The organism is Burkholderia sp. GW821-FHT14F03, from assembly GCF_058803765.1.
On record NZ_JBXAPG010000025.1, the window covers coordinates 40,491 to 96,054 of the forward strand.

The 55,564-nt window shown below is 70.3% G+C and carries 50 protein-coding genes and 2 pseudogenes (1 of these 52 running past the window's edge); 27 read left to right on the plus strand and 25 right to left on the minus strand.

The features are described from left to right. The first annotated feature begins 82 nt into the window (after positions 1-82). Positions 83-838, plus strand: coding sequence for a hypothetical protein (locus tag AC1RQF_RS18305; RefSeq protein ID WP_492872646.1), 756 nt, complete (start codon positions 83-85; stop codon positions 836-838). Further along, positions 838-1,287: a type IV pilin protein gene (locus AC1RQF_RS18310; protein WP_274001359.1), complete on the plus strand. Its 450-nt coding sequence runs from the start codon at positions 838-840 to the stop codon at positions 1,285-1,287. The genes AC1RQF_RS18305 and AC1RQF_RS18310 overlap by 1 nt, the downstream gene beginning before the upstream one ends. A 45-nt stretch (positions 1,288-1,332) precedes the next feature. On the opposite strand, the gene AC1RQF_RS18315 is transcribed toward AC1RQF_RS18310, so the two are convergent. From AC1RQF_RS18315 to AC1RQF_RS18325, 3 genes are all read right to left on the minus strand, one after another. After that, positions 1,333-1,725 (minus strand): DUF3318 domain-containing protein, encoded by a 393-nt coding sequence (locus AC1RQF_RS18315; RefSeq protein ID WP_274001361.1) that lies wholly within the window; start codon positions 1,723-1,725, stop codon positions 1,333-1,335. Positions 1,726-1,820: 95 nt separating this feature from the next. Continuing rightward, positions 1,821-2,207 (minus strand): phage holin family protein, encoded by a 387-nt coding sequence (locus AC1RQF_RS18320; protein ID WP_274001363.1) that lies wholly within the window; start codon positions 2,205-2,207, stop codon positions 1,821-1,823. Positions 2,208-2,320: 113 nt separating this feature from the next. Beyond that, positions 2,321-2,623 carry an ElaB/YgaM/YqjD family protein gene (locus tag AC1RQF_RS18325; RefSeq protein ID WP_274001364.1) on the minus strand — a complete coding sequence of 101 codons (303 nt, stop codon included), beginning with the start codon at positions 2,621-2,623 and terminating at the stop codon, positions 2,321-2,323. Positions 2,624-2,938: 315 nt separating this feature from the next. Between AC1RQF_RS18325 and AC1RQF_RS18330 the strand changes: the two genes are divergently transcribed. Together AC1RQF_RS18330 and AC1RQF_RS18335 are read left to right on the plus strand one after the other, a co-directional pair. Further along, positions 2,939-3,577, plus strand: coding sequence for a peroxiredoxin (locus AC1RQF_RS18330; RefSeq protein WP_252982962.1), 639 nt, complete (start codon positions 2,939-2,941; stop codon positions 3,575-3,577). A 157-nt stretch (positions 3,578-3,734) separates the two neighbouring features. Then, positions 3,735-4,065, plus strand: a pseudogene (locus AC1RQF_RS18335) (IS4 family transposase); the annotation flags it as partial. A 52-nt stretch (positions 4,066-4,117) separates the two neighbouring features. Here the strand turns inward: AC1RQF_RS18335 and AC1RQF_RS18340 are convergent. Then, entirely contained in the window at positions 4,118-5,305 is a 1,188-nt protein-coding gene (locus AC1RQF_RS18340) for an acyl-CoA dehydrogenase (RefSeq protein ID WP_492872647.1), read from the minus strand. Between the two features lie 76 nt (positions 5,306-5,381). Here AC1RQF_RS18340 and AC1RQF_RS18345 point away from each other — a divergent pair, with 76 nt between their 5' ends. Beyond that, positions 5,382-6,173, plus strand: a complete 792-nt coding sequence (locus AC1RQF_RS18345) for an IclR family transcriptional regulator (protein ID WP_492872648.1) — start codon at positions 5,382-5,384, stop codon at positions 6,171-6,173. A gap of 56 nt (positions 6,174-6,229) precedes the next feature. Then, positions 6,230-6,634, plus strand: a complete 405-nt coding sequence (locus AC1RQF_RS18350) for a GFA family protein (RefSeq protein ID WP_274001370.1) — start codon at positions 6,230-6,232, stop codon at positions 6,632-6,634. Positions 6,635-6,646: 12 nt separating this feature from the next. Here the strand turns inward: AC1RQF_RS18350 and AC1RQF_RS18355 are convergent, their stop codons facing one another. Then, positions 6,647-7,456, minus strand: coding sequence for an EAL domain-containing protein (locus AC1RQF_RS18355; RefSeq protein ID WP_274001372.1), 810 nt, complete (start codon positions 7,454-7,456; stop codon positions 6,647-6,649). A gap of 258 nt (positions 7,457-7,714) precedes the next feature. Here AC1RQF_RS18355 and AC1RQF_RS18360 point away from each other — a divergent pair, with 258 nt between their 5' ends. The 6 genes from AC1RQF_RS18360 to fahA are packed head-to-tail and all read left to right on the plus strand — an operon-like array spanning position 7,715 to position 14,651. Beyond that, a complete protein-coding gene (locus AC1RQF_RS18360) occupies positions 7,715-8,671 on the plus strand; it encodes an MBL fold metallo-hydrolase (RefSeq protein ID WP_492872649.1) in 957 nt (318 codons plus the stop codon). Positions 8,672-8,688: 17 nt separating this feature from the next. Further along, positions 8,689-10,353 (plus strand): FAD-dependent oxidoreductase, encoded by a 1,665-nt coding sequence (locus AC1RQF_RS18365; protein ID WP_492872650.1) that lies wholly within the window; start codon positions 8,689-8,691, stop codon positions 10,351-10,353. 52 nt (positions 10,354-10,405) lie between these two features. Next, positions 10,406-10,630 (plus strand): DUF2783 domain-containing protein, encoded by a 225-nt coding sequence (locus AC1RQF_RS18370; protein ID WP_274001378.1) that lies wholly within the window; start codon positions 10,406-10,408, stop codon positions 10,628-10,630. After that, complete coding sequence (locus AC1RQF_RS18375; RefSeq protein ID WP_274001379.1) at positions 10,627-11,982, plus strand: MFS transporter; 1,356 nt, start codon at positions 10,627-10,629, stop codon at positions 11,980-11,982. The genes AC1RQF_RS18370 and AC1RQF_RS18375 overlap by 4 nt, the downstream gene beginning before the upstream one ends. 24 nt (positions 11,983-12,006) lie before the next feature. Then, positions 12,007-13,341 carry a homogentisate 1,2-dioxygenase gene (hmgA, locus tag AC1RQF_RS18380; RefSeq protein WP_274001381.1) on the plus strand — a complete coding sequence of 445 codons (1,335 nt, stop codon included), beginning with the start codon at positions 12,007-12,009 and terminating at the stop codon, positions 13,339-13,341. Next, positions 13,338-14,651, plus strand: a complete 1,314-nt coding sequence (gene fahA / locus AC1RQF_RS18385; protein ID WP_492872651.1) for a fumarylacetoacetase — start codon at positions 13,338-13,340, stop codon at positions 14,649-14,651. The genes hmgA and fahA overlap by 4 nt, the downstream gene beginning before the upstream one ends. Before the next feature lie 95 nt (positions 14,652-14,746). Here fahA and AC1RQF_RS18390 read toward each other — a convergent pair whose 3' ends face one another. The 6 genes from AC1RQF_RS18390 to AC1RQF_RS18415 all read right to left on the minus strand — a co-directional run bounded on the left by AC1RQF_RS18390 (position 14,747) and on the right by AC1RQF_RS18415 (position 20,894). Beyond that, positions 14,747-15,916, minus strand: coding sequence for an MFS transporter (locus tag AC1RQF_RS18390; protein WP_492872652.1), 1,170 nt, complete (start codon positions 15,914-15,916; stop codon positions 14,747-14,749). Between the two features lie 130 nt (positions 15,917-16,046). Next, positions 16,047-17,216, minus strand: coding sequence for an MFS transporter (locus tag AC1RQF_RS18395; RefSeq protein ID WP_274001387.1), 1,170 nt, complete (start codon positions 17,214-17,216; stop codon positions 16,047-16,049). A gap of 120 nt (positions 17,217-17,336) precedes the next feature. Beyond that, on the minus strand, positions 17,337-17,996 hold the full coding sequence (bluB, locus tag AC1RQF_RS18400) for a 5,6-dimethylbenzimidazole synthase (RefSeq protein WP_274001389.1): 660 nt from the start codon (positions 17,994-17,996) through the stop codon (positions 17,337-17,339). A 101-nt stretch (positions 17,997-18,097) separates the two neighbouring features. After that, positions 18,098-19,099 (minus strand): 2-hydroxyacid dehydrogenase, encoded by a 1,002-nt coding sequence (locus tag AC1RQF_RS18405; RefSeq protein ID WP_274001390.1) that lies wholly within the window; start codon positions 19,097-19,099, stop codon positions 18,098-18,100. Between the two features lie 44 nt (positions 19,100-19,143). Beyond that, on the minus strand, positions 19,144-20,127 hold the full coding sequence (locus tag AC1RQF_RS18410; RefSeq protein WP_274001391.1) for a LysR family transcriptional regulator: 984 nt from the start codon (positions 20,125-20,127) through the stop codon (positions 19,144-19,146). A gap of 305 nt (positions 20,128-20,432) precedes the next feature. Continuing rightward, positions 20,433-20,894, minus strand: a complete 462-nt coding sequence (locus AC1RQF_RS18415; protein WP_274001392.1) for a hypothetical protein — start codon at positions 20,892-20,894, stop codon at positions 20,433-20,435. A gap of 18 nt (positions 20,895-20,912) precedes the next feature. Here AC1RQF_RS18415 and AC1RQF_RS18420 point away from each other — a divergent pair, with 18 nt between their 5' ends. Continuing rightward, positions 20,913-22,121 (plus strand): pyridoxal-phosphate-dependent aminotransferase family protein, encoded by a 1,209-nt coding sequence (locus tag AC1RQF_RS18420; RefSeq protein WP_492872653.1) that lies wholly within the window; start codon positions 20,913-20,915, stop codon positions 22,119-22,121. Between the two features lie 24 nt (positions 22,122-22,145). Here AC1RQF_RS18420 and AC1RQF_RS18425 read toward each other — a convergent pair whose 3' ends face one another. Beyond that, positions 22,146-23,585, minus strand: a complete 1,440-nt coding sequence (locus tag AC1RQF_RS18425; RefSeq protein WP_492872654.1) for an MFS transporter — start codon at positions 23,583-23,585, stop codon at positions 22,146-22,148. A gap of 106 nt (positions 23,586-23,691) precedes the next feature. Here AC1RQF_RS18425 and AC1RQF_RS18430 point away from each other — a divergent pair, with 106 nt between their 5' ends. Beyond that, a complete protein-coding gene (locus AC1RQF_RS18430) occupies positions 23,692-24,603 on the plus strand; it encodes a LysR family transcriptional regulator (RefSeq protein WP_492872655.1) in 912 nt (303 codons plus the stop codon). A gap of 12 nt (positions 24,604-24,615) precedes the next feature. Here the strand turns inward: AC1RQF_RS18430 and AC1RQF_RS18435 are convergent, their stop codons facing one another. Beyond that, positions 24,616-25,827: an MFS transporter gene (locus tag AC1RQF_RS18435; protein ID WP_274001396.1), complete on the minus strand. Its 1,212-nt coding sequence runs from the start codon at positions 25,825-25,827 to the stop codon at positions 24,616-24,618. Positions 25,828-26,066: 239 nt separating this feature from the next. Between AC1RQF_RS18435 and xdhA the strand changes: the two genes are divergently transcribed. The 9 genes from xdhA (at position 26,067) to AC1RQF_RS18480 (ending at position 37,486) form a co-directional block, all read left to right on the plus strand. Next, a complete protein-coding gene (xdhA, locus tag AC1RQF_RS18440; protein WP_274001397.1) occupies positions 26,067-27,572 on the plus strand; it encodes a xanthine dehydrogenase small subunit in 1,506 nt (501 codons plus the stop codon). A 30-nt stretch (positions 27,573-27,602) separates the two neighbouring features. Continuing rightward, positions 27,603-29,957, plus strand: a complete 2,355-nt coding sequence (gene xdhB / locus AC1RQF_RS18445) for a xanthine dehydrogenase molybdopterin binding subunit (RefSeq protein WP_274001398.1) — start codon at positions 27,603-27,605, stop codon at positions 29,955-29,957. A gap of 4 nt (positions 29,958-29,961) precedes the next feature. Further along, entirely contained in the window at positions 29,962-30,519 is a 558-nt protein-coding gene (gene xdhC, locus AC1RQF_RS18450) for a xanthine dehydrogenase accessory protein XdhC (protein WP_274001399.1), read from the plus strand. A gap of 108 nt (positions 30,520-30,627) precedes the next feature. Further along, complete coding sequence (locus AC1RQF_RS18455) at positions 30,628-31,437, plus strand: substrate-binding domain-containing protein (protein WP_274001400.1); 810 nt, start codon at positions 30,628-30,630, stop codon at positions 31,435-31,437. Positions 31,438-31,518: 81 nt separating this feature from the next. After that, positions 31,519-31,923 (plus strand): nuclear transport factor 2 family protein, encoded by a 405-nt coding sequence (locus AC1RQF_RS18460; RefSeq protein WP_274001401.1) that lies wholly within the window; start codon positions 31,519-31,521, stop codon positions 31,921-31,923. 568 nt (positions 31,924-32,491) lie between these two features. Then, positions 32,492-34,693, plus strand: a complete 2,202-nt coding sequence (locus tag AC1RQF_RS18465) for a TonB-dependent receptor (protein ID WP_274001403.1) — start codon at positions 32,492-32,494, stop codon at positions 34,691-34,693. Between the two features lie 17 nt (positions 34,694-34,710). After that, positions 34,711-35,502 carry an ABC transporter ATP-binding protein gene (locus AC1RQF_RS18470; RefSeq protein WP_274001404.1) on the plus strand — a complete coding sequence of 264 codons (792 nt, stop codon included), beginning with the start codon at positions 34,711-34,713 and terminating at the stop codon, positions 35,500-35,502. Continuing rightward, entirely contained in the window at positions 35,496-36,476 is a 981-nt protein-coding gene (locus tag AC1RQF_RS18475) for an ABC transporter substrate-binding protein (protein WP_492872656.1), read from the plus strand. The genes AC1RQF_RS18470 and AC1RQF_RS18475 overlap by 7 nt, the downstream gene beginning before the upstream one ends. Beyond that, positions 36,473-37,486 carry a FecCD family ABC transporter permease gene (locus AC1RQF_RS18480; protein WP_492872657.1) on the plus strand — a complete coding sequence of 338 codons (1,014 nt, stop codon included), beginning with the start codon at positions 36,473-36,475 and terminating at the stop codon, positions 37,484-37,486. The genes AC1RQF_RS18475 and AC1RQF_RS18480 overlap by 4 nt, the downstream gene beginning before the upstream one ends. A gap of 259 nt (positions 37,487-37,745) precedes the next feature. Here the strand turns inward: AC1RQF_RS18480 and AC1RQF_RS18485 are convergent, their stop codons facing one another. The 3 genes from AC1RQF_RS18485 to AC1RQF_RS18495 form a co-directional block, all read right to left on the minus strand. Beyond that, positions 37,746-38,693, minus strand: coding sequence for a LysR family transcriptional regulator (locus AC1RQF_RS18485; protein WP_274001406.1), 948 nt, complete (start codon positions 38,691-38,693; stop codon positions 37,746-37,748). A 90-nt stretch (positions 38,694-38,783) separates the two neighbouring features. After that, on the minus strand, positions 38,784-39,422 hold the full coding sequence (locus AC1RQF_RS18490) for a 2-hydroxychromene-2-carboxylate isomerase (protein ID WP_492872658.1): 639 nt from the start codon (positions 39,420-39,422) through the stop codon (positions 38,784-38,786). Positions 39,423-39,526: 104 nt separating this feature from the next. Next, entirely contained in the window at positions 39,527-40,915 is a 1,389-nt protein-coding gene (locus AC1RQF_RS18495; RefSeq protein ID WP_274001408.1) for a TAXI family TRAP transporter solute-binding subunit, read from the minus strand. Between the two features lie 381 nt (positions 40,916-41,296). Here AC1RQF_RS18495 and AC1RQF_RS18500 point away from each other — a divergent pair, with 381 nt between their 5' ends. Next, a complete protein-coding gene (locus AC1RQF_RS18500) occupies positions 41,297-41,659 on the plus strand; it encodes a BON domain-containing protein (protein WP_274001409.1) in 363 nt (120 codons plus the stop codon). 97 nt (positions 41,660-41,756) lie between these two features. After that, positions 41,757-43,856: a D-(-)-3-hydroxybutyrate oligomer hydrolase gene (locus AC1RQF_RS18505; RefSeq protein WP_274001410.1), complete on the plus strand. Its 2,100-nt coding sequence runs from the start codon at positions 41,757-41,759 to the stop codon at positions 43,854-43,856. A 147-nt stretch (positions 43,857-44,003) separates the two neighbouring features. On the opposite strand, the gene AC1RQF_RS18510 is transcribed toward AC1RQF_RS18505, so the two are convergent. Beyond that, positions 44,004-44,351, minus strand: coding sequence for a hypothetical protein (locus tag AC1RQF_RS18510; protein WP_274001411.1), 348 nt, complete (start codon positions 44,349-44,351; stop codon positions 44,004-44,006). A gap of 68 nt (positions 44,352-44,419) precedes the next feature. Between AC1RQF_RS18510 and AC1RQF_RS18515 the strand changes: the two genes are divergently transcribed. Next, positions 44,420-46,258, plus strand: coding sequence for a S10 family peptidase (locus AC1RQF_RS18515; RefSeq protein ID WP_492872659.1), 1,839 nt, complete (start codon positions 44,420-44,422; stop codon positions 46,256-46,258). A gap of 75 nt (positions 46,259-46,333) precedes the next feature. Here the strand turns inward: AC1RQF_RS18515 and AC1RQF_RS18520 are convergent, their stop codons facing one another. The 5 genes from AC1RQF_RS18520 to AC1RQF_RS18540 all read right to left on the minus strand — a co-directional run bounded on the left by AC1RQF_RS18520 (position 46,334) and on the right by AC1RQF_RS18540 (position 51,204). Continuing rightward, positions 46,334-47,122: a sulfite exporter TauE/SafE family protein gene (locus AC1RQF_RS18520; RefSeq protein WP_274001413.1), complete on the minus strand. Its 789-nt coding sequence runs from the start codon at positions 47,120-47,122 to the stop codon at positions 46,334-46,336. 92 nt (positions 47,123-47,214) lie between these two features. Then, positions 47,215-48,657 (minus strand): DHA2 family efflux MFS transporter permease subunit, encoded by a 1,443-nt coding sequence (locus AC1RQF_RS18525; protein ID WP_492872660.1) that lies wholly within the window; start codon positions 48,655-48,657, stop codon positions 47,215-47,217. Between the two features lie 145 nt (positions 48,658-48,802). Then, positions 48,803-49,942, minus strand: coding sequence for a glycerophosphodiester phosphodiesterase (locus AC1RQF_RS18530; protein ID WP_274001415.1), 1,140 nt, complete (start codon positions 49,940-49,942; stop codon positions 48,803-48,805). 138 nt (positions 49,943-50,080) lie between these two features. After that, positions 50,081-50,617 carry a GNAT family N-acetyltransferase gene (locus AC1RQF_RS18535; protein WP_274001416.1) on the minus strand — a complete coding sequence of 179 codons (537 nt, stop codon included), beginning with the start codon at positions 50,615-50,617 and terminating at the stop codon, positions 50,081-50,083. After that, positions 50,614-51,204 carry a helix-turn-helix domain-containing protein gene (locus AC1RQF_RS18540; protein ID WP_274001417.1) on the minus strand — a complete coding sequence of 197 codons (591 nt, stop codon included), beginning with the start codon at positions 51,202-51,204 and terminating at the stop codon, positions 50,614-50,616. Before AC1RQF_RS18540 ends, AC1RQF_RS18535 begins: the two co-directional genes overlap by 4 nt. Before the next feature lie 120 nt (positions 51,205-51,324). Between AC1RQF_RS18540 and AC1RQF_RS18545 the strand changes: the two genes are divergently transcribed. Further along, positions 51,325-52,233: a LysR family transcriptional regulator gene (locus AC1RQF_RS18545; RefSeq protein ID WP_274001418.1), complete on the plus strand. Its 909-nt coding sequence runs from the start codon at positions 51,325-51,327 to the stop codon at positions 52,231-52,233. A 52-nt stretch (positions 52,234-52,285) separates the two neighbouring features. Here AC1RQF_RS18545 and AC1RQF_RS18550 read toward each other — a convergent pair whose 3' ends face one another. The 3 genes and pseudogenes from AC1RQF_RS18550 to AC1RQF_RS18560 form a co-directional block, all read right to left on the minus strand. Next, the gene (locus AC1RQF_RS18550; RefSeq protein WP_274001419.1) at positions 52,286-53,623 is read right to left on the minus strand and encodes a dihydroorotase; all 1,338 of its coding nucleotides are present in this window, start codon (positions 53,621-53,623) and stop codon (positions 52,286-52,288) included. Position 53,624: 1 nt separating this feature from the next. Then, positions 53,625-54,185, minus strand: coding sequence for a gamma carbonic anhydrase family protein (locus tag AC1RQF_RS18555; RefSeq protein WP_274001420.1), 561 nt, complete (start codon positions 54,183-54,185; stop codon positions 53,625-53,627). A 468-nt stretch (positions 54,186-54,653) separates the two neighbouring features. Further along, positions 54,654-55,564, minus strand: a pseudogene (locus tag AC1RQF_RS18560) (MBL fold metallo-hydrolase) (its annotated part continues 37 nt past the right edge of the window); the annotation flags it as partial.

A 55,564-nucleotide genomic window follows, 5' to 3' on the forward strand; every position in this document is an offset into this window, starting at 1 on the left:
ACGGGCGCGTGCAGGCGGCCCGCGATACGCGGGCGCGGCTCGTGTTGTGTCATCGCGTTGCGATCCGCAACCAGGAGGCGGCATGAGGCGGGTCGATGTCAGTAAGCGCGTTGCGCGGTCGGTCCATTGGATGTGCGGTGCGCTACATCGATTGCGCAACGGGCGCGTGCAGGCGGCCCGCGATACGCGGGCGCGGCTCGTGTTGCGTCATCGCGTTGCGATCCGCAACCAGGAGGCGGCGAAGCGGGGCGACGTCGCCGTGCGCGTTGCGTGGCGGGGCAGGCATCACGCTCGTGTCGTGCGCGCGGCTCCGTCGAAAGGCATGGCGCTGCCCGTCGTGCTGGCCGTGATGGCGGCGCTGCTGGCGCTGACTGCCGCGTGGTTCGAGATCGCACTCGTCGAAGCCCGGCGCGGCGTCGGCCTTGCAAGCCGCGCGATCGCGTTTCGTGCGGCCGACGCCGCGCTGGACGCCTGCGTGAGCGCCGTTCTGCGCGGCGATCATGCCGGCGGCGCGGCAAACGGTGGCGTGTCTGCCGTCGACCTCGCCGAGGTCGACGGACCGCATGCCTCTGATCCGGCGCGCGGGCTCGCGCAATGGAGACAGCCCGGTGCGTTCGATGCCGCCGCTGCCATTCGTCCGTTTGCCGCGTGGCCCGACGCCGCGCAGCCCCCGAGCTGCGTGATCGAGCGCGGCGGCGCGCCGGCAAGCGGTGAACTGATCACCGCGCGCGGCATCGGCGCGACGCGGGCGACGGTCGAATGGCTGCAGGCGCAGATCAGAGTGGACGGCGAACGCGTCGTGCGCCGCTGGCGGCGCATCGTGCAGGGCGGCGGCTGATGCGCGTCGTCGTCTCGCGCAGCCCGGCGCGCCTGCGTCGTGGCGTGTCGCTCGTCGAGCTGATGATCGTGCTTGCCGTCGCGGCGGTCCTGGCTGCATTCGCGGTGCCATCCTACCGGCATCACATCGCACGGGGGCACAGGTTCGATGCGATGGCGGCGCTGTATCGGGCCGCGCACCATGTCGAGATGCTCGAGACGGGTTTGCCGGCGCGTCTGCCCGACGGATTCGACCGTGTTCCCGCGCATGGGCGGGCCGTCTATGAACTCGTGCTGCGCGCACCCGAGAGCGGGACGGGGAGCTACACGCTCGAAGCCCGCCCGAGCCCCGGTGGCGCGATGCGCGACGATGCGTGCGGCATCTATGTCCTGCACGCGGATGGCGTCCGCGAGAACCGCGCCGCCGGTGATCCCTCGGTGATGCCCGACGGCTGCTGGTCCACGCGCTGAACAACGAACGGCGCAGCACGAGGCGGGCGCCGTCGCGACGACTGGCTACGCGTTAGCGTCGTCGCCCGTCCGATCGGCGGACCGCATCTGTCTCCAGGCCTGGTAGGCGCCCCAGCCGGCGAGGCCAAGGGCGCCCCACTTGATCGCGGGCTTCAGTCCCGCGCCGAGCAGCGAGCGCATGGGCCGCGCGAGCGCGGCGGAGACGATCGAGCTGATCAACGGATATTGGCTGACGAGCGTGTTGAGGCTCGCGTTCACGCCCTTCGCGGAGCGGCCGAGCGGGCCGCCCGAGAAATTCGGCAGCAGCAGTTTCAGCCACTTGAAATGCGTGACGGCCTGACGCAGCTCCGCGCCCGCCTGGGCAAATTCCAGGCGCTCGACGTCGGAGCGCAGGATCAGCAGTTCCTTGCGCAGCGCGCGGTGCTGGGCCGCGCTCATCGGCCGCCTGGACGACGGCGGGCGGAACGGTTGGCCGGATTCGTATTGGCTCATGGCGCGTGGGCGAGAAAAGTGGAAAGGCGCGCGACGCGCGATCAGGATTTGCCGCGGAACAGCGCGCGGTCTTTTTCCAGCTCGTTCAGCGTGGTCTCGAACACGCTCGGCGCATCGCGCAGGCCGGCGCGCGCCTTCAGCGCGCAGACGAGCCCCGCGATCGCATAGAGCGAAGTCAGGCCGGCAAGCGCCTGCCAGCGGTAGGTGTCCCAGAACGCGATCGCGATCAGCACCGTCAGGCTGATGAGCGCCATGGTCGCCAGCATCATCGCGGCAAGACCGAGGAACAGCACGGCCAGCAGGCGTTCTTTTTCTTCGGCGAGTTCGATGCCGATCAGTTCGAGCCGCGTTTGCAGCAGCGCGAACACGGAACCCAGCAGGCGGCGCAGCGGACCGTGCGCGGACGAGGACGATGAGGTGTCTGTCATGGGGTAAGCAGTGGGCGCGGGCGGGGGACGGCCAGCCCGGAACCGGCCGCGGCGCGGGGCGCCGGCCGGACACCGGGGTGAGTGCGGCAGGCGTCGGCCTGCGCGGCGGCGCGTTACTTGCGGTTGATCAGCAGGCCGACCAGCACGCCGACGCCCGCGGCGATGCCGATCGAGGTCCACGGATGCTCGTGCACGTAGTCGTCGGTCGCGCGGACGGCCTTCTTGCCCTTCTCGACCACGACGACCTGCACGTCAGCCGCTTTTTCCTTTGCCTGCTTGAGGCGCGACAGCGCCTTCTCGCGCAGTTCGGTCGCCCGGTCGCCCGTGCTGCTTGCGGCTTGTTTCAACAGATCTTCTGCATCCGCGAGAACGGTTTTGATATCCGACATCAGTTTCTCCTTGTTGACTTCCGACATTGCGACTCCCTTCATGCTGAAGCGTACCGCACCCCGACATCCTAGCGAAACCCGTGCCCGCTGGCGAGCGAACCCGGTCGATCGTGGGCGCGCGGCGTTTTCACGCCGAGTCATCGGCCTGCAAAAGTGATAAAGACTTGATCCGGAACGAAAAAGTTTCCGGCATGGCTTACCGCGTCGGCAAAAATGACAAAAATATATGAATATCTGACGGAATAATCGTTCGCGCCGCGCGCAGGTTCCCGTAAGCTCGACTATTCCCCGTGCGCGCCGTGCGCGCGGATTCCGCCCACGCACCGATCAAGGAGCTGCAACATGAGTCTACGTCTTGGCGACACCGCCCCGGATTTCGAGCAGGATTCGAGCCTCGGCCGCATCAAGTTCCACGAATGGCTCGGCGACAGCTGGGGCGTGCTGTTCTCGCATCCGGCGGACTACACGCCCGTGTGCACGACGGAGCTGGGCCTGACCGCGAAGCTCAAGGACGAGTTCGCGAAGCGCAACGTGAAGCCGATCGCGCTGTCGGTCGACAGCGTCGAGTCGCACCAGGGCTGGATCAACGACATCAACGAGACCCAGGCGGCGAGCGTCGGCTTCCCGATCATCGCGGACGGCGACCGGAAGGTCTCGCAGCTGTACGACATGATCCACCCGAATGCGAGCGAGACCTTCACCGTGCGTTCGCTGTTCGTGATCGACCCGAACAAGAAGGTGCGCCTCACGATCACCTATCCGGCGAGCACCGGCCGCAACTTCGACGAAGTGCTACGCGTGATCGATTCGCTGCAGCTGACCGACAACTACAAGGTCGCGACGCCGGGCAACTGGAAGGACGGCGACGATGTCGTGATCGTGCCGTCGCTGAAGGACGAGGACGAGATCAAGCAGCGCTTCCCGAAGGGCTACAAGGCGCTGCGTCCGTACCTGCGTCTCACGCCGCAGCCGAACAAGTAAGCGGCGCCGTCCGGAAAGAAAAACCCCCGGCATGCCGGTAATGCCGTTCAGTTAAGACCTGAACGGCATTTTCTTTTGGGGTTGGAGTTGTAACCGGCGGGCCAAGCTGCTCGCGTTTGGCGCGATGCTGACCGCCCACCCGATCTTCATGCTGGATCGCAACCGGACCGTCGACGGCATCTACCAGGCAATCGGGGGGCGTTGATCGCCTACAACCTGATTCGTCGCGAAATGGCTTGCGCTGCCTTCGAGGCCAAGTGCGAACCGAGCGAACTCAGCTTCGTTCGCTCGCGCCATCTCATCCAGCACGAAATGATGTGGGCCGCGCGTACGCCTGCCTTCGCCAAGCTGCCCGCCGTCCTCAGGCGACTTCGCGCACACCTCAAGCTGCTCATCAACGTAAACGGCCCGATCGCAAATGCGATCGGGCCGTCAAGTCCCGTCCTGCTCGTTATCCCGTCCGCTTCCTAGGAAAGAACCTTAACTGAACGGCATTAGCGCTGACAGCGGCGCTTTTTTCATGCGGAAGCGGGGCGTCGCTCAGAAGAACGCCTGGATGCCCGTCTGCGCGCGCCCGAGGATCAGCGCGTGGATGTCGTGCGTGCCCTCGTAGGTGTTCACCACCTCGAGATTCACGAGATGGCGAGCGACGCCGAACTCGTCGGAGATGCCGTTGCCGCCCAGCATGTCGCGGGCGAGCCGTGCGATGTCGAGCGACTTGCCGCACGAATTGCGCTTCATGATCGAGGTGATCTCGACGGCGGCCGTGCCTTCGTCCTTCATGCGGCCGAGCCGCAGCACGCCTTGCAGGCCGAGCGTGATCTCGGTCTGCATGTCGGCGAGCTTCTTCTGGATCAACTGGTTCGCGGCGAGCGGGCGGCCGAACTGGTGGCGGTCGAGCACGTACTGGCGCGCGGTGTGCCAGCAGGATTCGGCCGCGCCGAGCGCGCCCCACGCGATGCCGTAGCGCGCCGAGTTCAGGCAGGTGAAGGGGCCGCGCAGGCCGGTCACGTTCGGCAGGCGGTTCTCTTCCGGCACGAACACCTCGTCGAGCACGATCTCGCCCGTGATCGACGTGCGCAGGCCGACCTTGCCGTGAATCGCAGGCGTGCTGAGGCCCTTCCAGCCCTGTTCGAGGATGAAGCCGTGGATCGCGTCGCGGCCGTCTTCCTCCAGCTTTGCCCACACCACGAACACGTCGGCGATCGGCGAATTGGTGATCCACATCTTCGCGCCCGACAGCGCGTAGCCGCCCGGCACCTTCTTCGCGCGCGTCACCATGCTGCCCGGATCCGAGCCGTGGTTCGGCTCGGTCAGGCCGAAGCAGCCGATCCATTCGCCGCTCGCGAGCTTCGGCAGGTACTTCTGTTTCTGCGCCTCGGAGCCGAATTCGTGGATCGGCACCATCACGAGCGACGACTGTACCGACATCATCGAGCGATAGCCCGAATCGACGCGCTCCACCTCGCGCGCGATCAACCCGTAGCTCACGTAGTTCAGGCCCGGGCCGCCGTATTGCTCGGGGATCGTCGGCCCGAGCAGGCCGATTTCGCCCATCTCCCGGAAGATCGCCGCGTCGGTGCGCTCGTGACGGAACGATTCGGTCACGCGCGGCGCGAGCTTGTCGCGCGCGTAGGCGTGCGCGGCGTCGCGCACCATGCGTTCGTCTTCGCCCAACTGCTGGTCGAGCAGCAGTGGATCGTCCCAGTGGAAGCTTGCAGCGGCCATCGTCTCATCTCCTCGCTTGACTGAGGTTCCGCAGTGCGGAACAATGTTTTGCAAATTGCACTCAGTGTAGCACCCGATGATTCTTTCGACCATGGACGACACCCCGCTCGACGAACGCAAGTTCGTCGTCGCGCTGGCCCGCGGGCTCGATCTGCTGCGCGCGTTCCGGCCCGGCGAGACGATGCTCGGCAACCGCGATTTCGTCGAGCGCACCGGCTTGCCGAAGGCGACGGTCAACCGCCTCGCGTACACCCTGTCCGTGCTCGGCTACCTGCGCTACGACGACGCGCTCGGCAAGTACGCGCTCGACACGGGCGTGCTGTCGCTCGGCTATGCGCTGCTGGCGGGCGCCGACGCGCTCGAACTGGCCCGGCCGCACCTGCGCGCGCTCGCGCGCGAGATCGGCGCGGCGGTGTCGCTCGGCTGCCGCGACGGCCTCGACATGATCTATCTGGAGACGATCCGCAGCGAGACCGCCTTGACGCTCGGCCTCGCGGCCGGTTCGCGGCTGTCGATGCTGACCAGCTCGATGGGGCGCGCCTATCTCGCGGTGCAGCCCGTCGAGGTGCGCGAGGCGCTGTTCGCGGAGCTGCGCAAGGGGGCGGGCGGGGGGCGCGCGGCCGCCGCGCAGATCGAGGCGGCGCGGCGGGCGGTCGACGAATTCGCGGCCACCGGCTGCTGTTATTCGTTTCGCGACTGGCACGACGACGTGAACGCGGCCGCGGTGCCGTTCCGCGAACCGCGCGAAGGGCGCTGGCTGATCCTGAGCTGCAGCGGGCCGGCCTCGTCGATGAGCGAGGCGGTGTTCCGCAACCGGATCGGCCCGAAGCTGCGCGCGCTCGCCCGGCGTTTCGGCCAGCCGGCCTGACGGCGCGAAACCGTTGCGGTATCGTGGGCGGGCGCGGGCCAACGGTGGGAGGCGGCATGACGGAACGGGAAGAACTGGAGGGCGGCTGCGCCTGCGGCGCGATCCGCTATCGGATCGCCGGCGTGCCGGCCGACGCGGGCTTTTGCCACTGCCGCCTGTGCCAGCGCACGACGGGCGCGGCGCTGCTCGCCTCGGCGTCGGTGCCGGCCGGCGCGTTCGTCTATCTGCGCGGCGTGCCGCGTGAATATCCGTCGAGCGCGTGGGGCATGCGCCGTTTCTGCGCCGAGTGCGGCACGCAGCTCGAATTCCGGCGTCACGACGCGCCCGGCACAGTGGAAGTCAATTACGCGACGCTCGACGATCCGTCGCGCGTGCGTCCCGCCTGGCATATCTGGTATGCGAGCCGTTTTCCCGGGCTCGAGATCGCCGACGACCTGCCGAAACACGACGGCGAGGGTTGAACCGCGCGCCGCTCAGGTCGCCGTGGCCGGATGCGAGAACACCGGCCCCTGCATCAGCCGCACGTCGTGCTGGCGCAGCAGCTCGAACTGCGCCTCGTCGGCCACCTGGTCGAAGATCAGCGGGATGTGCACGCGCTGCGCATAGGCGACCAATGCCTTCACCATCCCGTCGCGCAACGCGATCGCGGCATCCATCTTGATGTAGTCCGGCCGCGCCATGTCCGATTCGACCGCAAGGATCCGCCCCGGGTCCGGCAGCTTGTCCGCGACCTTGAAGCCGTGATGCTGGTAGCTCTTCGTCAGGTAGCCGAGGAAGGTCTTGTGCGCGACCGCGACGGCGGGCAGCTCGATCACGATCCGCTCGGGGTGCAGGCCGAAGCTCGTCAGCACCGACGAGAAATGCTTGCCGTGGTCGTACTTGACGCTCTTCAGCAGCCGCTCGTGCACGCGCAGGAACAGCAGCCCGTGGCGTTGCGCGCCGAAGAAGTTGATCGCGTGCAGGCAGCGCGCGAGGCGGTCGAGCGCGACGAGCGACTGGTCGTCGATCACCGCGTCGAACGGATCGAACGGTGCGCCGCCCACCTGTGTCACCGCCTGGAAACCCAATTCGTCACCAAACCGCTCGATCGTGTCCGACAACGACGTCGATTGCGGCGCGCCCGGCATCGTCACGTCGTAGATCGGCTCGTAGGCGCTGTCGAGTGTGAGGCCGCGCAGCCGGGCGCATGCGACCCGGGCCCCGTCGTCGAGCGCGAGGTGTTCGCGCAGGAACGGCAGCGCGCCGGCGCGGGCGACCAGCTCGGGAATGGTGGGCGCGATCATGGACTCCGGATGGAAGAAAGGCGACCGAAGTGGCCGCCGTATTACTGATATTAGCAGCGCCAATCGGGAACGGCTCGGCGAATTGCTGATAAGGATATCGGGGTCGGCCTTCGTCGCTCAGGGTATACGTTGATTTCACTAATCGTAATTCGTTTTACCATGCGTAAATTCCGGCACTTGTCGTAGATCAGTACGCGGACGGCGCGGCGCGCCACGTCGTCACGGCATTTCCCCTCAATACGGAGCAAGGAGCGAGACATGGCGGTCGAGAAGAAATTTGCATCGCAGGCGGACCTGGCGGAGAAGAAGGTGACGTTCGAGCGCCTCTCCGAGCATGCCTACGCCTATACCGCGGAGGGCGACCCGAACACCGGGATCATCATCGGCGACGACGCGGTGCTGGTCGCCGATACGCAGGCGACGCCCGTGATGGCGCAGGACGTGATCCGCCGGATCCGCGAGGTCACCGACAAGCCGATCAAGTACGTGCTGCTCACGCACTATCACGCGGTGCGGGTGCTGGGCGCGTCCGCGTACGGCGCGGACCACGTGATCGCGAGCCAGGACACCCGCGACCTGATCGTGGAGCGCGGCGAGGCCGACATGAAGAGCGAGATCGGGCGCTTTCCGCGCCTGTTCCGCTCGGTCGAGTCGGTGCCCGGGCTGACCTGGCCGACGCTGACGTTCCGCGGCGAGATGACGCTGTGGCTCGGCAAGCTCGAGGTCCGCATCATGCAGCTCGGGCGCGGCCACACCAAGGGCGACACGGTCGTCTGGCTGCCGCAGGAGAAGGTGCTGCTGTCGGGCGATCTGGTCGAGTACGGCGCGACGCCGTACGCGGGCGACGCCTACTTCCAGGACTGGCCGCACACGCTCGACGCGATCGCGGCGCTGCGCCCGGAGAAGCTCGTGCCGGGCCGCGGCGCGGCGCTCAAGACGCCGCAGGAAGTGGCGGACGGGCTCGCCGGCACGCGCGCGTTCGTGAGCGAGCTGTACGTGCGCGTGAAGGCGGGCGCGGCCGAGGGGCGCGATCTCAATGCGATCTACAAGGACACGTTCGCGGCGCTGAAGCCGGGCTTCGGCGACTGGGTGATCTTCGATCACTGCATGCCGTTCGACGTGACCCGCGCCTACGACGAGGCGACCGGCTATCCCGACCCGCGCATCTGGACCGCGGAGCGCGATCGCGAGATGTGGCAGACGCTCGAAGGCTGAGCGGCGCGGCGGCGATCATGAGCATCGACTACCAGACGCTGAAGTTCGCATACCGCCCGTGCGCGGCCTCCCGCGACGCGGCGGCCGCGCCGCTGCCGGTGATCGTCGTCGGCGCGGGCCCGGTCGGGCTCGCCGCGGCGATCGACCTCGCGCGCCAGCGCGTGCCCGTCGTGCTGCTCGACGACGACGACACGCTGTCGAGCGGCTCGCGCGCGATCTGCTTCGCGAAACGCACGCTCGAGATCTTCGACCGCCTCGGCTGCGGCGAGCGCTTCGTCGAGAAGGGCGTGCGCTGGCAGGTCGGCAAGGTGTTCCTGCGCGACGCGCTGATCTACGCGTTCGACCTGCTGCCGGAGCCGGGCCATGCGCGGCCCGCGTTCATCAACCTGCAGCAGTACTACGTCGAGGGCTACCTGGCCGAGCGCGCGGCCGAGCTGCCCGATCTCGCGCTGTGCTGGCGGCACAAGGTCACGGGGCTCGCGCAGACGGCCGATGGCGTCGAAGTCGCGGTCGACACGCCCGACGGCCCGCGCACGCTGCGCGCGCGCTACGTGGTCGCGGCGGACGGCGCGCGCAGCGCGCTGCGCGCGATGCTCGGCCTCGACAGCGCCGGCCGCACCTTCAAGGACCGTTTCCTGATCGCGGACGTGCGCATGAACGCGCCGTTTCCGGCCGAACGCTGGTTCTGGTTCGACCCGCCGTTCCACCCGAACCAGTCGGTGTTGCTGCACCGCCAGCCCGACAACCTGTGGCGCATCGATTTCCAGCTCGGCTGGGACGCCGATCCGGTCGCCGAGAAGCAGCCGGAGCGGGTGATCCCGCGGGTGCGCGCGCTGCTCGGGCCGGACGTCGATTTCACGCTCGAATGGGTGAGCGTCTATACGTTCCGCTGCCAGCGCATCGCGCATTTCCGCCACGGCCGCGTGCTGTTCGCGGGCGATGCGGCGCACGGCGTGTCGCCGTTCGGCGCACGCGGCGCGAACAGTGGCGTGCAGGATGCCGACAACCTCGGCTGGAAGCTCGCGCTGGTATTGGACGGCCGCGCACCCGAGCGGCTGCTCGACAGCTACGCGAGCGAGCGCGAGTACGCGGCCGACGAGAACATCCGCCATTCGACCCGCGCGACCGATTTCATCACGCCGAAGAGCGCGATCTCGCGCGTGTTCCGCGACGCGACGCTGACGCTCGCGCGCGACTGCGAATTCGCGCGCCGGCTCGTCAACAGCGGACGCCTGTCGGTGCCGGCCGTGCTCGCGGATTCGCCGCTCAACACGGCCGATCGGCCCGGCGACGCGTTCGCGGGGCCGCTCGTCCCGGGCGCGGCGGCGGCCGACGCGCCGGTGCGCGCGGCGCACGGCGACGCCTGGCTGCTGCGCCATCTCGGCGACGGCTTCACGGGCCTGCTGTTCGGCGCGCTGGCCGATGCGCCGGCACTCGTCGACGCGCTGCGCGGCCATGCGCTGCCGATCGCGCCGGTGCTGGTGGTGCCGGCGGGCGAGGGCGGGACGGCCGACGGCGTCGACGTGCTCGAGGATCTCGACGGCCTCGCCGCGCGGCGCTACGACGCGCGGCCCGGCACCTTCTATCTGCTGCGGCCGGACCAGCACGTCTGTGCGCGCCTGCGCGCGCTCGACGCGGGCGCGGTGCGCGCCGCGCTGGCGCGCGCGATCTGCGCCGCGTGAAACCGATGCGCGCGCCCTTGCCACACGCATCCCCATGAAGCGGAGACCTTCGATGCCCCTCGACACCCGTTCGCGTTTGCCGGATCCCGACGCGTTCTATGAAGCGCTGATCGACATGCACCGCGACCTGTCGGACAGCGAGAGCCAGCTCGTCAATGCGAAGCTGATCCTGCTGCTCGCGAACCAGGTCGGCGACCTGACGGTGCTGCGCGAGGCGATGGCGCTCGCGCGCGCCGGCGCGGCGCGCGTCGCGCCCGCTGCGGAGACGCCGCGATGAGCGCGCCGGCCGCGACCGCGCGCGTGCTCGAGATCGAGCGCGTGATCGACGAGACCGATCGCCCGGTGTTCCACTGGATGCTGCTCGCGCTGTGCGGGCTGTGTCTCGTGATCGACGGCTTCGACGCGCAGGCGATGGGCTACGTCGCGCCCAGCGTGATCGCCGAATGGGGCGTGCCGAAGCAGGCGCTCGGCCCGGTGTTCAGCGCGAGCCTGTTCGGCATGCTGCTCGGCGCGCTCGGACTGTCGGTGCTGGCCGACCGGATCGGCCGGCGCCCGGTGCTGATCGGTTCGACGCTGTTCTTCGCGCTGAGCATGCTCGCGACGCCGTTCGTGTCGACGATTCCCGCGCTGATCGCGCTGCGCTTCGTCACGGGGCTCGGGCTCGGCTGCATCATGCCGAATGCGATGGCGCTCGTCGGCGAGTTCAGCCCCGCAGCGCATCGCGTGAAGCGGATGATGATCGTGTCGTGCGGCTTCACGGTCGGCGCGGCGCTCGGCGGCTTCGTCAGCGCCGCGCTGATCCCGGCGTTCGGCTGGCGCGCGGTGTTCGTGGTCGGCGGCGCGGTGCCGCTCGTGCTCGCGCTCGTGATGCTCGCGCGCCTGCCCGAATCGCTGCAGTTCCTCGTGCTGAAGGGGCGCGACGCGCAGGCGCGCCAGTGGCTCGCCGCGTTCGCGCCGGGCCTCGCGCTCGACGCCGGCACGCGGCTCGTCGCGCGCGAGACGGCGGCGGCGGGCGCGCCCGTGGCGGAGCTGTTCCGCGCGGGCCGGCTGCCCGTCACGCTGCTGCTGTGGTCGATCAGCTTCATGAACCTGATCGACCTGTACTTCCTGTCGAACTGGCTGCCGACCGTGATGCGCGACGCCGGCTACACGCCGGGCGTCGCGGTGATCGTCGGCACCGTGCTGCAGACGGGCGGCGTGATCGGCACGCTGTCGCTCGGCTGGTTCATCGAGCGCCACGGCTTCGTGCGCGTGCTGTTCGCCTGCTTCGCGTGCGCGGCGCTGTCGGTCGGGCTGATCGGCACGGTCGCGGGCTCGCTGCCGTGGCTGCTGGCGGCGGTGTTCGTCGGCGGCTTCTGCGTGGTGGGCGGCCAGCCGGCCGTGAACGCGCTCGCGGGCCAGTACTACCCGACCGCGCTGCGCTCGACCGGCATCGGCTGGAGCCTCGGCATCGGCCGGATCGGCTCGGTGCTCGGGCCGCTCGTCGGCGGACAACTGATTGCGCTCAACTGGTCGAACGGCGCCCTGTTCCACGCGGCCGCGCTGCCGGTGCTGGGGTCGGCGCTGTTCGTGCTGGGCCTCGCGGGCGTGACGCGGCGGCGCGGCGGGCAGACGCCGCGCGCCGCTTGAGAATGATGATGGAGAACGACAACCATGACGCTTGACCTTTCGACACCCTGCGCGGCCGGCTACCAGAGCGGCTTCGCCAACGAGTTCGCGACCGAGGCGCTGCCGGGCGCGTTGCCGCAGGGCCGCAACTCGCCGCAGCGCGCGCCGTACGGCCTCTATGCGGAGCAGCTGTCCGGCACGGCCTTCACCGCGCCGCGCGGCCACAACCGCCGCGCCTGGCTGTACCGGATCCGGCCGGCCTCGATGCACCGGCCGTTCGAGCGGTTGGAAGGCGCGCACCGCATCGTCGGCGATTTCGCGGATTCGGCCGACGTGCCGCCGACGCCGCCGAACCAGCTGCGCTGGGATCCGATGCCGATGCCGAGCGCGCCGACCGACTTCATCGACAGCTGGGTGACGATGGGCGGCACCGGCTCGGCCGCGGCGATGAACGGCTGCGCGATCCACCTGTATGCGGCGAACCGTTCGATGGAGGATCGCTTTTTCTACAACGCGGACGGCGAGCTGCTGATCGTCCCGCAGCAGGGGCGCCTGTTCATCATGACGGAGTTCGGCCGCCTCGACGTCGAGCCGTGCGAGATCGCGGTGATCCCGCGCGGCGTGCGCTTCGCGGTGTCGCTGCCGGACGGCGAGGCGCGCGGCTATATCTGCGAGAACTTCGGCGCCTTGCTGCGCCTGCCGGATCTCGGCCCGATCGGCGCGAACGGGCTCGCGAACCCGCGCGACTTCCTCACGCCGGTCGCGGCCTACGAGGACCGCGAAGGGACGTTCGAGCTGGTCGCGAAGCTGAACGGCGTGCTGTGGCGCGCGGAGCTGGGCCATTCGCCGTTCGACGTGGTCGCGTGGCACGGCAACTACGCGCCCTGCAAGTACGACCTGCGCGTGTTCAACACGATCGGCACGATCAGCTACGACCATCCCGATCCGTCGATCTTCCTCGTGCTGCAGTCGCAAAGCGACACGCCGGGCGTCGACACCATTGACTTCGTGATCTTCCCGCCGCGCTGGCTCGCGGCCGAGGATACGTTCCGTCCGCCCTGGTTCCATCGCAACGTCGCGAGCGAGTTCATGGGCCTCGTGCACGGCGCCTACGACGCGAAGGCGGGCGGTTTCGTGCCCGGCGGCGCGAGCCTGCACAACTGCATGTCGGGCCACGGGCCGGATGCCGAATCGTTCGAGAAGGCGTCCGCCGCCGACACGACCCGGCCGCACAAGGTCGATCACACGATGGCGTTCATGTTCGAGACCCGCACGCTGATCCGTCCGACCCGCCACGCGCTCGATTCGGCGCAGCGGCAGCTGAACTACTTCGAGTGCTGGCAGGGCATCCGCAAATACTTCAATCCGGAGCAACGATGAGCTTGACCCCCGAACTGCGCGCGACCCTCGATCCCGCGCGCAAGAGCTGGCTGCAGTCGGCCAATGAGGTCGACTGCGATTTTCCGATCCAGAACCTGCCGTTCGGCGCGTTCAGCGATGCGCGCCATCCCGCGCCGCGCGCGGGCGTCGCGCTCGGCGACATGATCATCGATCTCGCGGCGCTGCAGCGCGCGGGCCTGCTTGACCTGCCGGAGGGCGCGCCGCGCGACGTGTTCGAGCGCGCCGCGCTGAACGGCTTCATCGCGCTCGGGCGCGAGGTCTGGCGCGGCGTGCGGGTGCAATTGAGCACGCTGTTCGAGGCGGCGCACGCGCGCCTGCGCGACGACGCCGCGCTGCGCGCGCGGGTGCTCGTGGCGCAGCGCGACGCGACGCTGCATCTGCCCGTCGAGATCCCGGGCTACACCGATTTCTATTCGTCGAAGGAACACGCGACCAATGTCGGCTCGATGTTCCGCGATCCCAAGAATGCGCTGCTGCCGAACTGGTCGGAGATGCCGATCGGCTACAACGGCCGCGCGTCGTCGGTGGTGGTGAGCGGCACGCCGGTGCGCCGGCCGAACGGCCAGCTCAAGCTGCCGGATGCGGAGCGTCCGCAGTTTGGCGCGTGCCGCAAGCTCGACATCGAGCTGGAGACGGGCTTCATCGTCGGACGCGGCAACGCGCTCGGCGAGCCGATCGCGTGCGAGGACGCGGAGTCGCACATCTTCGGCATGGTGCTGCTCAACGACTGGAGCGCGCGCGACATCCAGCAGTGGGAATACGTGCCGCTCGGGCCGTTCAACGCGAAGACCTTCGCGACCACGATCTCGCCGTGGATCGTCACGCTCGACGCGCTCGAGCCGTTCCGCGTCGCGCAGCCCACGCAGCAGCCGGAGCCGCTCGGCTACCTGCGCCACGCGGGCGCGCACGGTTTCGATATCGATCTCGAAGTGCGCCTGCGCGCCGAGGGCGCGTCCGTCGCGACGACGATCGCGCGCACCAACTTCAAGCACATGTATTGGACGATGGCGCAGCAGCTCGCGCACCACACGGTGTCGGGCTGCAACACGCGGGTGGGCGACCTGATGGGTTCGGGCACGATCAGCGGGCCGACCCGGGATTCGTTCGGCAGCCTGCTGGAACTGACCTGGAACGGCAAGGAGCCGGTTGCGCTGGACGGCGGCGGCGCGCGCGCGTTCATCGAGGACGGCGACGAGCTCACGCTCGCGGGCTGGTGCCAGGGCGAGGGCTACCGGGTCGGGTTCGGCGTCTGCGCGGGGAAGATCCTGCCCGCGTTGGCGCACGGCTGACGCGCGGGGCCCCGGCGCCATGCCGGGGCCGCAGCGAAACGGCGGCCCTTGCGCGGCCGCCGTTTCGCTGCGCGCCGAGAACGGCGCGCGGCGTTCTACGATCCGGCGCGCAGGTCGCCCTGCGGCAGCGCGCGCCGCTCCCACAGCGCGGCCGCGAGGAACACGAGGACGCCGGCGACCAGCACGCCGACCATCGAATTGCTGCCCCAGCGTTCCATCAGCGCGCCCGCGAGCAGCGGGCCGCCGAAGCTCGCGGCGCTCCACGACGCCGACACCAGCGAGCTGGCGGTGACGAGCGCCGCGCCGCGGAAGCGCTCGCCGCAGGCGACGAGCGACAGCGTGTAGATCGCGCCCGCCGCCGCGCCGAGCACGAACAGCAGCGGCCAGCACAGCCACGGCGTCGCGACCACGAGCGGCAGGAACGGCATCAGCGCGAGCACCACGACGCCCGCGCCGAGATGCACGCGCTCGCGGCCGAGCCGGTCCGCGAGCCAGCCGATCGGGAATTGCATCGCGGTGTCGCCGAACAGCATGATCGACGCGAACAGCACCGCGGCCGCGCCCGTGACGCCGTGGTCCATCGCGTAGATCGGCAGGAGCGACAGCGCCAGCGTATCGAACAGCGCGAAGAACGCGGTGCCGATGATCAGCGCGGGCATCATCGGCATCACGCGGCGCCAGTGATCGTGCTGTTCCTGGTGGGGCCCGTCGGTGAGCGGCGCGCGGCGGATCGAGGCGAGCGACGGCAGCGCGAGCAGGAACAGCGCGCCGCACAGCGCGAAGCGGCCGGCCGTCCAGTCCGCGATCTGGCTGACCAGCACCGGGCCCGTCATCTGGAACAGCGTGAAGGTGGTCGCATAGATCGCGACCACGCGGCCGCGCGTCGCGTCGTTCGCGAGCTGGTTCACCCATGCCTCGCCGATCGTGAACAGCAGGATCAGCGCGGCGCCGCACAGCACGCGCAGCAGGCTCCACGCCACCAGGTTCGTGGTGAACTGCATCAGCACGGTGGCGGCCGACAGCAGCAGCACCGAGGCGACGATCATCTGGCGCGCGCCGAAGCGGCCGGTGATGCGCGACACGAACGGCACGATCAGGAGCCCGCCGCCCGCCTGCGCGGCGGTCAGGAGGCCGATCACGTCGGTGCCGTGGCCGGCTTGGTTCAGCGCGAGCGCGGTGAGCGGGAGGGTGGCGCCGGTGCCGAGGCCGACCACGGCGACGCTGAGGATCAACGCGAGGAAGTCGCGGGTGAGGACGGTTTTCATCGGGCGTGATGCTACACCGGCCGTTCGGGCCAAAACAAACAGGGAAGTATCGGCGTGGCCGATGGATGACGCGGGTCAGGCCCGGCGGAGCGGGGCGGCCCGCGGGCGCGCCCCGGGGCGATGCCCGGGCTTATGCCGCGCCGGTCGAGCCCGCCACCGGCCGCCGTTCGAGCGACGCGGACCACGCCGTGAGCGCGAGCGCCGCGACGGCGATCGCGGCGCCGAGCCACGGCAGCTGCCCGAGCGGCACGCCGGAACCGATCGCCATGCCGCCGAGCCAGGCGCCCGTCGCATTGCCGAGGTTGAACGCGCCCTGATTGAGCGTCGATGCGAGATTCGGCGCATGGCTCGCGCGGTCGACGATCAGGATCTGCAGCGGCGGCACGATCGCGAAGGCGAGCACGCCCCACACGAAGATCGTCGCGAGCGCGGCGTACGGCTCGCGCATCGTCGCCGAGAACAGCGCGAGCACGACGCCGATCAGCGCGAGCGTCGCGAGCAGCGACGGCATGCGCCGCCAGTCGGCCAGCTTGCCGCCCGCGGTGCCGCCGATGGTGAGGCCGACGCCGAACAGCAGCAGCACGAGCGTGACCTGGTGCGGCGTGAAGCCCGTCACGTCCTCGAGGATCGGCGTGATGTAGGTGAACACGGAGAACAGGCTCGCCGACGCGAGCACGCTGATGCCGAGCACCATCAGCACCTGCGGGTTCTTCAGCACGCTGAATTCGCGCGTGATGCTGGTGCCGGGCATCTCCAGCTGCTTCGGCAGGCAGACCGCGAGCGCCGCCGCGGCGAGCACGCCGATGCCGGTCACCGCCCAGAAGGTCGAGCGCCAGCCGAACGCCTGCCCCAGCGCGGTGCCGAGCGGCACGCCGAGCACGTTGGCGAGCGTGAGGCCCGTGAACATCAGCGCGATCGCCTGCGCGCGCCGGTTCGGCGCGACGAGGCTGCTCGCGACCACCGAGCCGATGCCGAAGAACGCGCCGTGGCAGAACGCGGTGACGACCCGCGCGGCCATCAGCACCGCGTAGCCGGGCGCGAGCGCGCACAGCAGGTTGCCGACGATGAACAGGCCGATCAGCCCCATCAGCGCGCGCTTGCGGGGCATCTTCGCGGTCGCGACCGCGAGAATCGGCGCGCCGATCGTCACGCCGAGCGCGTAGCCGGACACCAGCATCCCCGCGGCGGGGATCGACACGCCGAGATCGCGCGCGACATTGGGCAGCAGGCCCATCACGACAAATTCGGTGGTACCGATACCAAAGGCGGCAACGGCAAGGGCGAGGAGAGGCAGGGGCATCGCGGTGTGGGAGCAGGAGCGCCGCCGCCGTCACGGGCGGCGGGATGCGGCGCGCGGGCAGGACAGCCGCGATTCTAGCTCAGTAAAAACCCGGATGCAGGGCGCTGATAAGGGGTTGGATCAGTCGCCGGGCGGCGGGGTGGGCGCGCCGTCCCAGGCGTTCTCGAACAGGCAGGCTTCGAGCGGCAGGCGGGCGGCCCAGCGGGTCTCCTCGAGCATCGGTTTCGCGTAGAACGCGTCGACGTGGCCGAGGCACAACACGGCGATCGGCTTCGCGCCGGCGGGCATCGCGAGCAGCGCGCGCAGCGCGTCGACGTCGAACAGCGACACCCAGCCCATGCCGAGCCCCTCGGCGCGCGCGGCGAGCCACATGTTCTGGATCGCGCAGGCGGCCGACGCGAGATCCATTTCCGGCAGCGTGCGGCGGCCGAACACATGTGCTTCGCGCCGGTCGGCGAGGGCGACGACGAGCAGCTCGCCGCATTCGCGCACGCCTTCGACCTTGAGCCGCATGAATTCGTCGTGGCGCTCGCCGAGCGCATCGGCGGTGGCGCGGCGCTCGGCCTCGACGAGCGCGTGGATCCGCTCGCGCAGCGCGGGGGCGGTGACCCGGATGAAGCGCCACGGCTGCATGAAGCCGACGCTCGGCGCGTGGTGCGCCGCGCGCAGCAGGCGGGCCAGCACGGCGGGGTCGATCGGGGCCGGGGTGAAATGGCGCATGTCGCGCCGCTCGAAGATCGCGCGGTAGACGGCGGCGATCGCGGGTTCGTCGAAACGCATGGGGACGGCGGCTGGAAACGGGTGGCGGCAAGATCCGCCACGATAGCAGACCGGCGCGGGGGCGGGCCCGGACGCTCAGGCGTCGAGGTCCGGGCGCGGGCTCACGCGTGGCTGGGCAGCACGAGGTTGCGCGGCGCACCCTCGCTCCATGCGCGGATGTTGTCGAGCGTGGTCTGTGCGATCTCGGCCAGCGCCTCGCGCGTGAAGAACGCCTGGTGCGAGGTGACGATCACGTTGGGGAAGGTCAGGAGCCGCGCGAGCACGTCGTCCTGCAAGGGCTCGTCGGAGTGGTCCTCGAAGAACAGCCCGCCTTCTTCCTCATAGACGTCGAGCCCGAGATGGCCGAGCTGGCCGCTCTTGAGCGCGCCGATCAGCGCGTGCGCGTCGACGAGGCCGCCGCGCCCGGTGTTGATCAGCATCGCGCCGCGCTTCATCTGGGCCAGCGTGCCGGCGTTGATCAGGTGGCGCGTCGACGGCAGCAGCGGGCAGTGCAGGCTCACGATGTCGGATTCCGCGAGCAGGACGTCGCGTTCGACATAGTGCGCGCCGAGCGCGATCAGCGCGTCGTCGTACGGCGGCAGCGAGTGCACGAGCACGCGCATCCCGAAGCCCGCCATGATGCGCGCGAACACGCAGCCGATCAGCCCGGCGCCGATCACGCCGACGGTCCTGCCGTGCAGGTCGAAGCCGAGCAGGCCGTCGAGCGAGAAATCGCCGTCGCGGGTGCGCGCGACGGCGCGCGGCAGCCGCCGGTTGAGCGCGAGGATCAGCGCGACCGCGTGTTCGGCGACGGCATGGGGCGAGTAGGCGGGCACGCGCACGACGGCGAGGCCGAGACGCTCGGCCGCCGCGAGGTCGACGTGGTTGTAGCCGGCCGAGCGCAGCGCGATCAGGCGGGTGCCGCCGTCCGCGAGCCGTGCGAGCACGTTGGCGTCGAGCGAGTCGTTGACGAACGGGCACACCACGTCGTAGCCGTGCGCCAGGATCGCCGTCTCGGCGTCGAGGTGCGACGGCTGGAAATGCAGCCGATAGCCGAACGGTCGATTGGCCAGGTTGAACGAATCGACGTCGTACTGACGGCTGCTGAACACGATGACGCGCACGGCCTTTCTCCTGCGGGTGGTGCGCGCAGTGTAACGCAGGCCGCTTATTGCAGGCCGGTGACGATCTCCGGCCGCTCGACCGCGCCCGATTCGCGCATGAACGCGAAGTGGCCGTTCGCCTCGAGCTTCTGGCCGCCGAAGTGGTAGAGCGCGTGTTCGACGAAGCTGCGCGTGCGCGCCGGCAGGAACTGGCGGTTCGGGTAGACGATCGACAGCTGGGTGTCGGGGTCGTCGACCCGGAATTCGCCGAGGATCCGCACCAGCTCGCCGCTTTCCAGCGCCTCGGCGATGAAGCTCTCCGGCAGCAGCGCGACGCCGGTGCCGGCCAGCGCGGCCGCCCGCACCATCCAGTTGCTGTTGACCGTGTAGGTCGGGTGCAGCGACACCAGGTGGGTGAAGTGCTCGGGGTCGGAGAGGCGCCAGTTGGTGCGGTGCTGGTCGGCCGACAGCGTGATGAAGGTGTGGCGCGACAGGTCGTCCGGGCGATGCGGCTCGCCGTGGCGCGTGACGTAGTCGGGCGACGCGCACAGGGCCAGCGTGTTCGGCGCGAGTGCGTGGCCGATCAGCGCCGGATTGCCGTCGAGGCGGCTGCCGGTCACGATGCCGACGTCATAGCCGGCGTCGAGCACGTCGACCGGCCCTTCGGCGATCGTCAGCTGCACCGTGACTTTCGGATATTGGCGACGGAAGCTGTCGACGAGCGGGGTGACCTTGACCGGACATAGCGAGCCGGAGATCACGACCCGCAAGGTGCCGACCGGCTCCCGCACCGCGTGCGCGACCGATGCTTCGAGATGATCGAATTCCTCCAAGAGCGCCCGGCAGCCGTCGAGATACCGCGTGCCGGCTTCCGTCAGCGCGAGATTGCGCGTCGTGCGATGGATGAGACGCGTGTTCAGGTGCGCCTCGAGCATTGCGATCGAGCGGGTGACGAGTGCGTTCGAGACGCCCAGCTTGCGCGCGGCGCGCCGGAAGCTTTGCAGTTCGGCGACGCACACGAACACCCGCATGGTTTGAATTTGGTTCATTTGGTTTCGGCCCGTTTGAATGATTATGTAGTGTTTTACTGCCCTGCTTTACTGCTCCTGCCATAAGGCAGGCCGCCGCTGTCGGATCAACGCCGGCACCGCCTTAATTCGAAATATCGATTGCCGGGCAAATTGTTCAATAAGGCGGTGGGACTAGTCAACTGCATACTTCATCAGGGTATCGGGAAATAAACCCGGCGCGGAGTGAAACAGCAAGATCCGCGCGTCGGCGGAGGGGAGGATTTTTTCCCGACACCCATGGAAATTCGCGAGATTCTAATGGTGCGCCTCACGTACAATTTTGTTCATTTTTCTTTTATTTTTATGTAAGTTGATGAACAAAAAGAAGATTTTGTTTTATTGTATGCGTGCATGTGCATCGAGTTTAGCGTGAGAAGGTCGAAGGCATTGCGGATGGCGGAACGCATGATTGATTTTTTGGGCGCGCAGCGGAATTGCTGCACTGCACCGTATGATTGATGTTTGTCAGCTTGATGAATTATTTGTTTGAGGCCGGGCAATCGAATTTGCGCGGCGTCGGGCGCACGGCGCGAGCGGAATTTCCGACCGGGAAGCGCATTTGCCGCGCGTGAAACCGGATCCGGATCGCTTATCGGGAATCGGAAATGTCCGGCGAATGGGTTTGGCTTATGCGCGGCGCGCGGCCCGGCGTGCGCGGCCGCACCGCCGCGCGCGCCGGGGCTTGCGCATTCGGGCGGTTCCGGGAATGATCGATCACTTCGCCGCCGCCCGCGCGGCCCGTCCAACCCGTTCCGCTGCGCCCCATGTCCACCGATTACTCGCCGATTCCGTGTCCCGTCGTCGTGTCGCTCGACGCGATCCTGCCCGAAGAACCGCTGCTGATGATGGGCGCCGGCCCCGTGCCGATCCCCGCCGCGGTCGCCAAGGCCAACACGATCGTGATCAACCACCTCGGCGCGACCATGGCCAAGGTGATCGAGCAGGTGAAGGAGATGGCGCGCTACGTGTTCCAGACCCGCACCAAATGGGTGCTGGGCGTCGCCGGGCCCGGTTCCGCCGCGATGGAGATGGCGATCTCGAACCTGGCGTGGCGCGGCACGCGCGTGCTGTCGATCCGCAATGGCTTCTTCAGCGCGCGGATGGGCGAGATGGCGACGCGGGTCGGCGCCGAGGTCGCCTACCTGGAGGTGCCCGATCGCAGCGTCGCGAGCCTCGACGAGATCGCGTTGGCGATCGCGCGCGAGCGTCCCGAAATCGTCACGATCGTGCACGGCGAAACCTCGAATACGGTCTGGAACCGCGACCTGAAGGACGTCGCGGCGCTCGCGAAGGCCTCCGGCGCGCTGGTGGTGGTCGACGCGGTGTGCACGCTGTCGACCATGCCGCTCGACATGGACGCGTGGGGCATCGACGCCGTGATCACCGGCGGCCAGAAGGGCCTGTCGTCGATTCCGGGGGTGTCGCTGATCGCGTTTTCCGACGCCGCGTGGGAGCGCATGAAGAGCCGCCCGGAGCCGAACGCGCACTGGTGTCTCGACATGTCGCTCGCCGAGAATTTCTGGCACAACGCCGGCTACCACTACACGGCGCCGGTGTCGGGCGTGTTGGCGCTGCACGAGGCGCTGCGGCTCGTCTGCGCGGAAACGCTGGAGAACCGCTACGCGCGCCACCAGCGCTGTTCGGCGGCGCTGCAGGCGGGCGTGGCGGCGATGGGGCTCGCGCTGTACGCGCCCGAGTCCTGCCGCCTGAACTCGGTGGTCGGCATCGAGGTGCCCGAGGGGCTCACGCCCGGCCTGATCTGCGGGCACATCTCGAAGCATCACCAGGTCGAGATCTCGGGCTCGTTCGGCTTGCCGATCGTGCGGATCGGCCAGATGGGCGAGCAGTGCCGCGAGCACAACCTGTTCCGCACGCTGCATGCGTTCGGCCGCACCATGGTCGACCTGAAAGTGCCGGTGGATCTGCCCGCCGGCGTGGCGGCGCTCGAGCAGGAGCTGTCGCGCCGCGGTTGACGCAGGCGCGAAGCCGCCCGCGCGTCAGCCGACGTGCAGCGGCTGCGTCGGCGCGGCGGCCGTCCGCCGGATCCGCAGCGCCACCAGCACGCCGCTGAGCGCGACGAGCGCGGTGCCGGCGAGCGCCGCGCGCAGGCCCTGCTCGGTCGCGAGCGCGAGCGCCGCGCCGTGCCTGCCGAGCGTGCCGTGGTTGGCGAGCGCGACCAGCGCGGCGAGCCCGAGCGCGCTGCCGATCTGCTGGGCGGTCGACGCCATGCCCGACGCGACGCCTTGCTCGCGCGGCGCCACGCCGCTCGCGGCGGTGATCCACATCGCGGTCCAGGTGATGCCCTGGCCGACGCTCAGGATCGCGATGCCGGGCAGGAGCAGCGCGAAGCCGCGTCCGGCCGGCAGCGCCGCCACGATCCAGCCGAGTCCCAGCGCGCCGAGCGCGAGCCCGGCGGCGAGCGTCGCGCGGGCGCCGAGGCGCGGCAGCAGCCGCGTCGACAGATGGATCCCGACGGTGCACAGGAGCGTGGCCGGCAGGTAGGCGAGGCCGGTCTGCAGCACGCTGTAGCCGTACACCTGCTGGTAGTAGAGCGCGAGGAAGTAGTACTGCGCGCCGAAGCTGCTCATGAACACGCAGGTCAGCACCATCGCGGCGCGCAGGTTCGGGTTGCGCAGCAGGTGCAGCGGCATCAGCGGATCGCGGCCGCGAAGCTCGATCACCACGAACAGCGCGAGCAGCGCGACCGCGCCGGCCAGCGCGGCCGGCACGGGCGGCGCGAGAAAGCCGCCGTCCGGTCCCTGCACCAGCCCGAACACGAGCAGGGTCGCGCCCGACGTGACCGTCAGCGCGCCCGCGAGATCGAAGCGGCGCGCGCGTTCGCGCGGCGCGTCGCGCGGGATCAGCGCGCCCGCGGCGAGCGCCGCCGCGCCCGACAGCGGCGCGCAGGCGAAGAAGATCGCCTGCCAGCCGAAGCCCTCGGTCAGCACGCCGCCGAGCAGCGCGCCGAGCGCGAGGCCCGCCGCCGACGCCGCGCTCCAGATCGCGAGCGCGCGGTTGCGCGCCGGGCCCTCGGCGAAGTGCGTGTTGATCAGCGCGAGCGTCGCGGGGAACAGGAAGGCGCCGCCGAGCCCCTGCGCCGCGCGCGCGGCGATCAGCGCGCCGCTCGTCGGCGCGAGGCCGGCCGCGAGCGACGACAGCGCATAGAGCGCCTGGCCGAGCACGTACATGCGGCGGCGGCCGAGCAGGTCGGTCGCGCGGCCGCCGAGCAGCAGCGCGCCGCCGAAGGCGACCGTATAGGCGCTGATCACCCATTGCAGCTGTTGCGCGGAAAACCGCAGCGCCGCGCCGATCGCGGGGAGCGCGACGAACACGATGGTGGCGTCGAGCGCGATGATCAGCTGCGCGAGCGCGAGCAGCGCGAGCATCCAGGCGGTGCGGCGGGAGGAGTGGGCGGGAAGCGTGGCGCAGGCCGTCATGATCGAAAGGGGAAGTGTACGGAGCCGCCAGTCTGATCTATGCTTTCATGCTGATAAATGGCTGCTTGTTGCTTTCAGTAATGAGAAAAATCATGGATGGCGAACGATGGACCTGAATGCGGTGCGCATGCTGGTCAAGGTCGCGGAGACGCGCAGTTTCACGGCGGCGGCCGCCGCGCTCGCGCTCACCCAGTCGGGGCTGTCGCGCGCGATCGGGCGGTTCGAGACCGAGCTGGGCGTGCGGCTCCTGCATCGGACCACGCGCAGCGTGAGCCTCACGCCCGACGGCCAGCTGTTCTACGAGCGCTGCGCACCGTTGCTGGTCGAATTCGACGCGGCCGAGCAGCTGCTGGTCGATCGCCGCTGCGCGCCGTCCGGCCCGCTCAAGATCACGACGCCGCTCGCGCTCGGCCGCATCGTGCTGTTGCCCGTGATCGCGGGCCTGACCGCGCGCTATCCGGATCTGCAGGTCGAGGTGTCGATGACGGACCGGGTGGTCGACCTGACCGAGGAAGGGTATGACGCGGCGATCCGGCTCGGGGCGGTGCAGGATGCGCGGATCATCGCGCGGCCGCTCACGGCGCTGCGCTGGGTCACGGTGGCCGCGCCCGCGTATCTGAAACGGCGCGGCACGCCCGCGCATCCCGACGCGCTGGAGGCGCACAACTGCATCGTGGTGCGCAACGCGCGCACGGGCAAGCCGGTGGACTGGCAGTTCCGGATCGACGGGCGGCTCCGGCGTTTCGCGGTGCGCGGCAACCTGACCTTCGACATCGGCGACGCGCTCGCGCAGGCCGCGCTGCTCGGGCACGGCATCGCGCACGTGCCCGCCTTCATGGTCGACGACGCGCTCCGGCGCGGGCAGCTCGTGCCGCTGTTCGAGGACTGCGTGCGCCGGCCGATGCCGGTGTCGCTGGTCTACCCGCCGTCGCGGCAGTGTTCGCTGAAGATCGGCGCGCTGGTCGGCGCGCTCGCGGGCGTCGACGGCGCGCCGCCCGCATGGGCCGAGGGGCTGTAGCGGCGGGGCCGCTCAGGCGGCCGCGCCGCTGCCGCGCGGGCGCGCCTGGCGCTGGAACATCAGCACCGACAGCACGACGCCGGCCGCCGACGCGGCGGCGGCGAGCAGGAACACCTGCGGATAGCCGAACGCGCCCGCGACGTAGCCGGCGAGCGGCCCGGTGAGGCCGAGCGACAGATCGAGGAACACCGAGTAGGCCGACAGGGCCGCGCCGCGGCTCGCGGGCGGCACGAGCGCGACCGCTTCAACGCCGAGCGCGGGGAAGATCAGCGCGAAGCCGAAGCCGGTCAGCGCGGCGCCGGCGAGCGCGACGTGCGGCAGCGGCGCGAGCCACAGCAGCAGCAGGCCCGCGCATTCGAAGGCGAACGACACGATCGCGACGCGGAAGCCGCCGTAGGTCTTGATCGTGTTCGCGAACAGGAGGCGCGCGCCGATGAACAGCGTGCCGAACACGGTCAGCGACAGCGCGGCGTTGTCCCAATGGCGCGCCGCGTAGTACAGCGTGATGAAGGTCGCGATCGAGCCGAAGCCCGCGGAGCCGAGCGCGAGGCCCAGGCCGTGCGGCAGCACGCGCGTGAACACGCTCGCATAGGACATGCGCTCGCCGTGCACGACCGGCACCGGGGCGATCAGGCGGGCCAGGTGGTAGCCGCCGGCCGCCAGCGCGATCACGAGCGCGCCGATCAGCGCCGGGTTCAGCGCGTGCGCGATCGCGACGCCGAGCGGCGCGCCGAGCGCGAGCGCGCCGTAGGTCGCGATGCCGTTCCACGAGATCACGCGCGCGTTGTGGGCGATGCCGACCCGGCCGATGCCCCACAGGATCGCGCCGGTGCCGACGAGGCTCTCGCCGACGCCGAGCACCAGGCGGCTCACGACCAGGAGCGCGAGGCTCGCGGCCGGCCAGCGTGCGAACAGCAGCGCGATCAACAGGCAGGCGCCGCTCGCCGCGCAGCCGACCAGGCCGCGCAGCACCGTGCGCTTCGGACCGAGCGTGTCGGCGAAGCGGCCGGCGAGCGGGCGCGACGCGAGCGTCGCGAAGTACTGCACGCTGATCGCCGCGCCGGCGACGATCGCGCTGAAGCCGAGGTCGTCATGCACGAAGCCCGGCAGCACCGCGAGCGGCAGGCCGATGGTCAGGTAGCAGATGAAGGTGAACGAAACGACGGAGACGATCTGAAGTGTCGTCTTGAATGCGCTGTGAGAGGCGGCGGAGTCGGTAGACATGGGGACGGATCAAGGGGGGCGACGTGCCGGTGGCGAAAGGCGAATTCTTGCATGGAACCGGTCCGCATGCAGGGACCGCTTAGTTACCCGTTGTCGAGACGACATATCGCCGCGGCAATATGACCCGCATGTGTCACCGGCTATGGGTTCGCGAAATTGACGGTGATAGCGTTCGAACATGAGCACAACAAGGGCCGGCGCACGACCGGCTTGCCCCGCATCCTCCCGGACGATCCCAGATGAGCCAGCCGATCCGTTTCTACCATCGCCACGCGGTCCGCGAAGTCAGCGACGCCGACGTCACCCGCACGGTGCTTCAGTATCTGCGCGAGGACGCGCTGTGCACCGGCACCAAGGAAGGCTGCGCGGAGGGCGATTGCGGCGCGTGCACGGTGGTGGTGGGCGAGCTGACCGATGCGGGCGAGGTGGCGTTCAAGGCGGTCAACGCGTGCATCCAGTTCCTGCCGACGCTCGACGGCCGCGCGCTGTTCACGGTCGAGGATCTGCGCGAACCCGACGGCGCGCTGCATCCGGCGCAGGCCGCGATGGTCGAGTGCCACGGCTCGCAATGCGGCTTCTGCACGCCGGGCTTCGTGATGTCGATGTGGGCGCTGTACGACCGGCAGGGCGGCGCGCCGTGCGCGGCGCCGCCGCGCGACGAGATCGCCGATGCGCTGACCGGCAATCTGTGCCGCTGCACCGGCTACCGGCCGATCGTCGACGCGGCCGAGCGGATGTTCGCGCTGCCCGCGCCGCGCGTCGGCATCGACCGCGCCGCGCTGGCGCGCGCGCTCGCGTCGCTGCGGCGTGACGACACCTTCCACTACGAACACGCGGGCCAGTCGTTCGACGCGCCGCGCACGCTCGATGCGCTCGCGCAGCTGAAGGCGGCGAAGCCGGATGCGCGGCTGCTCGCGGGCAGCACCGACATCGGCCTGTGGGTGACCAAGCAGATGCGCGCGCTGGGCGACCTCGTCTACCTGGGGCAGGTCGGCGCGCTGCGCCGGATCGCGGTCGACGCGGACTGGATCGAGATCGGCGCGGGCGTGACGGTCGAGGCGGCCTATGCGGAGCTGGCCCGGCATTATCCGGAACTGACCGAGATGTGGAAGCGCTTCGCGTCGCTGCCGATCCGCAACGCGGGCACGCTCGGCGGCAACGTCGCGAACGGCTCGCCGATCGGCGACTCGATGCCGGGGCTGATCGCGCTCGGCGCGCGCGTGGTGCTGCGCGCCGGCGCGACGACGCGCGAGCTGGCGCTCGAGGACCTGTATCTCGGCTACCAGAAGAAGGACATGGCGCCGCACGAATTCGTGGCCGCGCTCAAGGTGCCGACGCGGACCGGCGCGCGCGCGAACCTGCGGTTCCGCACCTACAAGCTGTCGAAGCGCTTCGATTCCGACATTTCCGCGGTGTGCGCGGCGTTCGCGTTCATCGCGGACGGCGAGACGGTGCGCGCACCGCGCATCGCGTTCGGCGGGATGGCGGCGACGCCGCAGCGCGCGTCGCGCGCGGAGGCCGCGCTGACCGACGCGAACTGGCACGAGGCGACCGCGCGCGCGGCGATGCAGGCGCTCGGCGACGACTACGCGCCGCTCACCGACATGCGCGCGAGCGACGCGTACCGACTCGAAGCCGCGCGCAACCTGATGTACCGCTTCTGGCTCGAAACGCGCCCGCGCGATCCGCTGCCGCCCGCGGCGCTCAACGTGCGTTGCGTGGCCGCCGAAGCGGCCGGACGCTGACCGGCCCGCCGCCAAGGAGACCCTTCGATCATGAATCAGCAAGCCGAGCCGTTCCTGCAGACGGGCCGCGATGCCGACACCTTCACCCAGGTCCACGTATCGCGTCCGCACGAATCCGCGCATCTGCACGTGAGCGGGCGCGCCACCTACACCGACGACATCCCGCTGCTCGCCGGCACGCTGCACGCGGCGCTCGGCCTGAGCACGCAGGCGCATGCGCGGATCGTCTCGATGCGTTTCGACGCGGTGCGCGCGACGCCGGGCGTGGTCGCGGTGTTCACGGCCGAGGACATCCCGGGCGTCAACGATTGCGGCCCGATCGTCCATGACGATCCGGTGCTGGCGAACGGCGTCGTGCAGTTCGTCGGCCAGCCGGTGTTCATGGTGGTCGCGACTTCGCACGAGGCCGCGCGCCTCGCCGCGCGGCGCGCGAAGATCGACTACGCGGCGCTGCCGGCGATCCTGACGCCGCAGGCCGCGCGCGCGGCGCAGTCGTACGTGATCCCGCCGCTGCGGCTCGCGCGCGGCGACGCGCCGGCGCGGCTCGCGCAGGCCGCGCATCGCGACGCGGGCGAGATGACGCTCGGCGGCCAGGAGCAGTTCTATCTCGAAGGACAGATCGCCTACGCGGTGCCGAAGGACGACGACGGCATGCACGTCTATTGCTCGACCCAGCACCCGAGCGAGATGCAGCATCTGGTCGCGCACGTGCTCGGCGTCGCGTCGCACAACGTGCAGGTCGAATGCCGGCGCATGGGCGGCGGCTTCGGCGGCAAGGAATCGCAGTCCGGCCTGTTCGCGTGCTGCGCGGCGCTCGCCGCCTGGAAGCTGCTGTGTCCCGTCAAGCTGCGGCCCGATCGCGACGACGACATGATGATCACCGGCAAGCGCCACGACTTCCACTATCGCTACGACGTGGGCTACGACGCGAACGGACGGATCGACGGCGTGGCGATCGACATGACCTCGCGCTGCGGCTTTTCCGCGGACCTGTCGGGGCCGGTGATGACGCGCGCGGTCTGCCATTTCGACAACGCGTACTGGCTGCCCGACGTCGCGATCGAGGGCTACTGCGGCAAGACCAACACGCAGTCGAACACCGCGTTCCGCGGCTTCGGCGGCCCGCAGGGCGCGTTCGCGATCGAGTACATCCTCGACAACGTCGCGCGCACGCTCGATCTCGATCCGCTCGACGTGCGCCGCGCGAATCTCTACGGCAAAACCGAGCGCAACGTCACGCCGTACGGCCAGACCGTCGAGGACAACATCCTGCCCGAACTGCTCGCGGAGCTGGAGGCGTCGAGCGGCTATCGCGCGCGGCGCGAGAAGGTGCGCGCGTTCAACGCGGGCAGCCCGGTGCTGAAGAAGGGCCTCGCGCTCACGCCGGTCAAGTTCGGCATCGCGTTCAACGTCACGCATTTCAACCAGGCGGGCGCGCTCGTCCACATCTACACCGACGGCTCGATCCTCGTGAATCACGGCGGCACGGAGATGGGGCAGGGGCTCAACACCAAGGTCGCGCAGGTGGTCGCGCACGAGCTGGGCGTGAATTTCGAGCGGATCCGCGCGACCGCGACCGACACCAGCAAGGTCGCGAACACCTCGGCGACCGCCGCCTCCACGGGCTCGGACCTGAACGGCAAGGCCGCGCAGGACGCCGCGCGCCAGCTGCGCGAACGGCTCGCGGCGTTCGCGGCCGAGCGTTTCGGCGGCGGCGCGGCGGAGGCGGCGCAGGTGCGGTTCGCGAACGAGCGCGTGCGGATCGGCGAGATCGACGTGCCGTTCGACGAGGTGGTCGCGAAGGCCTACCTCGCGCGCGTGCAGCTGTGGTCCGACGGCTTCTACGCGACCCCCAGGCTGCACTGGGACCAGGCGCGCCTGCAAGGGCGGCCGTTCTACTACTACGCCTACGGCGCGGCGGTCGCCGAGGTCGTGGTCGACACGCTGACGGGCGAGATGCGCGTGCTGCGCGCGGACGTGCTGCACGACGTCGGCGCGTCGCTGAATCCGGCGCTCGACATCGGGCAGGTGGAGGGCGCGTTCGTGCAGGGCATGGGCTGGCTGACCACCGAGGAGCTGTGGTGGAACAAGGACGGCAAGCTGATGACGCATGCGCCGTCGACCTACAAGATCCCGACCGTCAACGACTGTCCGCCCGAATTCCATGTCCGGCTGTTCGACAACCGCAACGCGGAGGACAGCATTCACCGCTCGAAGGCGGTCGGCGAGCCGCCGCTGCTGCTGCCGTTCTCGGTGTTCTTCGCGGTGCGCGACGCGGTCGCGGCGGTGGGCGACCACCAGGTCAATCCGCCGCTCGACGCCCCCGCGACGGGCGAGGCGATCCTGCGCGCGGTGCAAGCGGTGCGCGCCGCGCGCGGAGCATGACGCGATGACGGTGCAGATCGGTCGCCGCCGGGGTCCGCCGCGCGCGCCGTCGCCGCCGATGCACGTCGTGCTGTTCGGCGCGGGCCACGTCGGCCACGCGCTCGTGACGCTGCTCGGCCGGCTGCCGTGCGTGGTGCAGTGGGTCGACGAGCGCGACGCGCAGTTTCCCGACGAAGTGCCGCCCAACGTGCAGCCGGAGCCGACCGACGCGCCCGCCGCGCTGGTCGACGCCGCGCCGCCGGGCGCGTACTTCCTCGTGATGACGCACAACCACGCGCTCGATTTCGCGCTCGCGGAGCGGATCCTGCGGCGGCGCGACTTCCGCTATTTCGGCATGATCGGCTCGCGCACCAAGCGCGTGAAGTTCGAGCGACGGCTGCTCGGACGCGGCGTCGAACCGGCGCGGCTCGCCGACATGACCTGTCCGATCGGCGTGACGGGGATCGTCGACAAGGCGCCCGCCGCGATCGCGATCGCGGTGTGCGCGGAACTGCTGCGCGTGCGCAGCGACGCGCCCGCGCACTGCCCGGCTCCCGCGGTCGCGCTGGCCGGCGGGCGCTGAGCACGAAGCGCCGCGTCGCGCATCGGGCATTGCCCGGCTTTTCAGGCGGGCGCCGCGTGCCGATGATGGAGGCCCCTGGTTCTCCGCCGCGCACCGCGCCGCTCCCTCATGATCGCCATCCTGAAGCAATCCCTGGCCTGCGCGCTGCTGCTCGGCGCGAGCGCGGGCGGGTTCGCGCAAACGCCGGCCGGGCCGGCCGCCGCACCGCCGCTCGAACTCCACGTGATGAACTCGGGCGGCTTCACCGCCGCGTACAAGCTGCTCGCGCCGCGCTACGAGGCGGTAAGCGGCCAGCGCCTCACGATCGCATACGGCCCGTCGATGGGCGCCACGCCCGAGGCGATCCCGAACCGGCTCGCGCGCGGCGAGCCGGCCGACGTCGTGATCATGGTCGGCTACGCGCTCGATGCGCTGATCGCGCAAGGGCGCGTCGATCCGGCCTCGCGCGTCGAGCTGGCCGATTCGCGGATCGGCATGGTGGTGCGCGCCGGCGCGCCGACGCCCGACATCGCCACGCCCGACGCGCTGAAGGCGACGCTGCTGCGCGCGCCGTCGATCGCGTACTCGGACAGCGCGAGCGGGGTTTACGTGCGCGACGTGCTGTTCGCGCGGCTCGGCATCGACGCGCAGGTGCGCGGGAAGGCAATCATGATTCCGCGCATCCCGGTCGCGTCGAAGGTCGCGGACGGCACCTATGCGCTGGGCTTGCAGCAGGTCAGCGAACTGCTGCCGGTGCCGGGCGCGCACTTCGTCGGCAAGCTGCCGGAATCGCTGCAATCGGTGACGCGTTTCGCGGGCGGGGTGCCGGTCAGCGCGCGGCATCCGCGCGAGGCCCGCGCGCTGCTCGACTATCTCGCCTCGCCGGAGGCGGCGGCCGACGTCGCGCGCACCGGGCTCGATCCCGTGCCGCCGCGCTGATGCGCGCGCGGCCCGCTTCGCCTACACTCGCCGTTTGCCGCGCGGCATGGGGCCGCGCGCGGATCGGACAGGAGCGGCGGGATGAGCGGGCAACAGGCATATCTGGATGAAATCGTCGCGGGCTGCGCCGCGATTCAGGACTGGCTCGCGGGCGTCGCGACGTCGGATGCGGCGCTCGACGCGATGATGGCGCACTTCGCGCCGCAGTTCACGATGATCGGCACCGACGGCGCGCTGTACGACCACGCGGCGACCCGTGCACTGTTCGCGCGTCTCGCGGGCCGCAAGCCCGGCCTCGTGATCACCTTCTCGGAGCTGCACGTGCTGAGCGCCTATCCGGGCGGCGCGGTGGCCAGCTATTGCGAGCACCAGACCGATGCGACGGGGGAACTGCCCGCGCGGCGCGCGACCGTCGTGCTCGTGCGGGACGCGGCGGGCGGCGCGGTGCGTTGGGCGCATCTGCAAGAGACCTTCTGCAAGGACTGAGGATGCGCGCGGGCCGCAAGCCCGGCCTCGTTCCGGCGCGGCGCGTGGCGGTCGTGCTCGCGCATGGCGCGGCGGACGGCGCGGTGCGCCGGGCGCATCGGCAAGGGGCCTTCTGCAAGGACTGACGCAGCGCATCGGCGGCAAGCCCGGCCTCGTTCCGGCGCGGCGCGTGGCGGTCGTGCTCGCGCATGACGCGGCGGACGGCGCGGTGCGCCGGGCGCATCGGCAAGAAACCTTCTGCAAGGACTGACGATATGCGCGAGCCGCAATCCCGGCGCCGCGCCGGGGTATCCGCAGGAAACCTCCCGCAATGATGGACAAAGCGACGCCACAGCGCGCCGGCATTTCGTCCGGCGCGCGATCTGTCATATCATCGCGCGGCATGTAGGCGAACCGTAAAGTTCGCGCAGGGCGCGGCGTTCGGCTGGAACGCCGTCGAGCAACAGCGTGGGAGCGGAGAAGACGTGGATCGGCATGGCATGGCGCGCGCGGGGGCGCGGCGGGAGAGCGGGGGGGCGGCGTGGCCGTGCGATATGAACGATATGAACGGGATGGACGGGAGGCGCGCATGAGCGGCGCGCGCCATCCGGCGCGCCGCCGCCGGCTCGCGGCAGCGGGTCGGCGGGCCGGATTGACACGCGCGCCGATGCTGGCGCTCGGTTGCGCGCTCGCGGCGTCCGGCGCGTTCGCGGCCGATGCGGAGCCGCCCGCCGCGCGCGACGACGCGCAGCATCATGCGTTGCCGGCGGTGCGCGTGTCGGCGGCGGCGGAGCTGGCGGCCGCCCCGTTGTCGACGCCGCTGCAAACCGGCTCGCGGCTCGGGCTCGCGAGCCTCGATACGCCCGCGAGCGTCGAGACGATCCGCGCCGACCAGATCGTCGCGCGCGGCGACCGCACGGTGCTCGAGGCGGTCACGCGCGCGGCCGGCTTCGCGAACGACGCGGCGCCGGGCAACGGCGGCACCTCGCTGTCGGTGCGCGGCTTCTCGGGATCGGAATCGGTGATGACGCTGTACGACGGCGTGCGCCTCTATCCGGGCGCGGGCAGCGTCACGTTCCCGTTCGACGCGTGGTCGGCCGAGCGCATCGAAGTACTGCGCGGCCCGGCCTCGGTGCTGTACGGCGAGGGGGCGATCGGCGGGGTCGTCAACGTGGTGCCGAAGGCGCCGCGCCGCACGCGCGAAACCACCGTCGCGGCGGGCGTCGGCACCCACGGCGGCAAGCGCGTCGCGTTCGACACGACGGGCGCGCTCGGGCCGATGCTGTCCTATCGCTTCTACCTGAACGACACGCGTTCGAACGGCACGGTCGAGCGCGGCGATGCGCATTCGACCGCGGTCGGCGGCGCGCTGCGGCTCGACGTGAGCCCGCAGCTGAGTGTCACGCTCGACTACGACTACGGCCGCCAGAAACCCTCGACCTACTTCGGCGTGCCGGTGACGAACGGGGTGCTCGACGGCACGCTGCGCAAGCGCAACTACAACGTCGGCGACGCGACGATCGGCTACTACGACCAGTGGACCCGGCTCGCGGCCACCTGGCGGCCCGCCGCCGGCGTCACGGTCGACAATCAGTTCTACTATCTCGCGACCAGCCGTCATTGGCGCGACGCCGAATCCTACGCGCTCGATCCCGCGACGCGACAGGTCACGCGCAGCGACTATCTGGAGATCTTCCACCGCGAACACCAGATCGGCGACCGCGCGAGCATGCGTCTCGACGGACAGCTGTTCGGCCGCGCGAACCGGCTCGTGGTCGGCGCCGAGTTCAACCGGATCACCTTCGACGGTTCGAACAATTCGCCGTATCGCGGCGAATCGGTGGTCGACGCCGATGCGTTCTCGCCCGGTCGCTTCGACAGCCCCGATCCGACCCGGCTGCGCTTTCGCACGCGCACCAACCAGGCGGCCGTGTTCGCCGAGAACCGGCTCGAAGTGCTGCCGCGCCTCGCGTGGGTGAGCGGGCTGCGCTACGACCACATCGCGTTCCATCGCGACGACGTGCTGACGGGCGCGGGCTTCGACAAGACGCTCGCGCATACCGGCTGGCGCACCGGCTTCGTGTTCGAGGTCGCGCCGTCGCTGTCGGTGTATGCGCAGTACTCGACGGGGGCGGACGGGGTCGGCTCGCTGGTGACGATGGCGTCGTCGCAGGCCAACTACACGCTCGCGACCGGCCGGCAATGGGAGGCGGGCGTCAAGCAGGAATGGCTCGACGGGCGCGCGTACTGGACCTTCGCCGTGTACGACATCGTCAAGCGCGATCTCGTCAGCACCGATCCGCTGAATCCGGCCCGGCGCCAGCAGGTCGGCCAGCAGTCGTCGCGCGGCATCGAGCTGACGGGCGGCGCGCAGCTGGGCGGCGGCTGGACCCTCGATGCGAACGCCGCGCTCCTGCGCGCGCGCTACGACCGCTACGACCAGGCAGTCGGCGGCGCGACCGTCTCGCGCGCGGGCAACGTGCCCTACGGCATCCCGCGGCAGACCGCGAACCTGTGGCTCGGCTGGGCGTTCGCGCCGGGCTGGCGCGCCAACGCGGGCGTGCGCTATGTCGGCCGCCGCTACGGCGACGATGCGAACCGCGTGAGCGTGCCGTCCTGCACGGTGTTCGACGCATCGCTGCAATGGCGCGCGACGCGCACGCTGGACCTCGCGCTGTATCTGCGCAATCTCGCGAACCGCAGCTATGCGGTCAGCACCTCGAATGGCGGCGAGCAGTGGCTGCTCGGTCCCGAGCGTTCGGGCGAGCTGGTCGCGACGCTGCGCTTCTAGCGCGACGGGGCCGCGCGATGTCCATCACGCTCGATGTCGAGCGCCTGAGCTGGGGGCCCGCGGGCGGGCCGGCCGTGCTGCGCGCGCTGTCGCTGACGGTCGGGCCCGGCGAGTTCGTCGGGCTGATCGGCCCGAACGGCAGCGGCAAGACGAGCCTGCTGCGCTGCGCGTTCCGTTTCGCGCGGCCGCAGGCGGGCGCGGTGCGGCTCGATCGGCAGGATCTGTGGCGCGCGTCGCCGCGCTGGAGCGCGCAGCGCATCGCGGTGCTGCAGCAGGACGCGCCCGACGACTTCGGGCTGACCGTCGAACAGGTCGCGTGGATGGGGCGCACGCCGCACAAGCGTCTGCTCGACGGCGATACGCCCGACGACGCGCGCCTCGTCGACGCCGCGCTGCGCGACGTCGGGCTCGATGCGCGCCGCGCGCAGCCGTTCGCGTCGCTGTCGGGCGGCGAGCAGCAGCGCGCGCTGCTCGCGCGGGCCCTGGTGCAGCAGCCGGCGCTGCTGCTGCTCGACGAACCGACCAATCATCTCGACGTGCGCCACCAGCTCGAACTGCTCGCGCGGGTGCGACGCCTCGGCATCGCGACGCTCGCGGCGCTCCACGATCTCAATCTCGCGGCCGCGTATTGCGACCGCCTTTATGTACTCGCCGACGGCGCGCTGGTCGCGAGCGGCGCGCCCGGCGAGGTGTTGACCGAGGCGCTGCTGAAGGACGTGTTCGGCGTCGCGGCGCTGATCGATCCGCATCCGGCGTCCGGCCGGCCGCGCATCACGCTGCTGCATCCGCAGGGAGACGAATCATGCTGAATCGACTGGGACGGCGCGCCGCGCGCGCCATTTGCGCGTTCGCGCTCGCGGGGGCGGCGCTGCCCGCGGCCGCCTATCCGGTGACGGTGCGCAGCTGCGGGCGCGACGTCACGTTCGAGCGCGCGCCCGCGCGCGCGGTGAGCAACGACGTGAACCTGACCGAGATGATGCTCGCGCTCGGGCTCAAGGACCGGCTCGCGGGCTATACCGGCGTCGCCGGCTGGAAGACCGGCACCGAGGCGCTGCGTGTCGCGCTGCGCGGCGTGCCGGAGCTGGCGATCCAGTATCCGTCGCTGGAAGTGCTGGTCGGCGCGCGCGCGGATTTCTATCTGGCCGGCTGGAACTACGGGATGCGGGTCGGCGGTCCGGTCACGCCGGCCTCGCTCGAACGCTTCGGCATCCGTAGCTACGAGTTGACCGAATCGTGCTCGCACGTGATGACGCGCCCGCCCGCGTCGTTCGACGATGTCTATCGCGACCTGCGCAATCTCGGCCGGATCTTCGCGGTCGAGGCGCGCGCGGAGCAGGTGGTCGCGGGGATGCGCAGCCGCGTCGACGCGGTGCGGCGCGCGCTGGCGGGCGCGCCGCCGCTGCGCGTGTTCGTCTACGACAGCGGGCAGGACAAGCCGACCACGGCGGGCGCGCTCGCGATGCCGAACGCGCTGCTCGCGGCGGCGGGCGGGCGCAACGTGATGGACGACGTGTCGCGCAGCTGGGCCCAGGTGAGTTGGGAGAGCGTGGTCGCGCGCGATCCGCAGGCGATCGTGATCGTCGACTATTCGGCGGTGACCGCCGAGCAGAAGAAGCAGTTCCTCCTGAGCCAGCCCGCGCTCGCGCGCGTCGAGGCGATCCGCGCGCGCCGCTTCATCGTGCTGCCGTACGACGCGGCGACACCCGGCGTGGCGAACGCGGGCGCGGTCGAGACGCTCGCGCGCAGCCTCCATCCGGACGTGTTCGCGAAGGCGGCGCGGTGAGCGGCCGCGCGCGCGCCCGGCTCATCGCGCTGGCGCTGGCGGTCGGGCTCGCGCTGTCGATCGTGATGTCGACGGGCTTCGGGCCGAGCCCGGTTGCGCCGGGGCTCGCGCTGCGCGTGATCGCCGCGCACGCGTGGCCCGCGGCGTTCGATGCGGCCGACGGCGGCGCCGACAGCATCGTGTGGCTGATTCGCCTGCCGCGCGCGCTGCTCGCGGCGCTGGTCGGCGCGACGCTCGCGCTGGTCGGCGTCGCGTTGCAGGCGGTCACCGCGAATCGGCTCGCCGATCCGCACCTGCTCGGCGTGAGCGCGGGCGCGATGCTCGGCGCGGTCGCGGCGACGCTTGGGCTGGGCGCGGCGTTCGGGCCGTTCACGCTGTCGTTCGCGGCGTTCGGCGGCGCGCTGCTCGCGACCGCGTGCGTGATCGCGCTCGCGCACCGGCACGGGCGCCTGGAGTCGGACCGGCTGCTGCTCGCGGGCATCGCGGTGTCGTTCGTGTTGACGGCGATCGCGAATCTGCTGCTGTACCTGGGCGACCAGCGCGCGGCGTCGTCGGTGTTGTTCTGGATGCTGGGCGGCGTCGGGCTCGCGCGCTGGGACCTGCTGCCCGCGCCCGCGTGCTGCGCGGCGCTCGCCGCGCTCGCGCTGCAGGCGCGGCGGCGCGCGCTGAACGCGCTGATGTCGGGCGATCGGGTGGCGGTCGCGCTCGGCGTGCCGGTCGCGGCGACGCGTCGCGAAGTGTTCGTGATCGCCTCGTTCGCGACGGGCGCGATGGTGGCGGTGAGCGGCGCGATCGGCTTCGTCGGGCTCGTCACGCCGCATCTGTGCCGCCGGCTGGTCGGCGCGGAGCACGGCCGGCTGCTGCCGGTCGCGGGTTTGACGGGGGCGATCCTGCTGGTGTGGGCGGATGTCGCCGCGCGCACGCTGATCGCGCCCGAGGATCTGCCGATCGGCGTGGTGACCGCGCTGTTCGGCGGCGCGTGCTTCATTGCGCTGATGCGGCGGCGCTGAGCGCGAGGCGCTGAGCGCGAGGCGCAGGCCCCATGCGTTCGGGGCGACGCGGTTGGCGCGGTCGGAGGTTGCCGCGCACGGGCTGATCGCCGGCATCGAGCGCGCGGAGCGGACCCGATGCGCTTGGAGGTGATGCCGTTGGCGTGAGCGCACATCGCCGCGCGCGTGCTGTCCGCTGCGGAGGATTGGCCGATCGCCGCGGCCACCGCGTTGTTCGACGGTGTGCGCTTTAGCGCGCTGAATCAGCGGCGCCGCGCGTTCAGCGCCGCCGGCCGCGCGCGGTCAGCTCGGCCGACACCTCGGCCATCAGCGTGGCGAGCCAGTCGATGTCGGTGGGTCGGTCCGGCTGCGGATGACGCAGCAGATAGCACTTGATGCGCGGGAACGGCACGGGCGGCTCGACCACGACGAGCGGCAGCAACTGCGCGTAGTGCGCGGCGAAGCGGCGCGTGGTCGTGAAGATCAGGTCGGATTGCAGCAGCACCTGCGGCGCGAGCCCGAAGTACGGCAGCGTGGCGACCACGCGCCGCGTGAGCTGCGCGCGCGCGAGGCCGATCTCGATCGCGTTGCGCTTCGCGCCGGTGTACGGCGTCGGCGCGAGGTGCGCGGCGCCCGCGTAGGCCTCGCGCGTGAGCGGCGCCGCGGCGAGCGGATGATCGGCGCGCATCAGGCAGACGACGGTGTCCGCGAACAGGTCGTCGCGCACGAAGTGCGGATCGGGCTTCGGCCAATTGCCGACCACGAGATCGAGCGCGCCCGAATCGAGCGCGGCCGCGTGGTCGAGCGCGGGATTCAGCGAATCGATCTCCAGGTGCGCGTGCGGCGCGGCCGTGCGGAAGCGCGCGATCAGCGTCGGCATGAAGAAGTCGTTCAGGTAGTCGGGCGCCGCGATCCGGAACGTGCGGCGCGAGCGCGCGGGATCGAATTCGCCGTGCGGCGTGGCGATGAAATCGACTTCGCGCAGCGCGCGCTGCGCGGCGTCGAGCAGCGACGCGCCGTATTCGGTCGGCACCATGCCGGCCTTGCCGCGCACCAGGATCGGATCGTTCAGCGTCTCGCGCAGCCGCCGCAGCGCGGTGCTGATCGCCGGCTGGGTCTGGTTCAGGCGCAGCGCGGCCTGCGTGACGCTGCGCTCGAGCAGCAGCGTGCGCAGCACGCGCACGAGCCAGATGTCGAGCGAGGCGGCGGGGTCGTCTACGGGTGGCATCGGTCGGGTGGGAACGCGGGGGCGGCGTCGAGGGGCTTCACGTTACCCGCGCGCGCCGGGGCTGTGCGCGCGGGGACGCTATGGCGGGTATCACGCGCGCCCGGACGGCAGCGCGCTGATCCGCTTCACTTCCTGCGATTCGAGCCAGTTCGGCGTGCGCGCGCAGTACAGCACCATCGGCAGCGCGTCCTCGCCCCAGAACAGCTGGCGGTTGAGCCAGAAGGTCGGCACCCCGAACACCCCGAGCGCGATCGCGTCGGCGGTATTGCGGCGCAATTGCTCGCGGGTCTCCTCGAAGTCGATCAGCGCGTCGCCGTGCTCGACGCCGAGCCGCGCGCACAGCGCGGCGAAGCCGTCGGGCGTCGACGGATCCTGGCCCTCGCGCCAGATGAAGCGGAACATCTCGCGCACGGCCGGCAGGTCGGCGTTCAGCGCGATCGCGAGGCGCAGCGCCTTGCTCGAATCGAACGGATGCGCGGGCGGCATCTTGAACGGGATGCCGAGCTGCTCGGCGCGGAACAGCGCATGCCGGTACGTGAAGATGCGCTTCGCGGGCACCTCGGCGGCCGGCCGCTGGCCCCAGTGGCGCTGCAGTTCGGGCAGCGACACGGGCAGCGGCGCGAACGGCATGTTCGGCCACTTGTCGTACTGTTCGAGCAGCAGGTAGGTGAACGGCGACAGGAAGTCGTAGAACCATACCGGCTGGGAGGCGTCGAGGCCGACGGTCATAAGTAAGTGTCTCCTGAATCCAGAGGAAAAGCGCGACGAGCGGTCTCACCCCGCATGTTACGCGGGGGCGCGGCCAAATGCAGCCGCTGCGCCGGATCGTCCGCTCAGGCGGCGGGGGCGGGCCCGGGCGGCGGCGCGTCGGAGCCGCGCTCGTGATCGTGCGCGAGCAGGCGGTCGCGCACGAAGCCGATGTGTTCGCGCAGCACGTAGAACTGGCCGGCGTAGGCGAGCGGCATCTTCATCCGGTTGACCGATTCCTCCACGTCGTCGAGCTGTTCGAGCAGCGCGACGCGTTCCTGCGCCGTATGCTCGCCGAGCGCGCTGCGCTCGAGCGCGATCAGCGCGCCGTACCAGCGGTAGATCCGCGAACGCACGCGCCAGCCGTACAGCGTCGGCACGAGCCGCAGCCCCGGGATCAGCACGACCACGAGCGGCAGCACGATCACGAGCAGCCGGTCGACCAGGCTCGCGACCCAGAACGGCAGCTGCCGGTACAGGAAGGTCTTGCCCGACTTGTAGTAGCGCGCGGCGTCGTCGGACAGCGGGAACTGGCTGTGCGTGACGGGCGACGGGAATTCGCCCGCGCGCTGCAGGATCGTCGCGTGGCCGTGCACTTCGCGCGCGGCCTCGATCAGCAGGTCCGACAGCGCCGGATGCAGCGTGTCGCGCGCAATCAGCTCGACGGTGGGCGACATCGTGTGCAGGTCGGTCGCCGGCAGGTTGGCGCCGGGATCGTAGACGCCCATCGGCAGCGTGATGTCGGTCAGGTAGGGAAAGCGCCGCGCGTAGGCCTCGGCCTGCGTGAACGAATAGAAATGGATGCCGGGCGCGCGGAACAGCTTGGCCATCACCGGGATCTCGGTCGAATCGCCGGACAGGAAGGCCGCGTCGATCTTGCCGTCGAGCAGCGCGGTTGCGGCGTCCTCGCCGGCCGTCGGCAGGATCGGCGTCGGGCCGCCCGGCGCGATGCCGTTCATCTTGAGGAGCGCGAGGCCCAGCTCGCGCGCGCCGCTGCCTTCCGCGCCGAGCGCGAGCCGCTTGCCCTTGAACTGCGACAGCCGCTCGATCACCGGCCCGCGATACAGGATCGCGAGCGGCACGTAGCCGACGCTGCCGAGCGACACGAGGCCGCTGTCGTGCTGACGGTCGCCGATCCCGCTCTGCACGAAGCCCACGTCGACCGCGTCGTCCGGCGCCGTCAGCCGCTTCAGGTTGGCGGCCGAGCCCTCGGACGCCAGCACGTTGAGCGTCACGCCGTTCTTCGCGAGGATCTTCTTGTAGCGCTGCGCGGCGAGCCAGTTGGTGCTGCCGGGCGGCCCGGCGGAGATCGTCAGCGAGGAGGGCGGGGACGGCTGGATCAGCGAGTACGCGAGCCAGATCGCGGCGAGCGCGAGCACCAGGGTCGGGCCGATCGACATCGCGAGGTCGCGCCACGATACGGCGACGAAGCGGGCGAGGATCCGGGGCGGCGGGCGATGGGGGGATGGCTTCATGGGGCTTGGGCGGAGGCGCGCCGGCGGACAGTCTGTTCGCGGCGATGGTACCCGAGTTCGGCGCCGCTGCGGCGGCCGCGCAAATCCTTTGCGTATCCTGACGGTGTGGATTAAATTGTGCGACGCAGCCGCGCATCCAGACCGTGCCGGCGCGACCCGGCTTCCCGACCAGACCGGGCGCGTCCCGTGCATGGCGCGGCCGCCTGGCGCACGCGTCGCCGGCTTCCGCCGGTGCGACGTCGCGGCGCCGGGCCATCGCCTCGCCTCTCTCGCATCGCCGTGAAAAGCGCCGGCCGGCAGCCTGCGCGCCGCCGTCCGTTTTTTTGGGGGTCATGCAACCGTTCGCTGTCGCGGTTCATCTCGAAGTCACAAGGAGAAAGTATGAAGTCGATCGTATGGAAGGCGTTGGGTGGGGCGCTGGTCGCCGCGTGTCTGAGCGGCCAGGCCTATGCGCAGGCGAGCGACGCGGCAATGGCGGCCCCGGCCGCCGCACAGGATGCGTCGAAGGCGGCCGCGAAAACGGCGAAGAAGACGAACCGCAAGCTCGGCTACGCGGTGCGCAAGGCGATCTCGAAGGTCAACGGCGTCGACGTGTCGAACATCACGGTGCGCAGCAAGGGCGGCGTCGTGTCGCTCGAGGGCACGGTGCCGGATGCGGGCCAGATCGACAAGGCCGTCGAGGCGGCGAAGGGCGTGTCGGGCGTGACCTCGGTGAACAACAAGCTGAGCGTGCAGCAGCAGTGAGCCCCCGGTGCCCCCGTGCAGGCCGCGCGGGGGTTCGGGCCCCGGCGGGCCCGGCTGCCGCCGGGACGCGAACCGAACATCAGACTGAGGGACGGCCATGACGAGCGGCAGGGGCGGACCGATGCGCGCGGCGGCCGCCGCGGCGCTCATCAGCGGCGCGGCATTGCTCGGCGCATGCAACGGCGACGGCGATGCGTCGACCAACGTGCTGCCGGGCTTCGCCTCCGGCAGCGTGCGCACGACCGCGTACGACGGCGTCAGCGACGACCTGCTGACCGCGGGTCTCGGCAAGACCGGCCTCGCGAGCGCGACGCCGCCGCCGATCGCCAATCCCGCGCGGCCGACCGCCGCCGAGCTGCGGCGGCTCGCGATCTACGCGAACTACCGCGCGCTCGTCGACATGACCCCGAACGGCGGCTACGGCCGCTTCTGGGGGCCGAACGTCGACCTGGCGGGCAACGACACCCTTGGCGAAGGCAAGATCGCCGGCACCGAATACCTGACTTATTCCGACGACGGCAGCGGCCGCAAGAACGTCACGCTGCTCGTGCAGGTGCCGGCGCGCTTCGACCCGGCGAATCCGTGCATCGTGACCGCGACGGCCTCGGGTTCGCGCGGCGTGTACGGCGCGATCTCGGCGGCGGGCGAATGGGCGCTCAAGCGCGGCTGCGCCGTGGCCTACAACGACAAGGGCGGCGGCAACGGCGCGCAGGAGGTCGCGAGCGGCACGGTCGCGCTGATCGACGGCACGCTTTCCAATGTCGCGGGCGCGGGCGGCCAGAGCCAGTTCAGCGCGAGCGAATCGCTGTCCGACCTCGCGAGCTTCAACACCCGTTACCCGAACCGCTACGCGTACAAGCATGCGCATTCGCAGCAGAATCCGGAGCAGGACTGGGGGCGCGTGACACTGCAGGCGGTGCAGTTCGCGTACTGGGTGCTGAACCAGCAATTCGGGCCCACCGTGGGCGGCGGGCGCCACGGCATCCGCTACCGGCCCGGCGACATCACGACGATCGCGGCCTCGGTCAGCAACGGCGGCGGCGCGTCGCTCGCGGCGGCCGAACAGGACACGCAGGGCTATATCACCGCGGTGGTGGTCGGCGAGCCGCAAATCAACGTGCGGCTCGCGCCGAATGTCGCGGTGCAGCAGAACGGCGGCGCGGTGCCGTCGTTCGGCCGTCCGCTCGCCGACTACGCGAGCCTCGCGAACCTGCTGCAACCGTGCGCGGCGGCGGCGGGCGCGGCCGCGGGCGCGCCTTATCTCGGCGCGCTGCCGCTGGCGCAGACCCAGGCCCTGCGCCAGCAGCGCTGCGCGACGCTCGCGGCGGCGGGGATCGTCTCCGGCCAGGATCAGGCGAGCCAGGCGAACGACGCGCTCAACCAGCTGCACGCGGCCGGCTACCTGCCCGATTCCGACCTGCTGCAGGCGCCGATGTGGGATTCGCAGGCGATTCCGGCGATCGCCGTGACCTATGCGAACGCCTACACGCGCTCGCGCGTCAGCGACAACCTGTGCAACTTCAGCTTCGCGACCACCCAGGCTGCGACGGGCGCGGTCGCGGCGCCGGCCGTGTCGCCGATGGGCAACCTGTTCGGGCTCGGCAACGGCGTGCCGCCGACCAACGGCATCAATCTCGTCTTCAACGGCGCGGCGGGCGGCGTCGATCACCGGCTCGCGACGCCCGACGCGAGCTTCGCGGGGGCGCTGTGCCTGCGCCAGCTGTGGACCGCCAACCAGCTCGGCATCGGCGCGAACGTCGATGCGGTGCGCGTGAACGCGAACCTGCAACGCAAGCCCGCGATCATCGTGCACGGCCGCAGCGACGCGCTCGTGCCCGTCAATCACGCCTCGCGCGCCTATGTCGCGCAGAACAGCCTGAGCGAGGGCGGGGCGAGCCAGCTGGCGTTCTATGAAGTGACCAATGCTCAGCACTTCGATGCATTCCTGCCGGTGGCCGGCTTCGACACCCGCTTCATCCCGCTCCACTACTACAACCTGCAGGCGCTCAACCTGATGTGGAACCACCTCAAGAACGGCGCCGCGCTGCCGCCGTCGCAGGTGATCCGCACGATTTCCCGCGGCGGCACGCCGGGCGCCGCGCCGCCGCTGACTGCCTCGAACCTGCCGCCGATCGCGGCGTCGCCGGGCGCGAACGCGATCCGCGCGGGCGGCGGCGTCGTCGACGTGCCGTTCTGATTCCCGCTTGATCCGCTGCCCGGCCGCCCGAACAGGCGGCCGGCTGTCCTGTCGCGGACGTGCCGGACGCCCCGCTTCCGCTGTAACAAATTCTTACTTTACGTTGCCGCCCGGCGCTCCTAATATGCGCCCGTATTTGTTCGTATTTTAAAAAGGCAGAAAGTCCGATCCTTTCTGTTTAATTGAAAACCCTTTCATTTTGTATATTTGATTTTCAATTCGACCAATCGTATCGAATTGAAGATCGGGGGGTGTTTTGTTCAAAAAAAATGATGCGCGCGGCGCGGCCGCCTGCGCAGGGGGCGGTCTTGTCCGCGCGGAACGCCGCGCGGCGGCCTTGGCGCGGCCATCGCGCGAATCCGGCCGGTGCGCGCGGCTGGAATTGATTCCAATCGGATTGAATGGAAATTCAGGTGGGGAAATCGGTGATCCGGTGAATATTGAATCGCCGGGAGAAATACTCGGGTCGTACATCGCATAACGATCGCGATCCAAGTGCGGAGCGCTGCTTGGAATCAAGCATTTCAAGTCGCGTCATTTATCGTTCTGTTCGAGAGGCAATAATGAAGACTCAGAAGTCCTTGAAAGACGGTTTCGCGCTATTCCTCGGCAAGGCGACCCGGCCGGTCGCGGCGGCGGCGGTGGCCGCGCTCTTGCTCGCCGGTTGCGGCGGCGACGACGGCGGCGGCGGTGCGCCCGCGGCGGCGGCCGTCACGAACGCGACGGCCAATTCGGCGGCCAATTCGGCGGCGACGCCGCAAGCGACGGCGGCCGTCCCGGCCGACCAGCCCTATGTCGACAACGATGTGTACGGCACCGGCCCGACCGCTTCGGTCAGCGACGCGACCGAAGGCGCGTCGGTCGTGCACCGCCAGGTCACGATCGGCGGCAAGGTCGTCCAGTACACGGCGACGGCCGGCCACCTGACCACCATCGATCCGGTGACGTCGAAGCCGAACGCGAAGATGTTCTACGTCGCGTACACCCAGGACAATCCCGATCCGAGCAAGCCGCGCCCGGTCACGTTCTTCTACAACGGCGGCCCGGGTTCGTCGTCGGTCTACCTGCTGCTCGGCTCGTTCGGGCCGAAGCGCCTGCAGTCGTCGTTCCCGAACTTCACGCCGCCCGCGCCGTACAAGCTGCTCGACAATCCGGACAGCCTGCTCGACCGCTCCGACCTGGTCTTCATCAATCCGGTGGGCACCGGCTATTCGGCGGCGATCGCCCCGGCGCAGAACAAGGATTTCTGGGGCACCGACCAGGATGCGCTCTCGATCGATCGTTTCATCCAGCGCTACCTGACCAAGTATTCGCGCTGGAACTCGCCGAAATTCTTGTACGGCGAGTCGTACGGCACGGCGCGCAGCGCGGTGGTGTCGTGGGTGCTGCATGAGGACGGCATCGAACTGAACGGGATCACGCTGCAGTCGTCGATCCTCGACTACGCGAATGCGCTGTCGGCGGTCGGCACGTTCCCGACGCTCGCGGCCGATGCGTTCTACTGGAAGAAGACGACGCTGAGCCCGACGCCGACCGACCTCGACGCCTACATGGCGCAGGCGCGCCAGTATGCGGACACCGTGCTCGCGCCGCTCGCGCAGGCGCCGAATCCGCAGGACGGCGGTTTCGTCAACGTGCGGCTGAACCTGAATCTCGCGGCCGCGCAGCAGATGGGCGCGTACATCGGCACCGATCCGGTGTCGCTGATCCAGACCTTCGGCAATCCGGCCGCGCTCGGCAACGTGCCGTCGTCGGACAACAATCCGCCGTACACGTTCTTCCTGACGCTCGTGCCGGGCATCCAGATCGGCCAGTACGACGGTCGCGCGAACTACACGGGCCTCGGCATCGCGCCGTTCATCCTGCCGAACGCGGGCGGCAACGATCCGTCGATCAACAATGTCGGCGGCGCGTACACGGTGCTGTGGAACAGCTACCTGAACACCGATCTCAAGTACACCTCGACGTCTTCGTTCGTCGATCTGAACAACCTGGTGTTCACGAACTGGAACTTCAGCCACACGGACCCGACGGGGGCCAACGCGGGCGGTGCGAACACGCTGTACACCGCGGGCGACCTGGCGGCGACGATGAGCCTGAACCCGGACCTGAAGGTGCTGTCGGCGAACGGGTATTTCGATTCGGTCACGCCGTTCCACCAGACCGAGCTGACGCTGCAGCAGATGGCGCTCGACCCGACGCTGAAGGCGAAGAACCTGACGATGAAGTTCTATCCGTCGGGCCACATGATCTATCTGAACGATCCGTCGCGGGTCGCGCTCAAGGGTGATCTGGGCGCGTTCTACGACGGCATCCTGGCGAACCGCTCGGGGCTGCAGCGCGTGCTCGCGCTGCAGCAGAAGGCATTGCAGCTCAAGCAGCAGAAACAGCAGGGGCAGTAAGCAGCGTGCTCCGCGCGGCGGGCTTGACGCCCCCCGCGCGGACGTTTTGCGGCGGGCGCCATGCCCGCCGCGCCGTCAGGCGAGCACGAGCTTCGCGCCGACGGCGACCAGCGTCGCGGCCAGCACGCGGCGCAGCAGACCTTCCGGCGCGCGCGTCGACAGCAGGCTGCCGAGCACGATGCCGGGCAGCGAACCGACCAGCAGCGACAGCAGCATGCTCCAGTCGACCGAGCCGAGCAGCCAGTGGCCGAGGCCCGCGATGAGCGTGAGCGGCACCGCGTGCGCGATGTCCGAGCCGACGATGCGCGTGGTCGCGAGCGTCGGGTAGAGCAGCAGCAGCACCGTCACGCCGATCGCTCCCGCGCCCACGGAGGTCAGCGACACCAGCACGCCGAGCACGGCGCCCGTGAACACGGTCGCGGCCAGCGTGCGGGTCGGGCTGCCCGCGCGCGCGCGACGCGCGGCGAACGCCGCGAGCTGCGGGCGGAACAGCAGCGCGATCGAGGTCAGCAGCAGCGCGCCGCCGAGCACGATCTGGATCATCCGGTTGGTGCCGTGCGATTCGAGCCCATACGCGTGCAGCACCCAGAGCGTGAGCGCGGCGGCCGGCACGCTGCCTGCCGCGAGGCGGCCGGTGATGCGCCAGTCGATGGTGCCCTTGACGCCGTGCACGAAGGTGCCGGTGGCCTTGGTGGCGGCCGCGTACAGGAGGTCGGTGCCGACCGCGGTCGCGGGATGGACGTTGAACAGCAGCACGAGGATCGGCGTCATCAGCGAACCGCCGCCGACGCCTGTCAGGCCGACGAGAAAACCGACGAACAGGCCGGACAGCGAGTACAGCAGGTCGATATGGGGGAGGGTCATCGGAGCCGGGGCGGGGCGGAACGGAATCCGCCATTGTCGCAAAACTGGCGAGGCGACGCCGAAATGCCCCGCGCCGGGGCGCGGGGCGGGCGTCAGTGCGCCGTGTGCGACAGGCCGTCCGCGTCCGCCGGCTGCGGGCGCACGCGCAGCGCGAGCCCGATCAGCGCGGCGGCGGCGGCGAACAGCGCGCCGCCCGCGAAGGCGACGTGATAGCCGCCGTTCAGCGCATCGGCGAGCGGCGCGTGGTCCGCGAGCCGCGCGCCGGTGCGCGCGGCGGCGAGGCTCGCGAGCACCGCGAGCCCGACCGCGCCGCCCATCATGAAGGCGGTGTTGACGATGCCCGAGGCGAGGCCCGATTCGCCGGGCCCGACGTCGTTCATCGCGGCGAGCAGCACCGGATTGAACGCGACGCCCGCGCCGATGCCGAGCAGCGCCATGCCGGGCAGCACGTGCAGCGCGAAGTCGCCGTCGGCGGGCGAGATCGAGAACAGCGCGAGGCCGGCCGCGGCGAGCAGCAGGCCGACCGCGATCGGCCCGCGGATCCCGAAGCGCATCACGATCTTCGCGGACAGCCCGAGCGAGAACGCGGCCATGATCAGGTTCGCGGGCAGGAACGCGAGCCCGACCTGCAGCGGCCCATAGCCGAGCACGCGCTGCATGTAGAGCGCGGACAGGAAGAACCACGCGAACATGGCCGCGGCCCACAGCACGCCGACGAGGTTCGCGAGCGCGATGTTGCGCTTGGCGAACAGCGACAGCGGCATCAGCGGATGCGCGACGCGCGCCTCGATCGCGATGAACGCGGCGAACAGGACGGCTGCGCCCGCGAGCAGCGACAGCGTCTGCGCCGACAGCCAGCCCGCACCGTTGCCGTTGACGATGCCGTACACGGCGAGCATCAGCGAGGCGGTGACGGTGAGCGCGCCCGCGACGTCGAGGCGCGCGCCGGCCGCGACGCCGTCGCCGCTGGGCAGCAGCGCGACGCACAGCGCGTAGACCGCGACGCCGATCGGCAGGTTGACGAGAAAGATCCAGTGCCAGCTCAGCGAACTCGTGAGCAGGCCGCCGAGCAGCACGCCGATGCTGCCGCCGCCCGCGCACACGAAGCCGTAGACGCCCATTGCCCTGGCGCGTTCGCCGGGCTCGGTGAACACGTTCATGATCAGCGACAGCGACACGGCCGACACGATCGCACCGCCGAAGCCCTGCACCGCGCGCGCGGCGATCAGCATCAGCTGGGTCTGCGCGAGCCCGCAGGCGAGTGACGCGAGCGTAAACAGCGACAGGCCGAGCAGGAACATGCGGCGCTGGCCGTACAGGTCGCCGAGGCGGCCGCCGAGCAGCAGGCAGCCGCCGAAGGTCAGCATGTACGCGTTGACGACCCAGACGAGCGCGGTTTCGGAGAAATGGAGATCGGCGCTGATCGACGGGAGCGCGACGTTGACGATGGTCGAGTCGAGCACGATCATCAGCACGCCCAGGCAGAGCACGAACAGCGCGTACCAGCGCCGTTCGCCATGCAGGCCATGTGTCATGGGGGAAATTGCCTCGCGGATTATTATTGGGATAGTGAATGGTAGGCAAACGGCAGGGAGGCTTGCTGCCGTTTTTTGTCAGTAGCCGCGCGGGGCGACCGCGCGGCCGCGCTGCGATCGCAGCGCGTTCGGTGCGTTGGTGCGCTCAGCGCTTGAGCGTGTCGACCGCCTGGCGGCCGACGGCCGGATCGTCGGTGAAGAAGCCGTCGATGCCCGCGTTGAGATAGGCCTGGATTTCCTGCACCGAGCCGGCCGGGTTGCGCGTGTCGGGCGTGCCCGCGCTCTTGAGCGACTTCGGCAGGAAATTGTTCTCCGGCCGGAACGTGTACGGATGCACGAGCAGCCCGGCCCGATGCGCGTCGCGCACGTAGTTCGTCGGTTTTTGCAGCGCGCCGTCCGCGCCGACCGCGATGATCGAGGTCTTGTACGGGCCGACCGCATTCGCATAGGTCGAGATCTCGCGCATGCCGCTCTCGGTCGACAGGTCGCCGTAGGTGCGCTTGTCGCCCGCGACGACGAAGTCGTAGGGCCGCTGCTGCGCCTCGTCCATCAGCTGCACGAGCTTCCAGTTCGGCTGGCTCCCGCCCACGCGCGCGCGGATCGCCTTCAGGTTCGCGACCTCGAACGACTGGATGTAGACGGTCGCCTGGCGGGCCGTGTAGGGGTCCTTGCGCAGCGCGTCGATGAGGCGGCCCTCGAGCGGCAGGCCGATCGACTGGAAGTAGGTCGGGTGCTTGGTTTCCGGATACAGGTGGATCGTGCGGCCGACCCGGCCCGACATGTCCTTCGCGAGCGCGACGATCTCGTCGAAGGTCGGAATCTCGAACTGGTCGTTGTAGGCGGTGTTGGCGGGACGGAATTGCGGAATCCGCTCGCGCGCGCGCAGCGTCTTCAGCTCGGCCAGCGTGAAGTCCTCGGTGAACCAGCCGGTCAGCTGCGCGCCGTCGATGGTCTTGGTCTTCTTGCGGTTCGCGAACTGCGGCAGCGTCGCGACGTTGGTGGTGCCCGAGATCTCGTTCTCGTGGCGCGCGACCAGCACGCCGTCGGACGTCGACACGAGGTCGGGCTCGATCACGTCGGCGCCGTCCTCGATCGCCTTGCGGTACGACGCGAGCGTGTGCTCGGGGCGCAGCGCGCTCGCGCCGCGATGGCCGACCACCTGCGCCTTCGCGACGAGCGGGCGGGGGACGTCGGGCGGGTCCTCGCCGCCGCAGGCGGTGACGGACACCAGCGCGGCGGCGCAGGCGAGGACGAGGGGGAGCACGGCAAACGGACGCTTGGACATGACGATCCTGGGTACATGAGTCGATGAGGGCGATGCGTGCGCGCAGGGGCGCCACGCGGGCGGGATGGGATCCTCGCAGGCCGTCATTACATCTGTATTACGTTTCGCTGTCTATTGATGCACGGCTCGAACGGTGCGTCAGGCCGCGTCCAGCCGCTTCGTGAAGAAGGTCGTCGCGCAGGGCGCGCCGTCGGGCAGCAGCGCATAGTCGGGCACCACGCCGACGCGCTGCCAGCCGGCGCGCGCATAGACGCGCTCGGCGTCGCCGCCCGTCACGGTGTCGAGCACCAGCACCGTGCGGCCGGCCGCGCGGGCGGCCGCCTCGAGCGCGTCGAGCAGGCGCGGCGCGACGCCGTGGCGGCGCGCGTCGCGGTGCACCAGCAGCTTCGCGACGTCGGCGCGATGCGGCTGGTTCTCCGGCAGGTCGACGATGAGCTGCACGGTGCCGACGAGGCGCGCGGCGGCGTCTTCCGCGACGAACAGCAGCCGCTCGCCGCGCGCGACGCCCGCCGCGACGCCGCGCCAGAACGCCTGCGCCCGGTCGCGCGCGAGCGGCCACATGAAGCTCACCGACGCGCCGCCGGCGACGCAGTCGATCAGCACGTCGGCGAGCGCATCGACGCTCGCGGCGGCGGCGTCGCCGTCGAGCCGCCGCACCGTGACGGCGGCGCTCACGATGCGCTCCGCGCGGCGGCGGGCCCGGACCGCGGGCTCAGCGCGACGAGATAGCGCGCGGCCTTGCGGGTCGGGTTGTGGAACAGGGTCGGGCGGTCGAGCTGCATCGCGAGGCAGTCGCCCGGCGCGAGCCGCCAACGCACGTCGCCGCTCGTGATCTCCATCTCGCCTTCGAGCATCCAGATCTGCTGGTGGATCTCGGCCTCGCGCACGCCGGTGTCGTAGGCGACCCGCTCGCCCGCCGGAAAGCGCACCTCGACGAGCTGCAGCGGCGAGGCGACCGCCGGCGACAGGTGGCGGCGCACGTAGCCGGAGGCCGGGTCGCGCCACAGCACCTGGTCGGCCGCGCGCGCGAGCGGCGAGGCGGGCGCGGTATCGGCGCCCGCCTCGAACAGCGACGCGAGCGGCGCGCCGAGCGCGGTCGCGAGCCGTTCGAGCACGACCGCGGTCGGGCTGCTCTGCGCGCGTTCGATCAGGGAGATGGTCGAGCGGCTCACCTTGCTGCGTTCGGCGAGCGCATCGAGCGAATAGCCGGCGCGGTCGCGCAGTTCGCGCACCCGCCGGGCGATCAGGTGATTGATGTCCATGTCTCCAGTTTAATGGAAAAAAATTCCAGAACAATGGAATTCGGAGTCGTCGGACCCCATGTCGACTCCCTGACTTTTCTGCTGCGATTGCTATCCTTCATGCCACGGAGGAATGATTCCATGGACCGCCTGACCGCAATGGAAACGTTCATCAGCGTGATCGACACCGGCTCGTTCTCGGGCGCCGCGCGGCGCCTGAAGGTCGGTCAGCCGGCCGTGTCGAAGTCGGTCGCGCAGCTTGAGTCGCGGCTCGGCGTGAGGCTGCTCGCGCGTTCGACGCGGGGCCTGACGCCGACCGAGGCGGGGCAGCAGTTCTATGCGCGCGCGAAACGCGCGCTCGACGCGGCCGAGGAGGCCGAATGCGCGGCGCGCGGCGCGGACAGCGGGCTGGCCGGCGTGCTGCGCGTGAGCGCCGCCGTGACCTTCGCGCGGCTGCATATCGTGCCGCGCATGCAGGCGTTTCTCGACGAGCATCCGGACCTCGCGGTCGAACTCGTGCTCGACGACCGGCCGGTCGATCCGGACGCCGACGGCATCGACGTGGCGCTGCGCACCGGCGCCGGGCCCGTCGACCTCGGCGCGCAGGCGCGCAAGCTCGGTGCGAGCCCGCGCCGCGTGTTCGGCACGCCCGCCTATTTCGCGCGCGCCGGCCTGCCGTGCGAGCCGGAGGATCTGCTCGGGCACCAGGTGATCGTGCATGACCCGCGCGGCCCGACTGCGTGGAAATTCCGGCGCGAGCACACCGAGGTGACGGTCGAGACCTCGGCGCGGCTGCGCGTGCAGGTGGCCGAGGGCGTGCGCGCGGCGGTGCTGGCCGATCTCGGGCTCGCGATCGCGTCGGAATGGCTGTTCGCGGACGAGTTGCGCCGCCGCTGCGTGACGGTGGCGCTGGCCGACTGGACCCTGCCGCCCGTCGAATTGTGGGCGGTGTTTCCAGGCGGCCGCGGCGCGAACGTCAAGGCGCGCGCGTTCGTCGCGTTCGTGGAGGCGGCGCTGGGCGTCGCGGCGGCGGGGCGCGAGATCGCCTGAGCGGACGCCGGGCGCACGCGCCATGCGTCCGAGCCGCGCGGATCCCGAGGCGTCAGCGCGCGAAGCGCAGCGGCAGACCCTGACAATCGTCGTACAACTGACCATCGAGCCACGCGATCTGGCCCGACACGAGCGTCGCGCGCACCGCGTGGCGAAACGCGTGATCGACGAACGGCGTCCAGCCGCAGCGCGCGAGCACCGGCGCATCGCGCACCGCGCGCGGTTGCGCGAGCCGCTCGATCAGCGCGAGATCCGCCCAATAGCCTTCACGCAGATAGCCGCGCTGCTCGATCGAGAAGCGCGCGGCGACCGCGTGGCTGGTCTTGTCGACCAGCGTCGCGAGCGGCACGCAGCCGTCGGCGACGAGTTCGAACAGCGCCGGCAGCGCGTGCTCGACGAGCGGCAGGCCCGACGGCGCGTCGAGGTAGGGGCGGGCCTTCTCGGCGCGCGTGTGCGGCGCGTGATCGGTGCCGATCACGTCGATCCGGCCGCTGACGAGCGCCGCGCGCAGCGCGTCGCGGTCGGCGCGGCGCTTGATGGCCGGATTGCACTTGATCAGGTGGCCGAGACGCGCATAGTCGCCGTCGTCGAACAGCAGGTGGTGCACGCACGCCTCCGCCGTGATCTGCTTGCCCGCGATGGGGCCCGGCGCGAACAACGCGAGCTCGCGCGCGGTCGTGATGTGCAGCACGTGGAGCCGGGTGCCGAAGCGCCGGGCGAGCGACACCGCGAGGCTCGACGATTCGAAGCAGGCGGCCTCGTCGCGGATCAGCGGATGCTGGTCGGGCGGGATCTCGGCGCCGTGGCGCGCCGTCCATTGCGCCTCGCGCGCGCGGATGCGCGGCGTCGCCTCGCAATGCGCGAGGAGCGGCAGCCGGCACACTGCGAACAGGCGTTCGAGCACGGCCGGATCGTCGACCAGCAGGTTGCCCGTGCTGGCGCCCATGAAGACCTTCACGCCGGCCGCGCGGCGCGGATCGAGCGCCGCGATCGTGTCGAGGTTGTCGAGGCTCACGCCGAAATGGAAGCCGTAGTTCGCCACCGAGTGGCGCGCCGCGCGCTGTTCCTTGTCGGCGAGCGCGTCGAGCGACAGCGTCGGCGGCGCGGTGTTCGGCATGTCCATGTAGCTCGTGATGCCGCCCGCGACGGCCGCGCGCGATTCGGTCGCGATGGTGCCCTTGCGCGGCGCGCCGGGTTCGCGGAAATGCACCTGGTCGTCGATCATGCCCGGCACGAGCCACGCGCCGCGCGCGTCGAGCGCGGGCTCGCCGGGGCGGCCCGCGAGGCTGCCGGCGATCTGGTCGATGCGGCCGTGCCGCACGCGCAGGTCTGCGTCGAATTCGCGCCCCTCGTTGACGAGCCGCGCATTCCGGATCAATAGGCTCGTCATCTCAGAACTCGTTGTGCAGCGCCTTGTAGCCGCGCACCAGATCGATGTTGGTGCGGGCGACGTCCTCCGAGAACTCGGTGGCCGACACGCTGACTTTCGGCAGGCGCGCGAGATCGGTGCGCGGGCCGATGCGCTCGGTCGACGCGACGTAGAAGCCGGCCGGCAGCGTGCAGCCGTCGACGACCGCGTTGTGCCGCACGACGCAGCCGTCGCCGACGACGCAATTGAACAGCACGCTGTTGAAGCCGATGAACACGCGGTCGCCCACGGTGCAGGGGCCGTGGATGATCGAGCGGTGCGCGATCGAGGTGTGCTCGCCGATCGTGACGGCCGCGCCCGATTTCGAATGGATCACGACGCCGTCCTGGATGTTCGAGTTCGCGCCGATCACGATCGGCTGCATGTTGCCCGACGCATCGACCTCGTCGGCGCGGATCACCGCGTACGGGCCGACGAACACGTTGTCATGGATCATGACCTTGCCGCAGATGATGGCGGTCTGGTCGACGTAGGCGGACTGGGCGATGCGCGGCAGGTGGCCGGACGGGTTGCGGCGGATCATCGGAGGCGGCGGCAAGTGGTGGAGATGAAAAGATATAATATATCGTTTCATCGAACAAGCGATGACGAGAGGCGGGGTTGGGTGGAGGGGCGGGGAACGGCGGGGTGATGCGAGGCGGGTGCGCTGGAGGGCTGGCGATGTGTCGCATCGGCGCGGTGTCACGCCAGCGAGGTTTCGCACCGGCAAGGTGTCCCACCGGCAAGGTGTCCCACCGGCAAGGTGTCCCACCGGCAAGGTGTCCCACCGGCAAGGCGTCACATCGGCGAAGCGTCGATCGGCAAGGCAGTGCACCGGCAAAGCCGCCGCATCGTCGGCTCATCAGGTCGGCGAGGGTTCGCCAAGGGGGGGAAGCCGGCCGCGCGACGACCGGATACGCGGATCAGGTCGTCCCGGCCTTCGGTTCATCCGCCCCGCGCGGGCCGCGGGGCGTCGCAAGCGTGCGTCGGCGCGCGATCAGTGCGCCGGCGGCGCGTCCGCGGCGGCGGTCGGCGTCGCGGCATCGTTGGCCGGGGCCGGCCACTGCATCTCGCCCTTGATGACCTTCGCGCTCAGTTCGAGCGACGACTCGTCGGCGAGGCCAGGATAGCGCTTCTTCATCGCCGCGATCAGCGCGGCCGAGTCCGGCGCGCGCGCCGCCTCGACCTCGAAGGCCTTCAGGTAGTCGCGGGTGAAGCGCACCGACGCGAGCGTGTCGGGCGCGCTGCCGTTCGGATTCGGCAGGTAGTGGCCGGGCACCACGCGATGCGGCCGCAGCGCCGCGATGTGATCGAGCGTCTTGAGCCAGTTCGCGCGCGAGGCCGGCGTCTGCGTATCGGCGATCCAGACGTGGATGTTCGCGGCCACCGGGATGCCGCCCACCACCGCGTGCGCCGACGGAATCGACACCACCGTGCGGTCCGGCGCGGGGCCGTCGAGTCCGACGATGCGCAGCGTCTGGCCGTCGAGCGTGAGCGTGTCGCCGTCGAGCGCGTCGGGCACGACGAGCGCGCGCGGCGCGTTGTCCTTCAGGATCGGCCCCCAGTACGCGAGCTTGCTGTCCTTGTTCGCGCGGATCGCGGCGACCGTCTGCGGCGTCGCGAGGATCCGGACGTTCGGGAACGCGGCGCGGATCGTGTCGAGGCCGAAGTAGTAGTCGGGATCGCTGTGGCTGATGTAGACGAGCTTCAGCGGCTTGCCGGTGGCCTTGATCTGGCTCACCAGCGCCTCGGCGTCGTTGCGCTGGAACTGCGCGTCGATGAGGATCGCGCCGGTCCTGCCGGTCACGATCTCGGAGGACACCGGGAACAGGCTCTTTTCGCCGGGGTTGTAGACCGAGATGTGCAGCGGCGCGGCGGCGTCGGCCGCGCGGGCAGGCGCGGCGACGCCCGCGAGCAGGGCGG

What these genes read in the sequence shown, in the direction of transcription:
- AC1RQF_RS18305 (WP_492872646.1), top strand. Translation starts at nt 83, where the DNA reads ATGAGGCGGGTCGATGTCAGTAAGCGCGTTGCGCGGTCGGTCCATTGG.
- AC1RQF_RS18310 (WP_274001359.1), top strand. Translation starts at nt 838, where the DNA reads ATGCGCGTCGTCGTCTCGCGCAGCCCGGCGCGCCTGCGTCGTGGCGTG.
- AC1RQF_RS18315 (WP_274001361.1), bottom strand. Translation starts at nt 1,725, where the DNA reads ATGAGCGCGGCCCAGCACCGCGCGCTGCGCAAGGAACTGCTGATCCTG.
- AC1RQF_RS18320 (WP_274001363.1), bottom strand. Translation starts at nt 2,207, where the DNA reads ATGACAGACACCTCATCGTCCTCGTCCGCGCACGGTCCGCTGCGCCGC.
- AC1RQF_RS18325 (WP_274001364.1), bottom strand. Translation starts at nt 2,623, where the DNA reads ATGTCGGAAGTCAACAAGGAGAAACTGATGTCGGATATCAAAACCGTT.
- AC1RQF_RS18330 (WP_252982962.1), top strand. Translation starts at nt 2,939, where the DNA reads ATGAGTCTACGTCTTGGCGACACCGCCCCGGATTTCGAGCAGGATTCG.
- AC1RQF_RS18340 (WP_492872647.1), bottom strand. Translation starts at nt 5,305, where the DNA reads ATGGCCGCTGCAAGCTTCCACTGGGACGATCCACTGCTGCTCGACCAG.
- AC1RQF_RS18345 (WP_492872648.1), top strand. Translation starts at nt 5,382, where the DNA reads ATGATTCTTTCGACCATGGACGACACCCCGCTCGACGAACGCAAGTTC.
- AC1RQF_RS18350 (WP_274001370.1), top strand. Translation starts at nt 6,230, where the DNA reads ATGACGGAACGGGAAGAACTGGAGGGCGGCTGCGCCTGCGGCGCGATC.
- AC1RQF_RS18355 (WP_274001372.1), bottom strand. Translation starts at nt 7,456, where the DNA reads ATGATCGCGCCCACCATTCCCGAGCTGGTCGCCCGCGCCGGCGCGCTG.
- AC1RQF_RS18360 (WP_492872649.1), top strand. Translation starts at nt 7,715, where the DNA reads ATGGCGGTCGAGAAGAAATTTGCATCGCAGGCGGACCTGGCGGAGAAG.
- AC1RQF_RS18365 (WP_492872650.1), top strand. Translation starts at nt 8,689, where the DNA reads ATGAGCATCGACTACCAGACGCTGAAGTTCGCATACCGCCCGTGCGCG.
- AC1RQF_RS18370 (WP_274001378.1), top strand. Translation starts at nt 10,406, where the DNA reads ATGCCCCTCGACACCCGTTCGCGTTTGCCGGATCCCGACGCGTTCTAT.
- AC1RQF_RS18375 (WP_274001379.1), top strand. Translation starts at nt 10,627, where the DNA reads ATGAGCGCGCCGGCCGCGACCGCGCGCGTGCTCGAGATCGAGCGCGTG.
- hmgA (WP_274001381.1), top strand. Translation starts at nt 12,007, where the DNA reads ATGACGCTTGACCTTTCGACACCCTGCGCGGCCGGCTACCAGAGCGGC.
- fahA (WP_492872651.1), top strand. Translation starts at nt 13,338, where the DNA reads ATGAGCTTGACCCCCGAACTGCGCGCGACCCTCGATCCCGCGCGCAAG.
- AC1RQF_RS18390 (WP_492872652.1), bottom strand. Translation starts at nt 15,916, where the DNA reads ATGAAAACCGTCCTCACCCGCGACTTCCTCGCGTTGATCCTCAGCGTC.
- AC1RQF_RS18395 (WP_274001387.1), bottom strand. Translation starts at nt 17,216, where the DNA reads ATGCCCCTGCCTCTCCTCGCCCTTGCCGTTGCCGCCTTTGGTATCGGT.
- bluB (WP_274001389.1), bottom strand. Translation starts at nt 17,996, where the DNA reads ATGCGTTTCGACGAACCCGCGATCGCCGCCGTCTACCGCGCGATCTTC.
- AC1RQF_RS18410 (WP_274001391.1), bottom strand. Translation starts at nt 20,127, where the DNA reads ATGAACCAAATTCAAACCATGCGGGTGTTCGTGTGCGTCGCCGAACTG.
- AC1RQF_RS18420 (WP_492872653.1), top strand. Translation starts at nt 20,913, where the DNA reads ATGTCCACCGATTACTCGCCGATTCCGTGTCCCGTCGTCGTGTCGCTC.
- AC1RQF_RS18425 (WP_492872654.1), bottom strand. Translation starts at nt 23,585, where the DNA reads ATGACGGCCTGCGCCACGCTTCCCGCCCACTCCTCCCGCCGCACCGCC.
- AC1RQF_RS18430 (WP_492872655.1), top strand. Translation starts at nt 23,692, where the DNA reads ATGGACCTGAATGCGGTGCGCATGCTGGTCAAGGTCGCGGAGACGCGC.
- AC1RQF_RS18435 (WP_274001396.1), bottom strand. Translation starts at nt 25,827, where the DNA reads ATGTCTACCGACTCCGCCGCCTCTCACAGCGCATTCAAGACGACACTT.
- xdhA (WP_274001397.1), top strand. Translation starts at nt 26,067, where the DNA reads ATGAGCCAGCCGATCCGTTTCTACCATCGCCACGCGGTCCGCGAAGTC.
- xdhB (WP_274001398.1), top strand. Translation starts at nt 27,603, where the DNA reads ATGAATCAGCAAGCCGAGCCGTTCCTGCAGACGGGCCGCGATGCCGAC.
- xdhC (WP_274001399.1), top strand. Translation starts at nt 29,962, where the DNA reads ATGACGGTGCAGATCGGTCGCCGCCGGGGTCCGCCGCGCGCGCCGTCG.
- AC1RQF_RS18455 (WP_274001400.1), top strand. Translation starts at nt 30,628, where the DNA reads ATGATCGCCATCCTGAAGCAATCCCTGGCCTGCGCGCTGCTGCTCGGC.
- AC1RQF_RS18460 (WP_274001401.1), top strand. Translation starts at nt 31,519, where the DNA reads ATGAGCGGGCAACAGGCATATCTGGATGAAATCGTCGCGGGCTGCGCC.
- AC1RQF_RS18465 (WP_274001403.1), top strand. Translation starts at nt 32,492, where the DNA reads ATGAGCGGCGCGCGCCATCCGGCGCGCCGCCGCCGGCTCGCGGCAGCG.
- AC1RQF_RS18470 (WP_274001404.1), top strand. Translation starts at nt 34,711, where the DNA reads ATGTCCATCACGCTCGATGTCGAGCGCCTGAGCTGGGGGCCCGCGGGC.
- AC1RQF_RS18475 (WP_492872656.1), top strand. Translation starts at nt 35,496, where the DNA reads ATGCTGAATCGACTGGGACGGCGCGCCGCGCGCGCCATTTGCGCGTTC.
- AC1RQF_RS18485 (WP_274001406.1), bottom strand. Translation starts at nt 38,693, where the DNA reads ATGCCACCCGTAGACGACCCCGCCGCCTCGCTCGACATCTGGCTCGTG.
- AC1RQF_RS18490 (WP_492872658.1), bottom strand. Translation starts at nt 39,422, where the DNA reads ATGACCGTCGGCCTCGACGCCTCCCAGCCGGTATGGTTCTACGACTTC.
- AC1RQF_RS18495 (WP_274001408.1), bottom strand. Translation starts at nt 40,915, where the DNA reads ATGAAGCCATCCCCCCATCGCCCGCCGCCCCGGATCCTCGCCCGCTTC.
- AC1RQF_RS18500 (WP_274001409.1), top strand. Translation starts at nt 41,297, where the DNA reads ATGAAGTCGATCGTATGGAAGGCGTTGGGTGGGGCGCTGGTCGCCGCG.
- AC1RQF_RS18505 (WP_274001410.1), top strand. Translation starts at nt 41,757, where the DNA reads ATGACGAGCGGCAGGGGCGGACCGATGCGCGCGGCGGCCGCCGCGGCG.
- AC1RQF_RS18515 (WP_492872659.1), top strand. Translation starts at nt 44,420, where the DNA reads ATGAAGACTCAGAAGTCCTTGAAAGACGGTTTCGCGCTATTCCTCGGC.
- AC1RQF_RS18520 (WP_274001413.1), bottom strand. Translation starts at nt 47,122, where the DNA reads ATGACCCTCCCCCATATCGACCTGCTGTACTCGCTGTCCGGCCTGTTC.
- AC1RQF_RS18525 (WP_492872660.1), bottom strand. Translation starts at nt 48,657, where the DNA reads ATGACACATGGCCTGCATGGCGAACGGCGCTGGTACGCGCTGTTCGTG.
- AC1RQF_RS18530 (WP_274001415.1), bottom strand. Translation starts at nt 49,942, where the DNA reads ATGTCCAAGCGTCCGTTTGCCGTGCTCCCCCTCGTCCTCGCCTGCGCC.
- AC1RQF_RS18540 (WP_274001417.1), bottom strand. Translation starts at nt 51,204, where the DNA reads ATGGACATCAATCACCTGATCGCCCGGCGGGTGCGCGAACTGCGCGAC.
- AC1RQF_RS18545 (WP_274001418.1), top strand. Translation starts at nt 51,325, where the DNA reads ATGGACCGCCTGACCGCAATGGAAACGTTCATCAGCGTGATCGACACC.
- AC1RQF_RS18550 (WP_274001419.1), bottom strand. Translation starts at nt 53,623, where the DNA reads ATGACGAGCCTATTGATCCGGAATGCGCGGCTCGTCAACGAGGGGCGC.
- AC1RQF_RS18555 (WP_274001420.1), bottom strand. Translation starts at nt 54,185, where the DNA reads ATGATCCGCCGCAACCCGTCCGGCCACCTGCCGCGCATCGCCCAGTCC.